The 57,386-nt window shown below is 66.0% G+C and carries 49 protein-coding genes and 1 pseudogene (2 of these 50 cut by a window edge); 29 read left to right on the forward strand and 21 right to left on the reverse strand.

Annotation, left to right across the window (positions count from 1 at the left end; genetic code table 11):
- The 4 genes from glmM to ACH5N8_RS11860 form a co-directional block, all read right to left on the reverse strand.
- A protein-coding gene (gene glmM, locus ACH5N8_RS11845) for a phosphoglucosamine mutase (RefSeq protein ID WP_483281450.1) crosses the window boundary here: on the reverse strand, positions 1–991 show its 5' portion. The gene continues 350 nt to the left of window position 1, outside the view; the window shows 991 of its 1,341 coding nt (coding positions 1–991); it begins with the start codon at positions 989–991; the stop codon falls past the left edge of the window.
- Positions 992–1,102: 111 nt separating this feature from the next.
- Positions 1,103–3,019 carry an ATP-dependent zinc metalloprotease FtsH gene (gene ftsH, locus ACH5N8_RS11850; RefSeq protein ID WP_483283187.1) on the reverse strand — a complete coding sequence of 639 codons (1,917 nt, stop codon included), beginning with the start codon at positions 3,017–3,019 and terminating at the stop codon, positions 1,103–1,105.
- A gap of 212 nt (positions 3,020–3,231) precedes the next feature.
- A complete protein-coding gene (recN, locus tag ACH5N8_RS11855) occupies positions 3,232–4,926 on the reverse strand; it encodes a DNA repair protein RecN (protein WP_483281451.1) in 1,695 nt (564 codons plus the stop codon).
- Positions 4,927–5,158: 232 nt separating this feature from the next.
- The gene (locus tag ACH5N8_RS11860) at positions 5,159–6,049 is read right to left on the reverse strand and encodes an NAD(+) kinase (RefSeq protein ID WP_483281452.1); all 891 of its coding nucleotides are present in this window, start codon (positions 6,047–6,049) and stop codon (positions 5,159–5,161) included.
- Positions 6,050–6,294: 245 nt separating this feature from the next.
- On the opposite strand from ACH5N8_RS11860, the gene hrcA reads away from it, so the two are divergent.
- From hrcA to mtaB, 7 genes are all read left to right on the forward strand, one after another.
- Positions 6,295–7,356: a heat-inducible transcriptional repressor HrcA gene (gene hrcA, locus ACH5N8_RS11865; protein ID WP_483281453.1), complete on the forward strand. Its 1,062-nt coding sequence runs from the start codon at positions 6,295–6,297 to the stop codon at positions 7,354–7,356.
- Between the two features lie 78 nt (positions 7,357–7,434).
- Positions 7,435–8,007 (forward strand): nucleotide exchange factor GrpE, encoded by a 573-nt coding sequence (grpE, locus tag ACH5N8_RS11870; protein WP_483281454.1) that lies wholly within the window; start codon positions 7,435–7,437, stop codon positions 8,005–8,007.
- Between the two features lie 77 nt (positions 8,008–8,084).
- Positions 8,085–10,016, forward strand: a complete 1,932-nt coding sequence (gene dnaK, locus ACH5N8_RS11875) for a molecular chaperone DnaK (protein WP_483281455.1) — start codon at positions 8,085–8,087, stop codon at positions 10,014–10,016.
- Between the two features lie 99 nt (positions 10,017–10,115).
- Positions 10,116–11,246, forward strand: coding sequence for a molecular chaperone DnaJ (gene dnaJ / locus ACH5N8_RS11880; RefSeq protein WP_483281456.1), 1,131 nt, complete (start codon positions 10,116–10,118; stop codon positions 11,244–11,246).
- Between the two features lie 80 nt (positions 11,247–11,326).
- A complete protein-coding gene (gene dapB / locus ACH5N8_RS11885) occupies positions 11,327–12,148 on the forward strand; it encodes a 4-hydroxy-tetrahydrodipicolinate reductase (protein WP_483281457.1) in 822 nt (273 codons plus the stop codon).
- 62 nt (positions 12,149–12,210) lie between these two features.
- Entirely contained in the window at positions 12,211–13,347 is a 1,137-nt protein-coding gene (locus ACH5N8_RS11890) for a ligand-gated ion channel (RefSeq protein WP_483281458.1), read from the forward strand.
- 39 nt (positions 13,348–13,386) lie between these two features.
- The gene (mtaB, locus tag ACH5N8_RS11895) at positions 13,387–14,679 is read left to right on the forward strand and encodes a tRNA (N(6)-L-threonylcarbamoyladenosine(37)-C(2))-methylthiotransferase MtaB (RefSeq protein ID WP_483281459.1); all 1,293 of its coding nucleotides are present in this window, start codon (positions 13,387–13,389) and stop codon (positions 14,677–14,679) included.
- A gap of 58 nt (positions 14,680–14,737) precedes the next feature.
- On the opposite strand, the gene norR is transcribed toward mtaB, so the two are convergent.
- On the reverse strand, positions 14,738–16,300 hold the full coding sequence (gene norR / locus ACH5N8_RS11900; protein ID WP_460026840.1) for a nitric oxide reductase transcriptional regulator NorR: 1,563 nt from the start codon (positions 16,298–16,300) through the stop codon (positions 14,738–14,740).
- Between the two features lie 410 nt (positions 16,301–16,710).
- On the opposite strand from norR, the gene ACH5N8_RS11905 reads away from it, so the two are divergent.
- The 11 genes from ACH5N8_RS11905 (at position 16,711) to ACH5N8_RS11955 (ending at position 26,978) form a co-directional block, all read left to right on the forward strand.
- Entirely contained in the window at positions 16,711–17,103 is a 393-nt protein-coding gene (locus tag ACH5N8_RS11905) for a group I truncated hemoglobin (protein ID WP_460026839.1), read from the forward strand.
- Between the two features lie 27 nt (positions 17,104–17,130).
- Positions 17,131–18,111, forward strand: a complete 981-nt coding sequence (locus ACH5N8_RS11910) for a 2Fe-2S iron-sulfur cluster-binding protein (protein WP_483281460.1) — start codon at positions 17,131–17,133, stop codon at positions 18,109–18,111.
- A 15-nt stretch (positions 18,112–18,126) separates the two neighbouring features.
- On the forward strand, positions 18,127–19,701 hold the full coding sequence (locus tag ACH5N8_RS11915) for a DHA2 family efflux MFS transporter permease subunit (RefSeq protein ID WP_483281461.1): 1,575 nt from the start codon (positions 18,127–18,129) through the stop codon (positions 19,699–19,701).
- Positions 19,698–21,125, forward strand: coding sequence for an efflux transporter outer membrane subunit (locus tag ACH5N8_RS11920; RefSeq protein WP_483281462.1), 1,428 nt, complete (start codon positions 19,698–19,700; stop codon positions 21,123–21,125). Before ACH5N8_RS11915 ends, ACH5N8_RS11920 begins: the two co-directional genes overlap by 4 nt.
- A complete protein-coding gene (locus tag ACH5N8_RS11925) occupies positions 21,122–22,300 on the forward strand; it encodes a membrane fusion protein of tripartite multidrug resistance system (RefSeq protein ID WP_483281463.1) in 1,179 nt (392 codons plus the stop codon). Before ACH5N8_RS11920 ends, ACH5N8_RS11925 begins: the two co-directional genes overlap by 4 nt.
- Before the next feature lie 105 nt (positions 22,301–22,405).
- Positions 22,406–22,846, forward strand: a complete 441-nt coding sequence (locus ACH5N8_RS11930; protein ID WP_483281464.1) for a CopD family protein — start codon at positions 22,406–22,408, stop codon at positions 22,844–22,846.
- A gap of 75 nt (positions 22,847–22,921) precedes the next feature.
- Entirely contained in the window at positions 22,922–24,073 is a 1,152-nt protein-coding gene (locus ACH5N8_RS11935) for an NnrS family protein (protein WP_483283188.1), read from the forward strand.
- Between the two features lie 55 nt (positions 24,074–24,128).
- A complete protein-coding gene (locus ACH5N8_RS11940) occupies positions 24,129–24,566 on the forward strand; it encodes a pyridoxamine 5'-phosphate oxidase family protein (RefSeq protein WP_483281465.1) in 438 nt (145 codons plus the stop codon).
- Positions 24,563–24,904, forward strand: a complete 342-nt coding sequence (locus tag ACH5N8_RS11945) for a hypothetical protein (RefSeq protein WP_483281466.1) — start codon at positions 24,563–24,565, stop codon at positions 24,902–24,904. The genes ACH5N8_RS11940 and ACH5N8_RS11945 overlap by 4 nt, the downstream gene beginning before the upstream one ends.
- Positions 24,901–25,503 (forward strand): c-type cytochrome, encoded by a 603-nt coding sequence (locus ACH5N8_RS11950; protein WP_483281467.1) that lies wholly within the window; start codon positions 24,901–24,903, stop codon positions 25,501–25,503. The genes ACH5N8_RS11945 and ACH5N8_RS11950 overlap by 4 nt, the downstream gene beginning before the upstream one ends.
- The gene (locus ACH5N8_RS11955; protein ID WP_483281468.1) at positions 25,500–26,978 is read left to right on the forward strand and encodes a cbb3-type cytochrome c oxidase subunit I; all 1,479 of its coding nucleotides are present in this window, start codon (positions 25,500–25,502) and stop codon (positions 26,976–26,978) included. Before ACH5N8_RS11950 ends, ACH5N8_RS11955 begins: the two co-directional genes overlap by 4 nt.
- 94 nt (positions 26,979–27,072) lie before the next feature.
- Here ACH5N8_RS11955 and ACH5N8_RS11960 read toward each other — a convergent pair whose 3' ends face one another.
- The 4 genes from ACH5N8_RS11960 to ACH5N8_RS11975 are packed head-to-tail and all read right to left on the reverse strand — an operon-like array spanning position 27,073 to position 28,759.
- On the reverse strand, positions 27,073–27,369 hold the full coding sequence (locus tag ACH5N8_RS11960; RefSeq protein WP_483283189.1) for a Fic family protein: 297 nt from the start codon (positions 27,367–27,369) through the stop codon (positions 27,073–27,075).
- A 49-nt stretch (positions 27,370–27,418) separates the two neighbouring features.
- Positions 27,419–27,715, reverse strand: coding sequence for a hypothetical protein (locus ACH5N8_RS11965; RefSeq protein ID WP_483281469.1), 297 nt, complete (start codon positions 27,713–27,715; stop codon positions 27,419–27,421).
- 59 nt (positions 27,716–27,774) lie between these two features.
- Positions 27,775–28,401, reverse strand: coding sequence for a TMEM175 family protein (locus ACH5N8_RS11970; RefSeq protein ID WP_483281470.1), 627 nt, complete (start codon positions 28,399–28,401; stop codon positions 27,775–27,777).
- A 22-nt stretch (positions 28,402–28,423) separates the two neighbouring features.
- Positions 28,424–28,759: a hypothetical protein gene (locus tag ACH5N8_RS11975; protein ID WP_483281471.1), complete on the reverse strand. Its 336-nt coding sequence runs from the start codon at positions 28,757–28,759 to the stop codon at positions 28,424–28,426.
- Positions 28,760–28,976: 217 nt separating this feature from the next.
- On the opposite strand from ACH5N8_RS11975, the gene ACH5N8_RS11980 reads away from it, so the two are divergent.
- Positions 28,977–32,180, forward strand: coding sequence for a PAS domain S-box protein (locus ACH5N8_RS11980; protein ID WP_483281472.1), 3,204 nt, complete (start codon positions 28,977–28,979; stop codon positions 32,178–32,180).
- A gap of 51 nt (positions 32,181–32,231) precedes the next feature.
- Here the strand turns inward: ACH5N8_RS11980 and ACH5N8_RS11985 are convergent, their stop codons facing one another.
- The 6 genes from ACH5N8_RS11985 to ACH5N8_RS12010 all read right to left on the reverse strand — a co-directional run bounded on the left by ACH5N8_RS11985 (position 32,232) and on the right by ACH5N8_RS12010 (position 40,679).
- On the reverse strand, positions 32,232–34,367 hold the full coding sequence (locus ACH5N8_RS11985; RefSeq protein WP_483281473.1) for a putative bifunctional diguanylate cyclase/phosphodiesterase: 2,136 nt from the start codon (positions 34,365–34,367) through the stop codon (positions 32,232–32,234).
- Positions 34,364–34,993, reverse strand: a complete 630-nt coding sequence (locus ACH5N8_RS11990; protein WP_483281474.1) for an MEDS domain-containing protein — start codon at positions 34,991–34,993, stop codon at positions 34,364–34,366. Before ACH5N8_RS11990 ends, ACH5N8_RS11985 begins: the two co-directional genes overlap by 4 nt.
- Before the next feature lie 150 nt (positions 34,994–35,143).
- Positions 35,144–35,626, reverse strand: a complete 483-nt coding sequence (locus ACH5N8_RS11995; RefSeq protein WP_483281475.1) for a YchJ family protein — start codon at positions 35,624–35,626, stop codon at positions 35,144–35,146.
- 142 nt (positions 35,627–35,768) lie between these two features.
- Positions 35,769–36,758: a CobW family GTP-binding protein gene (locus tag ACH5N8_RS12000; RefSeq protein ID WP_483281476.1), complete on the reverse strand. Its 990-nt coding sequence runs from the start codon at positions 36,756–36,758 to the stop codon at positions 35,769–35,771.
- 478 nt (positions 36,759–37,236) lie between these two features.
- A complete protein-coding gene (zigA, locus tag ACH5N8_RS12005; RefSeq protein WP_483281477.1) occupies positions 37,237–38,469 on the reverse strand; it encodes a zinc metallochaperone GTPase ZigA in 1,233 nt (410 codons plus the stop codon).
- An 8-nt stretch (positions 38,470–38,477) separates the two neighbouring features.
- A complete protein-coding gene (locus tag ACH5N8_RS12010; protein ID WP_483281478.1) occupies positions 38,478–40,679 on the reverse strand; it encodes a TonB-dependent receptor in 2,202 nt (733 codons plus the stop codon).
- A gap of 166 nt (positions 40,680–40,845) precedes the next feature.
- Here ACH5N8_RS12010 and ACH5N8_RS12015 point away from each other — a divergent pair, with 166 nt between their 5' ends.
- The 3 genes and pseudogenes from ACH5N8_RS12015 to ACH5N8_RS12025 all read left to right on the forward strand — a co-directional run bounded on the left by ACH5N8_RS12015 (position 40,846) and on the right by ACH5N8_RS12025 (position 42,560).
- Entirely contained in the window at positions 40,846–41,454 is a 609-nt protein-coding gene (locus ACH5N8_RS12015) for an HpnM family protein (protein WP_483281479.1), read from the forward strand.
- Between the two features lie 359 nt (positions 41,455–41,813).
- Positions 41,814–42,143: a type II toxin-antitoxin system PrlF family antitoxin gene (locus ACH5N8_RS12020; RefSeq protein ID WP_483281480.1), complete on the forward strand. Its 330-nt coding sequence runs from the start codon at positions 41,814–41,816 to the stop codon at positions 42,141–42,143.
- Positions 42,136–42,560: pseudogene (locus tag ACH5N8_RS12025) on the forward strand (type II toxin-antitoxin system YhaV family toxin). The gene ACH5N8_RS12020 and the pseudogene ACH5N8_RS12025 overlap by 8 nt, the downstream one beginning before the upstream one ends.
- Positions 42,561–42,780: 220 nt before the next feature.
- Here the strand turns inward: ACH5N8_RS12025 and argE are convergent.
- From argE to ACH5N8_RS12040, 3 genes are all read right to left on the reverse strand, one after another.
- Entirely contained in the window at positions 42,781–43,950 is a 1,170-nt protein-coding gene (gene argE / locus ACH5N8_RS12030; RefSeq protein ID WP_483281481.1) for an acetylornithine deacetylase, read from the reverse strand.
- Between the two features lie 11 nt (positions 43,951–43,961).
- Positions 43,962–45,665 (reverse strand): dihydroxy-acid dehydratase, encoded by a 1,704-nt coding sequence (gene ilvD / locus ACH5N8_RS12035; protein WP_483281482.1) that lies wholly within the window; start codon positions 45,663–45,665, stop codon positions 43,962–43,964.
- Between the two features lie 61 nt (positions 45,666–45,726).
- A complete protein-coding gene (locus ACH5N8_RS12040; protein WP_483281483.1) occupies positions 45,727–46,347 on the reverse strand; it encodes a TIGR04211 family SH3 domain-containing protein in 621 nt (206 codons plus the stop codon).
- Positions 46,348–46,602: 255 nt separating this feature from the next.
- Here ACH5N8_RS12040 and ACH5N8_RS12045 point away from each other — a divergent pair, with 255 nt between their 5' ends.
- The 7 genes from ACH5N8_RS12045 to ACH5N8_RS12075 all read left to right on the forward strand — a co-directional run bounded on the left by ACH5N8_RS12045 (position 46,603) and on the right by ACH5N8_RS12075 (position 54,668).
- Positions 46,603–47,613, forward strand: coding sequence for an NAD-dependent epimerase (locus ACH5N8_RS12045; protein WP_460026974.1), 1,011 nt, complete (start codon positions 46,603–46,605; stop codon positions 47,611–47,613).
- Entirely contained in the window at positions 47,606–48,193 is a 588-nt protein-coding gene (gene mobB / locus ACH5N8_RS12050) for a molybdopterin-guanine dinucleotide biosynthesis protein B (RefSeq protein ID WP_483281484.1), read from the forward strand. The genes ACH5N8_RS12045 and mobB overlap by 8 nt, the downstream gene beginning before the upstream one ends.
- Complete coding sequence (gene moeA, locus ACH5N8_RS12055) at positions 48,174–49,442, forward strand: molybdopterin molybdotransferase MoeA (protein WP_483281485.1); 1,269 nt, start codon at positions 48,174–48,176, stop codon at positions 49,440–49,442. The genes mobB and moeA overlap by 20 nt, the downstream gene beginning before the upstream one ends.
- A gap of 10 nt (positions 49,443–49,452) precedes the next feature.
- The gene (gene rlmM / locus ACH5N8_RS12060) at positions 49,453–50,532 is read left to right on the forward strand and encodes a 23S rRNA (cytidine(2498)-2'-O)-methyltransferase RlmM (RefSeq protein WP_483281486.1); all 1,080 of its coding nucleotides are present in this window, start codon (positions 49,453–49,455) and stop codon (positions 50,530–50,532) included.
- A 90-nt stretch (positions 50,533–50,622) separates the two neighbouring features.
- Positions 50,623–51,357 (forward strand): phosphate signaling complex protein PhoU, encoded by a 735-nt coding sequence (gene phoU / locus ACH5N8_RS12065; RefSeq protein ID WP_460026978.1) that lies wholly within the window; start codon positions 50,623–50,625, stop codon positions 51,355–51,357.
- An 86-nt stretch (positions 51,358–51,443) separates the two neighbouring features.
- The gene (bamA, locus tag ACH5N8_RS12070; protein ID WP_483281487.1) at positions 51,444–53,855 is read left to right on the forward strand and encodes an outer membrane protein assembly factor BamA; all 2,412 of its coding nucleotides are present in this window, start codon (positions 51,444–51,446) and stop codon (positions 53,853–53,855) included.
- A gap of 288 nt (positions 53,856–54,143) precedes the next feature.
- Complete coding sequence (locus ACH5N8_RS12075; RefSeq protein ID WP_460026980.1) at positions 54,144–54,668, forward strand: PepSY domain-containing protein; 525 nt, start codon at positions 54,144–54,146, stop codon at positions 54,666–54,668.
- Between the two features lie 119 nt (positions 54,669–54,787).
- Here the strand turns inward: ACH5N8_RS12075 and nadD are convergent, their stop codons facing one another.
- The 3 genes in view from nadD to holA are tightly spaced (at most 38 nt apart) and all read right to left on the reverse strand, a layout consistent with a single transcriptional unit that may run on beyond the window.
- On the reverse strand, positions 54,788–55,435 hold the full coding sequence (gene nadD / locus ACH5N8_RS12080; protein WP_483281488.1) for a nicotinate-nucleotide adenylyltransferase: 648 nt from the start codon (positions 55,433–55,435) through the stop codon (positions 54,788–54,790).
- A gap of 38 nt (positions 55,436–55,473) precedes the next feature.
- A complete protein-coding gene (locus ACH5N8_RS12085) occupies positions 55,474–56,712 on the reverse strand; it encodes a glutamate-5-semialdehyde dehydrogenase (RefSeq protein ID WP_483283190.1) in 1,239 nt (412 codons plus the stop codon).
- A 29-nt stretch (positions 56,713–56,741) separates the two neighbouring features.
- A protein-coding gene (gene holA / locus ACH5N8_RS12090; protein WP_483281489.1) for a DNA polymerase III subunit delta crosses the window boundary here: on the reverse strand, positions 56,742–57,386 show its 3' portion. 399 nt of this gene lie beyond the right edge of the window; 645 of the gene's 1,044 nt are visible here — the last part of the coding sequence; its start codon lies beyond the right edge, outside the window; its stop codon occupies positions 56,742–56,744.

A 57,386-nucleotide genomic window follows, 5' to 3' on the forward strand; every position in this document is an offset into this window, starting at 1 on the left:
TGATGTGCCCGGAACTCTCGCCCCCCAGCGTACTGTCATGGCACAGCATCATCTCCATGACGTAGCGGTCGCCAACGGACGCACGCTTGAGTTCCACACCGAAGCGCGCCAGGGCGTGCTCCAGCCCGAGATTGGTCATCAATGTTCCCACCACCGGCCCCCGCAGGGTGCCCTCCGCGTGGCGGCAGGTGGCGATGATGTAGAGCAGCTCGTCACCATCGACGATATGCCCCTCATGATCCACCATGATCAGGCGATCGCCATCGCCATCCAGGGCCAGACCGAAATCGGCCGCCTCCTCCAGTACCCGCCGGGCCAAGGCGGCAGGCTTGGTCGCCCCGACATGCTCGTTGATGTTGAAACCATTGGGAGTGTCGCCCATGGTGATCACCATGGCGCCCAGTTCGGCGAAGACATGCGGTGCGATGTGATAGGTCGAACCATGGGCGCAGTCCACCACCAGCTTGACCCCATGGAACTCGGTACCGGCGGGAATGGTGCTCTTGCAGAATTCGATGTAACGCCCGGCGGCATCCTTCAGGCGAATGGCCCTGCCGATCTTGGCGGAATCCACCGTGGTCATGGGCTGGTCGATTTCGGCCTCGATCAGCCTCTCGATAGCGTCCGAGAGCTTCAACCCGTCGGGTCCGAAGAACTTGATGCCATTGTCGAAATAGGGATTGTGCGAAGCGCTGATGACGATGCCTGCCTCGGCCCGGAAGGTGCGCGTCAGGTAGGAAATCGCCGGTGTCGGCATGGGTCCGGTCAGCTGGATATTCACGCCTGCGGCCGAAAGCCCGGCTTCCAGGGCCGATTCGAACATGTAGCCGGAAATGCGCGTGTCCTTGCCGATGACCACCGTCGCATCCGCCCGGTCGCGCGCCAGCACGCGCCCGGCCGCCCAGCCCAGCTTGAGAACAAAGTCGGCAGTGATCGGGTAGGTCCCGACCTTGCCACGTATGCCATCCGTACCAAAATATGCCCGACTCATACTGCTTACGATTCCCGCGAAACGGTTAACAACGGACCGGTGCGGTTTTCGGACCGCGCAAAAATGAAGCCCCTGCGGGGCAGGGGCCGAAGGATACCTGGCCTGCCGGGATCAGTGCTGCTCGGCGGCCTTGCCGACCTCGCCCGCCGCCGGCTGGCCGCCTTCTGTCACCGGCGCCGACGGGGTCGCGCCCCCCGCCGGCGGCGTCTCGTCCCAGTTCTGCGGCGGCCTCGGCTCGCGTCCCGCCATGATGTCGTCGATCTGCAGGTGATCGATGGTCTCGTACTTCATCAGGGCTTCGGCCATGAGATGCAGCTTGTCCAGATGCTCCTTCAGGATGCGTTCCGAACGCTCGTAGTTACGGTCGATGAAGGAGCGGATTTCCTCATCGATCAGATGGGCCGTCTCTTCCGAAACCATCTTGTGCTTGGTGACAGAACGCCCCAGGAACACCTCGCCCTCCTCCTCGCTGTAGGCCAGCGGCCCCAGTCGCTCCGACAAGCCCCAGCGCGTCACCATGTTGCGGGCCAGATTGGTGGCCCGCTCGATGTCGTTCTGGGCCCCGGTCGTCACCTTGCGGCGGCCGAAGATCAGTTCCTCGGCCACCCGGCCGCCGAACAGGCTGGAAATCTGGCTTTCCAGCTTCTCCAGGCTGGCGCTGTACTGGTCGCGCTCGGGCAGAAACATGGTGATCCCGAGCGCCCGGCCACGCGGCATGATGCTGACCTTGTAGACCGGATCGTGATCCGGCACCAGGCGACCGACGATGGCATGGCCGGCCTCGTGGTAGGCGGTCAGGCGCTTCTCTTCCTCGCTCATGACCATGGACCTGCGCTCGGCGCCCATCAGGATCTTGTCCTTGGCCTTTTCGAAGTCCTCCATTTCCACCTGACGCTTGTTCTTGCGGGCGGCGAACAGGGCTGCCTCGTTCACCAGATTGGCCAGGTCGGCGCCGGAGAAGCCCGGGGTCCCCCGTGCCAGGTAGGATACCTGCACATCGGGCGCCATCGGCACGCGCTTCATGTGAACCTTGAGGATCTGCTCGCGCCCGCGCACATCCGGCAGCCCCACCACGACCTGGCGATCGAAGCGTCCGGGACGCAGCAGGGCCGGATCGAGCACGTCGGGCCGGTTGGTCGCCGCGATGACGATGATGCCCTCGGTACCCTCGAAACCGTCCATCTCGACCAGCAGCTGGTTGAGGGTCTGCTCGCGCTCGTCGTGACCGCCGCCCAGCCCCGCGCCACGATGGCGGCCGACAGCGTCGATCTCGTCGATGAAGATGATGCAGGGCGCGTTCTTCTTTGCCTGCTCGAACATGTCGCGCACGCGCGATGCACCCACGCCGACGAACATTTCCACGAAATCGGAGCCCGAGATGGAGAAGAACGGCACCCGCGCCTCGCCGGCAATGGCCTTGGCCAGCAGGGTCTTGCCGGTACCGGGCGGCCCGACCATCAACGCGCCCCGGGGAATCTTGCCGCCGAGCTTCTGGAACTTGCTGGGATCCTTGAGGAAGTCGACCATCTCCTGCACGTCTTCCTTGGCCTCGTCGCAGCCGGCGACATCGGCAAAGGTGACCTTGATCTGGTCCTCCTCGATCAGCCGCGCCTTGCTCTTGCCGAAGGACATCGCACCGCGGCCGCCACCGCCGCCCTGCATCTGGCGCATGAAGAAGACCCAGACGCCGATCAGCAGCAGCATCGGGAACCAGGAGATGAAAATCTGCATCAGGAAGGATTCCGATTCCGGCGGATCGACCTTGATGTCGACGTGGTTTTCCAGCAGGTCGTCGACCAGATGCGGATCGTTGGTGGGCGCGAAGGTGGTGAACCGTTCACCGGTCGTGGTCACGCCGTGAATGACCGTGTCCTCCAGCGTCACCTGCTTGATCTGGCCATCCTTGACCGAGGCGATGAACTGGGAATAGGACATGCCGGCATCGGCGGATCTTCGCCCGCCGAAATTGTTGAACATGGACATCAGGACGACGGCCACGACAACCCACAGCACCACATTCTTGAACATGTCATTCACGATCGGATTTCCTCGCCGGGGATACGAAATCCCCTTCGTCACGAGAGGCAGCGATAGCCCCAAAATGGACCAATACTAACAGGATAGCGCCGAGGTCACACGGCGACTGTCCGTCATCAAGGCATGAAATGGAGACGAACCGGCGCGATTCAATGGCAACGCCGGACCTGCCGTGGCAACCGCCACCAAGGCCCGCCGGTCGGCTACGCCGCCGGCTCCGGCCGGTCCGCAGCGGCCAGCTCCAGCATCTCACGGGCATGCGCCAGAGTTTGCGGGGTAATCCGCACACCGCCCAGCATACGGGCAATCTCGTCGCGACGCGCCTCGCCCTCGATCAGCCGGACGGACGAGTGGGTGCCACCGGCATCACTGTGTTTCTCCACCAGCAGGTGCCGATGCCCCTGGGACGCCACCTGTGCCAGATGGGTTACGCAGAACACCTGCCGGTCCAAGCCCAGCAGGCGCAGCTTCTGCCCGACCACTTCGGCCACCCCGCCGCCGATACCGCTGTCGACCTCGTCGAACACCAGGGTCGGCACGCGCTTGCCATCGGTCGCGGCCACCTGGATCGCCAGGCCGATGCGGGACAGCTCGCCGCCGGAAGCGACCCGGGCCAGCGGGCGCAGCGGCATGCCGGGATTGGCGCTGACCAGGAACTCGACGCTGTCGGCGCCGCCGGCGCTGGGTTCGGCCCGATCATCCGAACGCAGCTGGACACGGAATTCGCCCTGGGGCATGCCCAGTTCGCGAATGATCGCCGAAATGCGCCCTTGCAGGCGTTCGGCACCAGCCGTCCGTTGCCGCGACAGCGCGCAACTGGCGTCGCGATAGGCCCGCTCGATGCCGGCCAGTTCCTCGGCCAGACGCTCCGTACCGGCGGAACCGCCGGTCAGCCGGTCGAGCTCCGCCCGCAGCTGAAGCAAATGGGCCGGCAACTCATCGGGGCGCAGATGATGCTTGCGCGCCAGCCGGTGCACATCGGCAAGGCGCTGTTCCAGGGTCGCCAGCCGGGCCGGGTCGGCATCCAGCCGGTCGAGGTTCCGCCGCAGTTGCAGGGAGGCCTCCTTGACGCTCAACTGGGCTTCCTGCAGGAGACCACGAATCTCGCTAAGCTCCGGCGCCAGCCGGGCGAGATCGGCCAGGGAATGCAGGGCATGGGCAAGACGCGCATAGACGGACAGGGTCTCGTCCTCGTAGAGCGCCTCCAGCTCGGCCTGACCCACGTCCAGAATCCGCTCCACGCCGGCCTGCCGGGTCTGCTCCTCGACCAGTTCGGCATAGCGCAGGGCGGCGATGTCCAGCTGCTCCAGCTCGTCCACCTGGAACTGCAACAGCTCCAGCCGCGCCTGTCGCTCTGCGGCGTCGCTGGTCAGCCGCCTGAGCTCATCCCTGAGCTGCCGCCAGCGCCGGTAGAGATTCTCGACATCGGCGGCAAGCTGGCCGGTACCGCTGAAAGCGTCGAGCAGGCGCCGCTGTTCCTGGGGCTTGGCCAGCTGCACGTGAGCGTGCTGGCCATGAATTTCGATGAGGTTCTGCCCGAATGACTGCAAGGTCTGCAGGTTGACGGGACTGCCATTGATGAACGCGCGGGAGCGGCCATCCACGGCGATGGTGCGCCGAACCAGGCATTCCGTGCCAGCCGCCAGTTCCTGGTCCTCCAGCCAGCGCAACGATCCGGGGCTGTCGGCCAGGTCGAAACCGAGGTTGATCTCGGCCCTGGCGGCCCCGGGCCGGACAAACGCCGAGTCAGCACGATCACCGAGCGCCAGCCCCAGGGCGGTCAGCAGGATCGACTTGCCCGCGCCGGTCTCGCCGGTCAGCACGGTCAGCCCTGGCGCAAAGGCGAGGCCGAGCGACTCGACGACGGCAAGATCGCGAATATCGAGATGCGTCAACATGGCCAGACCCGGCAACCAGAATCAACCATACAAGCCACAAGCTATTGATCTATTGAGTAAGCGGTTTCCGAAAGCCTCGGGGCGGTCGTCAGCGGCTCGCGCAAGGGTTGTCCACAGACTTCCCCACGGCAACGGTGGATAACCGGGCCGCGCCGGACAGACGGCTCTCGGACCGGATCAAGCCTCGCGGATCACCGCTGGCACGGAGCAAGATCCCGCAAATCCCCTCTCGCTAGATGCGATAACCCGAGCTCCAGTTCAGCTTGACGCGGAGGATCTCGAAAAAGTCGTACCCCAGTGGATGCAGCAACCGGAAGGGCTTGGCTTCCCTGCGGATTTCAACCGTATCGTCGATGTCCAGACCAGGGCTGGAAATGTTGTCGCACACGACCTGGGCCCCGAAAAGCTTGCCGGGCCGGAACGAGATGCCGACCGTGCTGCGGCTGTCGATGACGATCGGCCGATTGGTCAGGGCGTGCGGATTGATCGGTGCGAGGACGATGGCGGGCAGCGTCGGCGACAGGATCGGTCCGCCGGCGGACAGGGCATAGGCGGTGGAGCCGGTGGGGGTGGAGACGATCAACCCGTCCGAACGCTGGGAATTGAGGAACACCCCGTCGATATGCGTGACGATCTCGATCATGCTGGTGGCATGCGAGCGGTGTATCACCACGTCGTTGATCGCCGTCTGCTGGAAAATCACCTGGCCGTGCCGCATAACCCTGGCGCCCAGCATGAAGCGCTCCTCCTCGAGGAAACGGCCCTGCAGCACCGCATCGAGATGCGTGGCGACATCGGCCGGGGAAATGTCGACCAGGAAACCCAGCCGGCCCAGATTCACACCGATCAGGGGAATATCATACTCGGCCAGGGCGCGGGCGGCGGCCAGCAGGGTACCGTCGCCGCCCACCACCACGGCAAAGTCGCAGCGCTGGCCCAGTTCCCTGAGCGAGCCGCGATCCGGCACGACGCCATGGATGAAAGGCGCGGAATCGGCATCCACGATCACCCGGATTCCACGGCGAATCAGCAGCGCGTGCAATTCCGTCAGGGTCTCCGCGATACGCCCGGCGTCCGGCTTGCCGATCAGTGCCGCGACGCGAAAACCGGCCAGTGCGGTCATGCGCAACGGACCCTGCAAAACTTGGCGGTCAAGGGCATGGACATCATCGATTCTGGCAACAGGACCAACCAGGCTGCCGCTGGCTGGCGCGACCACAGGCTGCTGCGCATGGCCCGCGGTACCCGACTGAACTGGCCTGGGCGCCACGGCCGCATGTTAGACGCTTCTTGACACTGCATCTGGGGATTGCTAGTTTCTGGCACTCTCCACGTCAGAGTGCTAATCGGGAGCCTGCGAGGAACTCCGTGCCCATTATCCATCAATTGAACGAGCGTGCCTCCTACCTGTTCAAGGTTCTGGTGGAACGCTATATCAATGAGGGGCAGCCGGTCGGTTCCAGGTCGCTGGCCAAGGATGCCGGGCTCAACCTGAGCCCCGCCACCATCCGCAACGTGATGGCCGACCTCGAGGACATGGGTCTCATCACCGCCCCGCACACCTCCGCCGGACGCATGCCGACGGCATCCGGCTACCGGTTCTTCATCGACACCCTGATGACGGTCAAACCCCTGCAGGACGCCATTGTCCACCAGCTGAGGGAAGATCTCCTGCTCCAGGACTCCCCGGGCGACGTGCTGGAAACCGCCTCCCGCCTACTGTCGGAGGTGACCCACATGGCGGGAATCGTGATGCTGCCCCGGCAGGAATCGAACGCCTTCAGCCACATCGAATTCCTGCCGCTGTCGGAACGCCGGCTGCTGGTCATCCTCATCACCGAGCAGCAGCAAATCCACAACAAGATCATCCAGGTGCCGCGGGACTTCAGCCCGGCGGAACTTCAGGCGGCCGCCAACTTCCTCAACAGCCGTTTCAACGGCAAGCACATCAACAGTGTCCGCACCAGCCTGGCACGGGAAATCCAGGCAACCCGCGATCGCCTGAGCCAGGAAATCCTCGATGCCGCCACCCTCACCGACCTGGCCCTGGATGATCGCGGCAAGCGCCGCAGCCCGGTGTTCGTGTCCGGCGAAATCAACCTGATGGACTTCTCCGAACTGGCCGACATGGAGCAGTTCCGCAGCCTGTTCGAGGCCCTGCACCAGAAGGAAGCCATGATGCAGCTACTGGACCGCTGCATCGAATCGCCCGGCGTGCAGATCTTCATCGGCGAGGAATCCGGCCACCGCGCTCTCGGCCATTGCAGCCTGGTGACCGCACCCTATGCCATCAACGACCAGGCCGTCGGGGTGCTCGGCGTCATCGGGCCGACCCGCATGAAGTACGAGCGCGTGATCCCGCTGGTCGACCTGACCGCCAAACTGGTCGGCGCTGCCTTGAATCACAGAGCCCTGCCCCAATTTAGCTGAAGGCAGCCCGGCCAGACGGCTGGCCAGACTGATCACCCAATCCCACCAACCCAATTTCACACGATGGAGCCCGTTCACATGAGCCCGGACGACGTTTTGCCCGAAGACCAGCAGGAAACGCCCAACACGACCGCAACCGGGACCGAAGCGCCCACCGAACAGGATGCGCCTCGGGACTTGACCGAGCAGCTCAACCAGCTGGCCCGGCAGGCCGAGGAAAACTGGGACAAGTTCGTCAGAACCCAGGCCGAGCTGGAGAACCTCAAGCGTCGCGCCGACAAGGATGTGCAGGATGCCCGCAAGTTCGGGCTGGAAAAGTTCGCCCGCGAGCTCTTGTCCGTTGCCGACAGCCTGGAACTGGGCCTCAGCGTCGAGACCAGCGACACCCCCGAAGTCGCCAAGTTGCGCGAGGGCATGGAATTGACCCTCAGGCAGCTGCTTGCCACGTTCGAGAAATTCCAGCTATCGCCGGTGAATCCCGAGGGCGAGAAATTCAATCCCGAACTGCACCAGGCCATGGCCATGCAACCCACCGACGAAGCCGAGCCCAATACCGTCATCAAGGTTTACCAGAAGGGCTACCTGCTGCATGGCCGCCTGCTGCGCCCTGCCATGGTCGTCGTCTCGCAGGCCATCCAGGGCGGCGCTTGAAAACGGCGCGCCACGCCCCACATCAGCCTTCAGCATCGGCGATCCATTCTGAATTCACGCATTACCCGGAGAAATAAATGTCAAAAATCATCGGTATCGACCTGGGCACCACCAATTCCTGCGTCGCCATCCTCGAAGGCGGCAAGCCGCGTGTCATCGAGAATTCCGAGGGCGCACGCACCACGCCTTCCATCGTAGCCTTCACCCCCGACAACGAGGTGCTGGTCGGCCAGTCGGCCAAGCGCCAGGCCATCACCAATCCGAAGAACACCCTGTTCGCGGTCAAGCGCCTGATTGGCCGCCGCTTCAAGGACGATGTCGTGCAGCGTGACATCCATCTGGTCCCCTACAGCCTCGTCGAGGCGGACAACGGTGATGCCTGGATCGAGGTCAACGGCAAGAAGATGGCGCCGCCGGAAGTGTCCGCCCGGGTGCTGATGAAGCTGAAAAAGGATGCCGAGGCCTTCCTGGGCGAGGAGATCAAGGAAGCCGTCATCACCGTGCCGGCCTACTTCAACGACTCGCAGCGCCAGGCCACCAAGGACGCCGGCCGCATCGCCGGCCTGGAAGTCAAGCGCATCATCAACGAGCCGACCGCGGCGGCCATGGCCTTCGGTCTCGACCGCAAGAAGGGCGACATGAAGGTCGCGGTCTATGACCTCGGCGGTGGCACCTTCGATGTCTCCATCATCGAAATCGCCGAAGTCGACGGCGAGCACCAGTTCGAGGTGCTGTCGACCAATGGCGACACCCATCTGGGTGGCGAGGACTTCGACCTGCGCATCATCGACTGGATCTGCGACGAATTCAAAAAGGACAACGGCATCGACCTGCACAACGATGCGCTGGCCCTGCAGCGCCTCAAGGAGGCTGCCGAGAAGGCCAAGATCGAACTGTCCTCCAGCCAGCAGACCGACATCAACCTGCCGTATGTGACCGCGGACGCCAGCGGCCCGAAGCACCTCAACCTGAAGCTGACCCGCGCCAAGCTGGAGTCGCTGGTCGAGGATCTGGTGCTGAAGACCCGCGGCCCCTGCGAGACCGCCCTGAAGGACTCCGGCCTCAAGGCCAGCCAGATCGACGAGGTCATCCTGGTCGGCGGCCAGACCCGCATGCCCAAGGTTCAGGAAATGGTGACCCAGATCTTCGGCAAAGAACCGCGCAAGGACGTCAACCCGGATGAAGCCGTGGCGCTGGGCGCCGCGATTCAGGGCGGCGTACTCGGCGGTCAGGTCAAGGACGTGCTGCTGCTCGACGTCACCCCGCTGTCGCTGGGCATCGAGACCCTGGGCGGCGTGATGACCAAGCTGATCGAGAAGAACACCACCATCCCGACCAAGACCAGTCAGGTATTCTCGACCGCCGATGACAACCAGACGGCGGTCACCATCCACGTCCTCCAGGGCGAGCGCGAAATGGCGCGGGACAACAAGTCGCTGGGCCGCTTCGACTTGGCCGACATCCCGCCGGCGCCGCGCGGCATGCCGCAGATCGAGGTCACCTTCGACATCGACGCCAACGGCATCCTGCATGTATCCGCCAAGGACAAGGCCACCGGCAAGGAACAGTCGATCCGCATCACCGCCTCCAGCGGCCTGTCCGAGGAGGAAATCCGGCGCATGGTGCAGGACGCCGAGCTGCATGCCGAGGAGGACAAGAAACTGCACGAGCTGGTCCAGGCGCGCAACCACGCCGACTCGCTGATCCATGCCGCGCAGAAGACCCTGGACGAGCTGGGCGACAAGGCCGAAGCGGGTGAGAAGAGCGCCCTCGAGACCGCCATCAACGAACTCAAGGAGGCCATGAAGGGCGACGACAAGGAGGCCATCGACCGCAAGACCCAGCACCTCACCGAGGTATCCGGCAAGCTGGCCGAGCGGCTCTACTCGCAGAATGCCGGCGGCGCGGCAGGTGCGACGGCCGGCGCCCAGGAACAGTCTGCGGGCAAGGCCGGCGATGAGGACGTTGTCGACGCCGAGTTCGAGGAAGTCAAGGACGACAAGAAGTAATCGTTCCGCGCGGCGAACCCGGGGCGGCAGACCGAAGTCCGCCGCCCCTCCGACTCACCTTCACCCAAGCCGCGTCCGCGTGACGCGGCATTTTGCGTTATGGCGAAAGAAGACTACTACCAACTGCTCGGCGTATCCCGCAATGCGAGCGATGACGAGATCAAGAAAAGCTTCCGCCGCCTGGCGATGAAGTACCACCCGGATCGCAACCGCGACAATCCGCAGGCCGAGGAGCAGTTCAAGAAGATCAAGGAAGCGCATGACGTGCTCTCCGATCCGAAAAAGCGCTCGGCCTATGACCAGTTCGGCCATGCCGGCGTGGATCCCAGCATGGGCGGCGGCGCCGGTTTCGGGGGCGCGAATTTCAGCGACATCTTCGGCGATGTGTTCGGCGACATCTTCGGTGGCGGCGGCTCGCGCAGCCGCGGCGGTGCCCAGCGGGGTTCCGACCTGCGCTACAACCTGGAAATCTCCCTGGAAGATGCCGTGGCCGGCACTGAGGTCAAGATCCAGATTCCGACCCTGGTCAGCTGCAAGAGCTGCAACGGCAACGGTGCCAGCAAGGGCTCCGCGGTCGTCACCTGCCCAACCTGCCATGGCCATGGCGCGGTGCGCATGCAGCAGGGCTTCTTCTCGGTCCAGCAGACCTGTCCCACCTGTCGCGGCTCGGGCAAGCAGATCAAGGATCCCTGCCGCAGCTGTCATGGCCAGGGCCGCACGCAGGATACCAAGACCCTGTCGGTCAAGATCCCGCCCGGCGTCGATACCGGCGACCGCATCCGCCTGTCCAGCGAGGGCGAGGCCGGCGAGGCGGGCGGACAAGCCGGCGACCTGTACGTGCAGGTGCACGTCAAGGACCACCCCATCTTCACCCGTGACGGCGCCAACCTCTATTGCGAGGTGCCCATCAGCTTCGCCAACGCCTGCCTCGGCGGCGAGGTCGAGGTGCCGACCCTGTCCGGCAAGGTAGCGCTCAAGATCCCGCCGGAAACCCAGACCGGCCGCTTGTTCCGCCTCAGCGGCAAGGGTGTGAAACCGGTTCGCGGCGGCCCGGTCGGCGATCTCATGTGCCGGGTACGTATCGAGACCCCGGTCCACCTCAACAAGGAACAGATCGAACTGATCCGCCAGCTCGACGAATCCCTGAGTGGCGGCGGCAGCAAGCACAGCCCGCAAACTCACGGCTGGCTGGATGGGGTCAAGCAGTTTTTCGATAAAATCGGGCTCTGAACGCCGCATCGTCAGACCTTTCGGCGGGCGCCACGGGCGCCCGCTTTTTTGTCCATACCACCGACACCGGGGAGATCCACATGATTCGAGTCGCCATTCACGGCGCCGCTGGCCGCATGGGCCATGCCCTCATCAATGCCTGTCAGCAGGCCGATGGACTGACCCTGGCGGCAGCCCTGGAACGGCCCGGCAGCACCGCCATCGGCAGCGATGCCGGCGCTCTGGCGGGACTCCCGGCCTGCGGCGTCCGCGTGGCCGACAGCCTTGCCGACCGGCACGACGCCTTCGACACGCTGATCGACTTCACCCGCCCCGAGCCCTCGCTAGCGGCCCTTGAACACTGCCGGACCTGGGGCAAGCGCATGGTCATCGGCACCACCGGCTTCAGCGAGGAACAGCGCACGGTGATCGAACGGGCGGCGCAGGACATCCCCATCGTGCTCGCACCCAACATGAGCGTAGGGGTCAATCTCTGCCTCAAACTGCTGGAAATCGCCGCGCAGGTGATGGGCGACACCACCGACATCGAGATCATCGAGGCCCATCATCGCCACAAGGTGGATGCGCCCTCCGGCACCGCGCTGCGCATGGGCGAGGTGGTGGCCGCTGCGCTGGGCCGCGACCTGAAATCGTGCGCCGTCTGGAGCCGCGAGGGCCACACCGGCGAGCGCGCGCCGGGGAGCATCGGCTTCTCCGTGATCCGGGCCGGCGATATCGTCGGCGAACACACCGTCATGTTCGCCGACGAGGGCGAGCGGGTGGAAATCACCCACAACGCCTCCAGCCGCCTGACCTTCGCCAGGGGCGCCATGCGGGCGGCGGCCTGGCTGGCGGACCGGCCGGCGGGGCTCTACGACATGCAGGACGTGCTGGACCTGAAGGCAGCCGGCCAGAGGCGATAGACCCGTGCGGGCAGAAATGTCAGCCGCCGGGGAGCGCTGCCCGGCCATCCCGGCCTGAACCCATGAGACGCCTGCCGTTGCCGAATCCGGACCGGGCCATACTGTTCGCGCTGGGCCTGTTCCTGGGCGTCTCGGCACTGGTGGTCAGCCTGATGCGCGCTGGCCTGCTGGAACCCGGCGAGGCCGGCCATCGCGATCGCCTGCTGCCGGCCCCCTCTGCGCCGCCCGCCGATGCGGAGACGCTGGAAGTCGGCGTCTATATCGAAAACAACTACCTGTTCTCGGTGGACGACAAAACCTTCAATGCCGTCGGGCGCATCTGGCTGAACTGGCCGGAAAGGGTTCAGACCGTGCTGGCGAACGAGAACCTGCCGCCGGAAAAGTGGCTGAACTGGGTCAACCTGATCGATAGCTGGGATTCCAGGCTGGAACCGGTCTACCCCGCTCCGATTCGCCTGGCGGATGGCCGTTACCATCAGAGCCTGCAATTCTCCGGGCAGTTCTATGTCGCCGAACTCGACTTCCGCCGCTTTCCGTTCCAGCGCATCCGCCTGCCGGTGGTGCTGGAACTATCCGAAAACCTGACACGCGCCGGGCACCTGCCGCTGGCCCTGGTGCCCGACCGGGAAGACTCGGGAGTCGGTCTTTACAGCGATCTCATAGGCTACAGGACCATCGGCTTCGACGTGCAACGCCATCAGCACGAATACGGCTCCCGCTTCGGACTGAACCCGGACCATAGCCTGCTGCCCGCGCCAGTCCCGCAGGTGATGTTCGCCACCGTCTACCAGCAATCAGTCAACGCCGCCCTGCTCAAGCTGTTCCTGCCGCTGGTGGTGGTCATGGCGCTGGTGCTGCTGTCGCCGATGCTCTCTCCCGCCCTGTGGGAGGTCCGGCTGGGAATCCCGCCGACGGCCTTGCTGACCCTGGTCTTCCTGCAGCAGGGCTACCGGGAGAAACTGCCCGATCTGCCCTACGCGACGTACCTGGACATGGTCTACAACGCCTGCTACGTCGTCAATCTGCTGCTGTTCGGGCTGTTCCTGTGGGCATCCAACCGGCTGCACCAGACGGACGCCGTCTGGCAGAGCGCCACGGTCCGGCACATCGATCGCATCGACCGACGCGTCCAGGTCGGTCTGTGCGTGGGCTTCACCCTGCTGCTGGCGATCCAGTGGTTTGCCATGCTGTGGGAGTGACGGCCATGCCTCCCCGCCTGCATCAGGAACGCTGACCCCATGCGCGTACATCTCAAGACACTCGGCTGCCGCCTCAACGAGGCGGAGCTGGAAACCTGGGCACAGCAGTTCCAGGCGGATGGCCACCGGCTGGTGGACACCCCGGGGGAAGCCGATCTGGTAGTGCTCAACTCCTGCGCCGTCACCCAGGATGCGGTGCGCAAGTCCCGCCACCTGCTGCGCCGGACGGCCCGCGAGAATCCCGCCGCCAAACTGATCATGAGCGGCTGCTACGCCTCCCTGAAGCCACAGGAAGCCGAGTCGCTGGGCATCGACCTGGTGGTAACCAATGCCGACAAGCACCGGCTGGTCGAGATCGCCCGCGAACGCCTGGCACTGCCGCTCATGCCGGCGCTGTCGACCAAACCGGGCGCCACCGCCCTGTTCCGGCTCGGACGCCACCGGGCCTTTATCAAGGTCCAGGACGGATGCCGCTACCGCTGCACCTACTGCATCGTCACCGTGGCGCGCGGCGAGGAGCGCAGCCGCCCCATCGCCGAGGTCGTCGAGGAGATCAACCGCCTGCATGCCGAAGGCATAGGCGAGGCGGTGCTGACGGGCGTGCATCTCGGCGGCTACGGCAGCGACACTGGCGCCAGCCTGGGCGAGCTGGTCGAGGCCGTGCTCCGGGACACCGACATTCCCCGGCTGCGGCTGGGCTCGCTCGAACCCTGGGACATTCCCGAGCGCTTCATCCGCCTCTTCGAGCACCCGCGCCTGATGCCGCACCTGCACCTGCCGCTGCAAAGCGGCTCGGACACGGTGCTCAAGCGCATGGCCCGCCGCTGCCGGACCGACGAATTCGCCCGGCTGGCAGACCGGCTGCGCGGCAGCGTGCCGGCCATCAATCTCACCACCGATCTGATCGTCGGCTTCCCCGGCGAGACCGAGGCCGAGTGGCGCGAAACTCTGTCCTTCGTCGAGCGTGTCGGCTTCGGCCACCTGCACATCTTCAGCTTCTCGCCACGCATGGGAACCGCGGCCGCGAGCCTGGCAGGCACCGTTCCCGGCGATGTCAAGAGATCCCGCAGCCGTGCCCTGCACGATCTGGCCGAGATCCAGAAACGGCGCTTCGCCGAAAGCCATGTCGGGCAGACCCTGCCGATCCTGTGGGAGGGTGTCCGCACGCTGGACGACGGCCAGCGCTGGATCTTCGGCTATACGCCGAACTTCCTGAAAGTCGGCATGCCGCTGCACCACGAGCAGGATTCGCGCCTGAGCTACACCCTGGCCGATGCGAGACTGCTGGGCTGGGTGGCGGACGGCGGCTACCTGCTGGGCGAGCTCGCCTGATCTCCCGCCGCTCCCCCGTCAAACCGGGACGCCTGTCCCTGCGCTGGCATCCGACCGGTCACTTGACGCCCAGGCGCTTGGCGAGGCGGTGCAGGTTGCCGCGATCCAGCTTCAGCAGGCGCGCGGCTTCGGCCCAGTTGCCGCGCGCGCGAGCCAGTGCCGTCTCGATCAGCTCCCGCTGAAAGGCCGCCACGGCCTCCGCCATCGAGGCGTCCAACCCTGCCCCTCCCACGTCCGGCACCGCCGGCTCGGTGCCCAGCCCTTCCAGATGCTGGGGTTCGATGACGACGCTGTCGCCCTGCTTGTCGGCCGCCCGCAGGGCGGCCCGCAGCATCACATGTTCCAGTTCGCGCACATTGCCGGGCCAGCCATAGTGGCAGAGCACCTGGATGGTGGCGCGGGACAGCGACAAGCGGGCCAGTCCCAGGCGCGTGCGCGACTGTTCGAGGAAGTGGCCGGCCAGGATGGGAATGTCCTCCGGGCGTTCGCGCAGGGGCGGCACCCGCACCGGATAGACACTGAGCCGGTGGTAGAGATCGGCCCGGAAACGGCCGTCGCGGACCTCCGCCGGCAGCTCACGGTTGGTGGCGGCAATCATGCGCACGTCGACATGGTGGGAACGATCCGAACCGATGCGCTGGATTTCGCCGAACTGCACGGCCCGCAACAGTTTCGCCTGGATCGACAACGGCAGCTCGCCCACCTCGTCCAGGAACAGGGTGCCGCCGTCGGCAAGCTCGAACTTGCCGGCCCGGTCGCTGCCGGCGCCGGTGAAGGCGCCCTTCACATGACCGAACAGCTCGCTCTCGGCCAGGGATTCCGGCAGGGCGGCGCAGTTGACATAGACCAGCGGCTGGGCGGCCCGCTTGGAACGGGAGTGCAGGATGCGCGCCAGCACCTCCTTGCCGGCGCCGGTTTCCCCGGTCAGCAACACGGTCAGGTCGGAGCGCGCGACCACGCCGATCTCGCGATTCAGTGCCTGCATGACCGGGCTCCTGCCCAACAGCGGCCGGCTGCGCTCCAGCGCCTCGTTGACCAGCTCGGTCGTCACCTGGCCACGGTGACGCGCCAGGGTCTCCAGGGTGGTGATATAGGTCTCGTAGCGCAGCGCCACCGTGGCGATGGCGGCGAAGACCTGGAATACGTGGTCGTCGATCCGTTCGAACGCCCCAGCCCGCAGAGCATCGGCGGACAGCACGCCGAACAGGGTGTTCTCGTTGTACAGGCTGCAACCCAGGCAGGCATGGACCGCCAGCGTGCCGCTGGCATCCTTGGCGATCAGGCCATCGTAAGGGTCCGGCCGCGGATCGTCGGCGGCAAACCGCACCGGGTCGCGCGACGCGACGATGGCGGCGAAGCGGGGGTGTTCCCCGGGACGGAAGGTGAGTCCCAGCACCTCCGGGGACAACCCGCGTGCCGCCACCGGCACCAGCACCCCGTCCTTGTAGCGCAGCAAGGCACAGGCCTCGTTACCGGTCACGCTGGCAAAGATCTCCAGAAACCGCTCCAGCCGGTCCTTCATCGACAGGTTCGCGGTCAGGTTGAGGACGGCGGCGCGAATGGCCTCGTCGATATCGGCCTGGCGGGTGACAGGCGGGTCGGCCAGGGACATCGATGTCATTCCGACACCACCGATGTTGATCCGACACGTACCGCTTGCACTGGCCAACAAATCAGGAAAAGCTTTTTCATTTCAGCAGTTTGAGATAAATCGACAGGTGTGCCCCGGGCAGGCCGGAACGGGCATTGTCATTATGACACGCACGGGCCCCTGCCAGGGTTGCAAGCCAGCCGCTTGCCGCCCCGCCCGACGACCATGTCCGATGCCCACCACATCAAATTTTCTGCTTGTTTTTCAATCAGTTGTAGCCACATGCGGCGGCCCTGGCGACGCACCAGGGTGGTTGTCCGACAGACTGGCCCACGACTTGCTATTCCCCAGGCGCGGGCCGCCGCCCCAGCGAAACGGCGCCGCACGCCGCCGGCATTCCCGCCGGTGACGAAAAACAATATTCAAGCAAGGAGACCTTCATGACCGACGCCACCCAGAACACCAAGAACGCCACCCTGTACGACAAGCTCGGCGGCGAACCCGCGGTCAACGCCGCCGTGGACATCTTCTACCGCAAGGTGATCAGCGACGCCCGCATCAACAATTTCTTCTTTGGCGTCGACATGGCCCAGCAGGCTGCCAAGCAGAAGGCTTTCCTGACCATGGCCTTCGGCGGTCCGCACAACTACACCGGCCAGGACATGCGCCGCGGCCACGCCCGTCTGGTCCAGATGGGCCTCAACGACCATCATTTCGATGTGGTGATGGAGCACCTGGGCGGCACCCTGCGGGAGCTGAATGTCCCGGAAAACCTGGTCGAGGAAGTGCTCACCATCGCCGAGAGCACCCGGAGCGACGTGCTGGGCCGCTAAGAACACGCGAGCGCGCAGGAGCCTCTCATGGTTGCCATACGCTTCGAAACGGAGCGCTATACACTGGAGCCGGAGCAATCCGTGCTGGACTGCCTGCTGCAGCATGGCGCGCCGATCCCTTTCTCCTGCCGCAACGGGGTCTGCCAGACCTGCATGATGAAGGCGCTCGACGGCCAGCCGCCGGAAGCCGCCCAGCAGGGACTGAAGGATACCCTGCGGATGCAGCAGTACTTCCTGGCCTGCATCTGCCGGCCGGAGGAGGAATTGTGCGTCGCCCTGCCCTCGCAGCAGGAGTCGGCCATACCGGCCACCGTCGAGAGCCTGCACCCCCTCACCAAGGACATCCTGCTGGTGGCCCTGCGGCCGCATGAGCCGCTGGACTACCGGCCGGGTCAGTTCATTCACCTGCTGCGCGACGAGCATCTGGCGCGCAGTTACTCGCTGGCCAGCGTGCCGGCGGCGGACGATCACCTGCACCTGCATGTCCGCCATCTGCCGGGCGGCCATGTCAGTGGCTGGGTGCACGAGCACTTGCGGGTCGGCCATACCGTCGACATACGCGGGCCGGCCGGCGAGTGCTTTTACGTACCGGGCCAGCCCGAGCAGCCGATCCTGCTGATCGGTACCGGCTCCGGCCTCGCGCCGCTGTACGGCATCCTGCGCGACGCCCTGGAGCAGGGACATACCGGCCCCATCCGGCTGTTCCACGGCAGCCGCGATCCGGATGGCCTCTATCTGGCCGATCCACTGCGCGAACTCACCCGCGAGTACACCAATTTCGACTATGTCCCCTGCCTGTCGGGAGCGGTGGTGCCGCCCCACCATGCGGCCGGGCGCGTGCACGAGGTCGCGCTGCGCGAAGTGCCCGAGCTGAAGAACTGGCGGGTCTATCTCTGCGGACATCCGGCCATGGTTCAGCAGGCGCAGATGCAGGCCTTCCTGGCCGGTGCCGCCATCCAGGACATCTACGCCGACGCCTTCACGGTCAACGTCACGACCTCCCTCTGAAGGTGGAGGCGGGGCATGAGTACGGCCAGGGCTGTCCCGACGGCAAAATGGCAGGGCTGGCTGACCCACACGGCGCTCAGCCTGGGCCATGTCGCGGTCCTGTTCAATGCCGGCGCCTATATCGCCATGCTGCCGCGAGTGGCCGGCTCGCTGGGCGTGGCGCCGAGCTTCGGCACCTGGACACAGACGGATTTCATGATCGCCCTGGCCATCGGCTTCCCCCTGGCCGGGGCACTGAGCCGCCGGTACGGCGATGCCCGGGTGGCCAGCGGGGCCTACGCAGCATTCGCCCTTGCCTCGCTGGGTTGCGCGCTGGCGGAGGAACTGGCCGCATTCCTGGCCTGCCGTATCGTGCTGGGCCTCAGTGGCGGCATCGCGCTGCCGGTCAGCCAGAAGCTGGCGCTGGGCACCGTCAGCGAGCGGCACAAGCCGCTCGGCCTGGCGCTGTGGGGCCTGTTCGCGCTGACGCCGTTCACCGTCGGCACCACCCTGGGCGGCTGGCTGGCGGACGAACACGGCTGGCGCTGGCTGTTCTGGAGCAACATCCCCATCGCCCTGCTGGCGCTCCAGGCCAGCATCGGCTCGCTCCCGCCATCGGCACCCACCGCCGCGACGCGTCTGGACTGGACGGGTTTCCTGCTGGTCAGCGGTGTGCTGATGGGTACCCAGAACCTGCTCAATCTCGGCAACGATTTCGACTGGCTGAACGCGGACGAGGTCATGGTGCTGACCCTGATCACCGGATTCTGCCTGCCCTGGGCAATCCTCCACCTGCTCCGCCAGCCGGATGCCTTCGTCGACCTGCGCGTGCTGCGCTCGCGCAATGTCGCCATCGCCCTGCTGGCCCTGTCGCTGGGCTTCCTCGGCTTCCAGGGCCTGTTGTCGCTGCTGATCGTGCAGTTGCAGCTGCTGCTCGGCTACTCGTCGCAGCTGGCGGGCATGGTGTTCCTGCCGATGCTCCTGCTGTCCAAGCCGGCCAGCATCGTCGCCCACCAACTGTCCTCGCGCATGGACGCGCGCTGGCTGGCCAGTGCCAGCCTGTTCGGCTTCGCCCTGACCTATTTCTGGATCAGCCGCTACGATCAGCCGGCCAGCTTCGACCAGATCCTCTGGCCCAAGCTGGCGGAAGGTCTCTGCCTGGGCAGCCTGTTCGCCCCGCTGACGGTCATCCTGCTGCACGGTGTCGCGGCGGCACAGCAGCCGCGGGTCATGGAACTCGTCAACCTGCTGCGACTGGCCTCGGGCGCCTTCGGCATCACCCTGGCGGGGGTGGTGCTGTACCGGCGCACGCCGTTCCATCAGAGCCGCTTCGTCGAACGACTCACGCTGCTCGATCCGCAGACCCCGGCGGCGCTGGAGCGCCTGATCCAGCAGGGCTTCAGCCCGGCGGCGGCAGAGGCGCGGCTGGCCAGGACGGTGACCCAGCATGCAGCGATCTTCGCCATCGACGAAGCCTTCTGGCTGGCCGGCTGGCTGTTCGTGGGACTGGGCATGCTGGTCTGGCTGGCGCAGCCGACCCGGCCGGTGATCCGCTCGCAGCGGGCCGAAAACCGCGAAGTGGCGTTCGAGAACCTGATGGAGGAACCGTGAGCGGGTTTCGCCGCGCCATGCTCCTGACCGGCCTCCTGGCGCTGGGCGGCTGCGCCTGGCTGCCGGACGAGGACACGCCGCGCGCCCGGCTGATGGCGCTGAACCAGCTGGTGCCGACCCCGGACAACGGCCAACCCTCGCGCTGGCCACGCAGCAGCTGGTGGCGCGACTTCCGTGACCCGGCGCTGAACCGGCTGGTGGAAACCTCCATCGCCGGCAGCCCCGACCTCAAGGTGGCGGCGCATCGGCTGCGCGAGGCCCAGGCGCTGGGCGACATGCGGGCGGCCGCGCTGCTGCCGCAGGTGGCGGCCGGCATGAGCGTGGACGCCATGCACTATTCCATGAACAGCGTGCAGCTGAAGCTGGCCGGCGACACCTTCGCCCTGGCCATGATCAACCCGGTGATCCTGCAATACCACGTTGATCTCTGGGGCCGCGATCGCGCCGCGCTGGAAGAGGCGCTGGGCCTGGTGCAGGCGGAGGAAGCCGAGAACTTGCAGGCGCGCCTGCTGCTCAGCACGGCGCTGAGCCGGGCCTATTTCCGCCTGCGGCTGGCCAGCGAGCAACGCGACCTGGCGATCGCCATGACCGCGACCCTGCGCGAACGTCTGCGGCTGCTGCACGTCCGGCTGGAGCACGGCCTCGCCACCCGGCAATCCCTGGAGACCGAGGAAGCGAGATTGCAGGAGGCCGAGCAACGGCTGCAAGCCAATACCCTGCACATCCGGCTGCTGCGCGACCAGCTGGCCGCGATGGCCGGCCAAGGTCCCGCCTTCGGCGACAGCATCCGCTGGCAAGACAGTCCCGTGGCGGATACGCCACCGGTGCCCACACTCCTGCCACTGCACCTTGTGGCCCGGCGTCCCGACATCATCGCCGCCCGCTGCCGGGCCGAGGCCGCCGCCAAGGCCATCGAGGTGGCGGAAAAGGCCTTCTATCCGGATGTCAATATCCGCGGCTTTGCCGGCCTGCACAGCGTCAACCTGATCGACGCGCTGTTCCACAGCTCCAGCCTGGCCTTCGCCGTCGGCCCGACGCTGGAGCTGCCGATCTTCGAGGGCGGGCGCCTGGAGGCGAACCTCGCCGCCCGTGAGGCCGGCTACGACAGCGCCGTCGAGACCTACAACGCCGGCCTGGTCAGTGCCGTCCGCCAGACGGCCGACGCGCTGGCCCGCCTGGACGAGGCCACCCAGCGGACCCAGTCACAGCGGCAGGCAGTGGCCGCCCTGGAGACCAACCGGCAACTGGCCGATGTGCTGGTGCAACAGGGCTTGCAGGACCGCACGCTGCAACTCGAGCAGCGCTATGTCCGCGACCTGCAGGTCTTCCGCCTGAAAACCTGTCAGGGCGACAAATACGCGGCGCTGATCGACCTCATCGAGGCCCTGGGCGGCGGCCTCAGCCCCGCGGCGGCGAAGACATGAGCCACGCCCACCGCCCCCAGGCCCCGCGCCACCGCCGGTTGCGGCGTCTGCTCGGCGGCGTGCTGCTGCTGGCGCTGGCGGGATTCGCCGCCGCCTGGCTGGACTACCGCCGGCACTGGGTCAGCACGGACGACGCCTACGTGACCGGCCATCTGCTGACCCTGTCGGCGCGCACCGCCGGCACGGTAGTGGAAGTCCACGTCGAGAACAGCCAGTCCGTGAAGGCAGGCGACCCCCTGGTCCGGCTGGACGGCACACGCGCGCGCTTCGCCTGGGAAGAGGCCCAGGCCCAGCTGGGCGACACGGTGCGGCGGATCGCGGCGCTCTACAGCGATGTCGACAAATACCGCCACGCGATCGAGGCCCGGCAGGCAACGCTGCGGCGGCTGCAGCATGACCTGGAACGCTATCGCGGCGCCGCCGCCGAGGACGCCATCCCCCGGCAGCAGCTGCAGAACACCGAGGATCAGATCCGCGAGACCGAGGCCAGCATCCAGCAGGCCCAGGCCGAGCTGGCGGGCGTCCACGCCCTGACCGACGGCACCGAGATCGCCAGCCATCCCGCCGTTCTGAAGTCGGCCGCCAACCTGCGCAAGGCGTTTCTGGAGTACAGCCGCCGGCTCATCGTCGCGCCTGCCGACGGCTATGTCGCCAAGCGCAAGGTCCAGGTGGGCGACGAGGTGCACGAGGGCTCGCCCCTGCTGGCCATCGTCCCGCTGGAAGAGGTCTGGGTCGAGGCCAACCTCCGGGAGCGCGACCTCGGCCGCGTGCGTTCGGGCCAGCCCGCCGAGGTCAGCGTCGACATGCCGGGGCACAGCCATGTCTACCAGGGCCGGGTGGAGGGCATCCATCCGGGCACCGGCAGTCTGTTCGCGCTGCTGCCGCCGGAAAACACCTCGGGCAATTTCATCCATATCACCGAGCGGGTTCCGGTCCGCATCGCGCTGGCGCCGGAGGAACTGCGCCGGTACCCGTTGCGGCAGGGGCTGTCGACCATCACCCGCATCCGGGTCGGCGATGGCGAAAGGCCGCTGCTCGCGTCCGACGTGACCGCCCGGCATCCGGCCAACCGCACGGCGGTCTACGACCGCGAGGGACTGGAGGCCGAACGGCAGATCGACGAAATCATCCGCCGCAACGCCCGGCCGCGACCGACCTCCACGGCCAGCCGATGAATGGCCCGCGCCGGTCGCGACACCCCGCCCGGGCCGGCTGGCATCCTGCCACGCATTGGTTACACTAGCCGGCGCCCCGGATCGGGGCATGCCGAGGAGAGACTCATGTACAGCCTCATTCTGCTCGCGCACCTGCTGGCCGCCTGCATCTGGACCGGCGGCCACCTGATTCTGGCCCTGCGCATCCTGCCGGAGGCCCTGCGGCAGGGGGACGTGACGGCCATCCAGGCTTTCGAACGGCGCTACGAGCCGCTGGGGCTGCCCGCGCTGGCCATCCAGGTGGCGTCGGGTCTGTGGCTGGCCAATGCCCGCCAGCCGGACTGGGGACGCTGGCTGGATCCCGCCGACCCGGCCTCCGCGCCGATCGCCGCCAAACTGCTCCTGCTGGGGCTGACCGTGATCCTGGCCCTGCATGCCCGCCTGCGGCTGATTCCCGATCTGAGCGCCGCGCGGCTGCCTGCCCTGGCGCGGCACATCGCCGGGGTCACCGTGCTGGCGGTCCTGTTCGTGGTGGCCGGTGTCAGCCTGCGCACGGGCGGTTTCTGAGTCGCCAGCGCCAACCGACGACCCGACATGCCACCGATCCCGATTCCGCCACGTCCCAGGGTACCGCCCGTGTCCATGCAGATCCTGTTCAGCTATGCCTTCCGTCCGTTCTTCCTGCTGGTTGGCGGCTATGCCGCACTCATCGGTCTCGCCTGGTGGCTGCATCTGGAGGGCCTGCTGATCTGGAGCGGCGAGCTGCCGGCCAAGGCCCGCCATGGCCACGAGATGCTGTTCGGTTTCGCCGGCGGCGCGATCGCCGGCTTCCTGCTGACCGCGGTCGCCACCTGGACCCGGCGGCCGGCGGTGTCCGGAACGGTGCTGGTCCTGCTCGGTGCCGTCTGGCTGCTGGCGCGCCTGTCCGCCTTCCTGCCGGGTCCGGCCGGCTGGTCGCTGTGGGCGCTGGCCAGTCTGTCGTTCTGGGCCTGCCTGCTGGCGCTGATGGCGCGGGAGGTGTTCGCCTCCAGGAACACGCGCAATTACAAGGTCCTGCTGCTGCTGCTGGGCTTCCTGGCCGCCGAAACCGTCTTCTTCGCGCGTGGCCGCGAGGACTTCGGCCTGGCCGAAGCCGGCCTGCGGGCCGGGTTGTTCCTGATCCTCGGCATGATCTCGCTGGTGGGCGGCCGGATCATTCCCGCCTTCACGCAGAACTGGCTCAACCTCCGGCAGCCGGGACGGGCGCCGCAACTGCCGGCCTTCGACCGCCACGACCAGCTGTCGATAGCGGCCATGGCGGCCTTCGCCCTGGGGCATGTGCTGTGGCCGTCCGCCGCGCTCACCGGCGTGCTGGGCGTGGTGGCCGGCATGGTCCAGCTGCTGCGCGGGCTGCGCTGGCGCGGCTGGCTGACCCTGCGCGAGCCGCTGCTGTGGATACTCCACCTGGGCTTCGCCTGGGTAGCGGTGGGCTTCCTTCTGCTCGGCCTGGCGGCACTGGGGTGGCCCCGGCTGCACGATGCCGGCCTGCATGCCCTGACCTATGGCGCCATCGGCACACTGATCCTGGGCGTCGCCGCCCGCGTCGCGCTCGGCCATACCGGCCGCCCCTTGCAGGCGTCCGGTGCGGTAACCCTGGCCTTCTGGCTGCTGACGCTGGGCACGTTGCTGCGCATGCTGGCCGCCGCCGGCGGCTTCCTCATGACCGCGTCGGTCGCCTGCTGGACCGCCGCCTTCGGCCTGTTCCTGTGGCGTTACACGCCCGTGCTGCTGGCGCCGCGCGTGGATGCCCCATGACCGCCGCCCCCTGCCCCACTCCGCGCGCTGCGCCCAACCCGAGAGGACCTGTCCCATGCTGACTCCCGACATCCAGCTCGCCCTGCAGCGGGCCGAGCTGTTCCCGCTGGCGACCGCCTCGCGGTCGGGCACACCCAACGTCGTACCGGTGAAATATGTCCGCGCCGCCGGCCCCGACCGGCTGTGGATCACCGACAACTATCTCGGCAAGACGCTGGCCAACCTGCGCGAGAACCCCGAGGCCGCCCTCTATGTGTGGTCGGCCGAGCCCAAGCTTTGCGTGCAGATCAAGGGCACGGTGACGATCCACACCGAGGGCGACGACTACGAGAGCATGAAAGCGCAGGTTCGCGCCGGCAAGCCGGAACTGCCGGCGAAATCGCTGGTGGTGCTGCGCATCCGCGAGATATTCCAGTGCCTGCCCGGCGCGGAACCTGGCAAGCGCCTGTGGCCGACACCCGACGCGGCGCGGGCGGAGAGACCCGCGCCATGATCCAGCCGGTCGATCTCAAGGATTTCCTGCTCACGTTCTTCGTCTCGGCCGGCATCATCCTCAGCGGCGCCTGCTATGCGCTGTGCTATGCCTGGGGCCGCCTCCGCCGCCGCCCGGCATTCCTGCGCGGGGCTCTGCTGGCCTATGCCGCCCTAGCGATCTGCGTACTGACGCTGATGCACACCGCCCACCTCGACGGCGGCTGGTCCACGCTCGCCCTGCTGATGCTGGCCGGTTACTTCGCCGCGCCGCGCGCCATCTTCCGCCTGTGCGCCGACACCCATGCGGTCGGCCACCCGGAGCCCGCTTCCATTGCCTTCAAGGAGAAAACCCCGTGAATCCCTCGCCACTCTGGGCTTCGGAGCCCTTCTGGAAAAAAGTCGCCATCTGGGTGACTGGCGGCTCGTTCGTACTGCTGATCCTCCTGACCTTCGACTCCATGTCGAAAGTCTCGGCCGGCAGCCAGCGCGTGCCGGCCTACAGCGTCATCAATCACGAGGTCGATTACCGTTTCGACAAGGCGAAGAACCGCTACCAACCGGTCATCGGCGGCGAGGCCCCGCTGTTCGGCAAGAAGCTGACCGAGGCGGAGGCCGAACAACTGGTCGCGCTGGGCAAGAAGACCACCCAGGCCAAGAACTGCATGGGCTGCCACACGCTGCTGGGCAACGGCGCCTATTACGCGCCCGACCTGACCAAGGCCTGGCTGGACCCGGGCTGGATCGACGCAGCCAACCGCGAGACACAGATGCTGGCCTTCCTCAAGGACCCGCCCAACCATGCCCGTACCTTCGGCAGCGGCCGGCGCATGCCCAACCTGGGCATCACCGACGAGGAGGCCAAGGGCGTGGTCGCCTTCCTGAAATGGATGTCCACCATCGACACCAACGGTTTCCCCCATAACTTCAAGACTCTGACCGCACAGGAATCGCCATGAGCCAGATCGCCGCCACATTGCCTGGCAAAATCACCGACACTTTCGCCAAACTGGACAGCCCGCACCTCAATGGCGGACAGCAGCTCGCCGTCAAGTACTTTTCCGTGGCGCTGATCCTCTTCATCGCCCAACTGCTGTTCGGCCTCCTGGCCGGACTCCAGTTCATCCTGCCCGGCTTCCTGTTCGAGTGGCTGGACTTCAGCGTCAACCGCATGGTGCACATCAACGCCATGGTGGTATGGATGCTGTACGGCTTCATCGGCGCGGTCTACTGGTTCCTGGAAGAGGAGAGCGGCACCGAGATCGCCGGCCTCACGCTGGGGACTATCGCCTTCTATGTGCTCACCGGCGCAGTCACCATTGTCGTGCTGGTCTACCTGCTGGTGCAGACCGGTCCCGGCAACGACACCACGCGCTGGCTGATCAACGAAGGCCGCGAATATATCGAGGCGCCGCGCTGGGCCGACATCGGCATCGTCGCCGTGATGCTGGTGTTCTTCTACAACGTCGCCGGCACCTTCTCGAAAGGTCGCTGGTCGGGCATTTCCGGCGTGCTGACGCTGGACCTGGTGGCGCTGGCCGGCCTGTACCTGGCCGGGATGTTCTACTCGACCAACATCAGCGTCGACCAATACTGGTGGTGGTGGGTCATCCACCTGTGGGTGGAAGCGACCTGGGAAGTGCTGGTCGGCTGCATCATGGCCTGGAGCCTGATGCACCTGATCGGCGCGCGTCGCCAGATCGTGCAGACCTGGCTGTATATCGAAGTCGCGCTGATGTTCGGCTCCGGCATTCTCGGCCTCGGGCATCATTACTTCTGGATCGGCACCCCGGAATACTGGCTGACCATCGGCGGCTTCTTCTCGGCGCTGGAGCCGATCCCGCTGGTGGCGATGGTCGTGCATTCGGTCTATGACGCCGGCGTGCACAAGTTCCGCAGCACCAACCATCCGGCCCTGGCCTGGATCATCGCCCACACCTTCGGCAACTTCCTCGGCGCCGGCGTCTGGGGCTTCATGCACACCCTGCCGCAGATCAACCTCTACACCCACGGCACCCAGTGGTCCGCCTCGCACGGCCACCTGGCCTTCTTCGGCGCCTACGCCACCATCATCATCGCCTTCTTCTACCTGGCGGTGCAGAAATGGCGCGGCGATGTCTGGATGGGCGGCGGCCTGCCCGGCAACGGCTGGAAGTGGAAATGGGCCATGGGCCTGTTGAACTTCGGCGTCATCGGCATGACCGTGGCCCTGCTGATCGCGGGCTACGAGCAGTCCTTCATCGAGCGCGCGGTGGAAGGCTCCACCTGGGGCGGCTACTTCGCCGCCCAGAACCACCCCTGGTTCCAGCAGGCCATGCACTGGCGCATGCTGTTCGGCCTCATGACCTTCGCCGGCGCCGGCCTCTTGGCCTGGGACATCCTCACCATCGGCAAGGGCGAAACGCGCAAGGCGTTGGCGATCGAGGAGCATTGAGCCCTAACCCATAAAATCCCGTCTGGCGGCTTGCGCCGCTGAGTGGGTGCGCCCTCACAAAGCCCGTCGGTTAGATAGGAGCCGGCGGGCTTTCTTATTCAGCGCCAAACCGCCTACCCCTATGCGTCAACCGGTACCGCTGTCGGGGGCTGTTGGGGGCGGCGGGCCGAGTCATTTCAATCAGGCCATCCGCGAGAGCCGGGGCGAGATAGCGTTCGCGGAAGGATTTGCGGTCGCGCAAGTTCAGGGCGGCCATCAGTTCGTCCCGCGACAGCTCGCCGACCAGGGCCCGGAGGAGTTGCTCGACTTGGGGGTGACTTGAGGGGCAGCTTGGGGGGCGCCGGCTTCCAAGGCTTCGTGAATCATGTGCAGCATGAATTCGATGAAGGATGCTCGTCGGTGGTCGCCGGCCATCACGCCCACGCCGCCAAGCGCCGGACCTAGTGCTTCCTCAGCATTTCCTCGGCGTGGCGGTAGACCTGCTGGCGCTGCTGAGGCGGCAGTTTCTTGATCTTGTCGCGGTTCTTGTACAGGTATTGAAGCCTTGCCTGCTCGGGCGTGAGCGGCGTTGGCGGCGGATGAACCGGGCGCGGCGGGTAATAGCCGTAGGGGTTGTAACCGTAGTAGCCGCCCGGATAGCCATAGCGGGGCGGGTATCCGTAGCCGCCGGAATAACCGTAACCCCCGGGGTACCCGTAGCCGCCGCCGGGGTAATACCCGTTGGTGCAGGCCGACATCAGTGTCATCGCAGCCAGGACCAGCCTGCCAAATCCCGGCCATGGTCGGCGGACCCGGCTCACAGAGGCAGGCTGCGCTTGTCGAGGCCGGACATGACGACCGACAGCACCGCCACGCCGACGTAAATCGCGTAGGTCAGATGCGGGTTCACCGGCGAGGCGAGGATGCCCAGCACGTAGACCAGCGGGGCCAGCAGTCGGCGACGCCGGACCTTGCGCAGGAAATCGGGCGCCTTGTCGCCGGCCGAGAGGCCGGCCTGCCGGGTCGCGTAGCCCCAGCAGGCGTTGAGCGACAGGATGATCAGCAACATGTTGAGCCCATAGACGATTTCCGCCACGGCATAGCGGTGGTGCTCACCCAGCAGCGCGGCCGAAAAGGGCAACAGGCTGATCCAGAACAGGAACAGGATGTTCAGCCAGATGAACCGCAGGTCGGTATGGGCGACGTAGTGGGTCATCACATGCTGGGCCACCCAATAGCGTGCGGCGACGGCAAAGCTGATCGCGTAGCTGATCACCTTGGGCCAGAGCGCCAGCAAGGCGCCATGCAGTTCCCTGGCCGAGACGGCGTTCAGCACGTCGTCCTCGATCAGGTCCAGCACCAGGAGCGTCATGACAATGGCGAACACGCCATCGCTCAGCGACTGGAGTCGGCCCTTGTCGAATTTCAGGGTGGTCGCCGTCATCGCGGACTGCCGGGGTGCCCGCCTACCTGCTGCGCGGGTTCTGCGCGACAACCGGTCCGCCGATATAGCCGTCCCCATAGCCGAAATAGGGTCCATATCCGTAGGGCATGCCATACGGATGGGCGAAACCCCAGCCATCGTACAAAACGGGCACCCGGGGTTGCGGTGGATCCTGCGGTTCGCCGGGTCCGTTGGCGTTGCGCAGCAGATCGGCATCAGTGTCGGTTTCCGCCCTGGCGCCGGCATCGATGTCCTGGGCGTCCGCGCTGTCGCCGTTGTCGCTCCACCAATCCGCCCACGCCATCGGGACGGCATGGCCTGCTGCCGCGAGCCACAGAATCAAGATCAGTTGTTTCATGCACAAACCCTCATCTGGCCCCGGCGACCCCGCGCCGCCGGGCAGCCCATCCTGACCAGGGCAACGGGTCTGCCACAAGACCAGCCACGCCCCTCCGCTCAGGATCGCCATTCTACTGGCAAAAAGTCCGGCGCCAGGTTGCCTGGCGGCACATCCAGCCCGTAAGCAACATCATCTTCCTCCAGATAGAATAGAAGCCTTATAAACACTTCTATCCATGAGCATCAAGACGGCCCCTTCCCCGAGGCACAACGCCCCGCCCGTCGCCACCGACATGGCCGAGCCCGGACGACGCGGGATCCGCTCGCTGCTGCTGCCCCTGTCCGTGCTCGCAATCTCCCTGGCTGCAACCTATGGCGCCTGGCGCACCGAACAGAAGGCATCCCGCCAGGAACTCCTGCTCAATTTCGATTTGCGGGTGCGGGAAACCGTCGACCGGGTGCAGCACACGCTGTGGGCCTACGAACAGGTGCTGTACGGCACGCGGGGGCTGTTCACCAGCAGCCAGCACGTCAGCCAGGAGGAATTCGGCGCCTATTTCCGGGAGCTGACCATCAACCAGCGCTATCCGGGCATCCAGGGCATAGGCTTTGCGCCGCTCGTGCCACACGGGCAAAGAAGCCGCCACATCGCCGAGATGCGCCGGCAGGGTTGCCCGGACTATACGGTCCGGCCGGATGGCGAGCGCGAATGGTATGCCCCCATCGTCTACCTGGAATCCTTCAAGGCGCCGATCAGCTGCGCCATGGGCTTCGACATGCGCGCCGAAGCCGAGCAGCGCGCCGCCATGGAACGCGCCCGCGACAGCGATGCCGCGAGCATCACCACCCGGATTCGCCTGGTCGAGAATGGCTCCCCCGAGGATCCGGCCGGCTTCGTGCTCTATCTGCCGCTCTACCAACCCGGCCAACCGCACGATAGCCTGGAAACTCGCCGGGCCCATATCACGGGCTGGGTCTATGCCCGCATCCTCGCCCGGGATCTGATGGCCAACCTGGTCGGCCATCTGAGGACCGATCTCGACATCGCCGTTCACGATGGCGGCATCGCAAGCGCCGACAACCTGATCTACGCCAGCGGCAACCCCTCCCCTGTCCCGGCGCCAGCCATCCTGGAGAACCGCCTGACCATGACCGTCGCCGGCCGCCCCTGGACCCTGGTCCTGCGCAGCCAGCCGACGCTCGAAAGTCGACTGGCAAGGGACTATGCCAATTACATGGTCGTGACCGGCACGCTCCTCAGCCTGCTGCTGTCGCTGCTGACCTGGACGCTGCACAGCGGACGTCTGCGGGCGCTGGCACTGGCCCGGCAGATGACGCGGGAGCTGTCGGAAAGCGAGCGGCGTTTCCGGACGATGGCCGACGCGGCACCGACGCTGATCTGGCTGTCCGGCGAGGACAAGGGCTGCGACTGGTTCAACCAGACCTGGCTGAGCTTCACCGGACGCAGCCTGGCGGAGGAGTCGGGCAACGGCTGGGCGGAGGGTGTGCATCCCGAGGATTACCCGCGCTGTCTCGACATCTACACCTCGCATTTCGACCGCCGCGAACCCTTCGCAATGGAATATCGCCTGCGACGCCACGACGGGGAATACCGCTGGCTGCTCGACAACGGCGTCCCGCGGCTGGATGAAAACGGCCGATTCTGCGGCTACATCGGCTCCTGCATCGATATCACACCGCAAAAGCAGGCCGAGGCGGCGACCTTCTCGGACAAGCAGTTCATCCAGGCGACCCTGGATGGCCTGACCGCCCAGATTTGCGTGCTCGACGAGCGTGGCGGGATTGTCCTGGCCAACCAGGCCTGGAAGGATTTCCGTCTGCTACACCAGGGCGGCGCCGCACCGATCGATGAGGGTCCCGGCTATCGGGCTGCCTGCGCGGTACTCGCCGATAGCGCGCTGGACACCCCGGATGCGGACGCCATCGGGAACGCCTTGAGGGATATCCTGGCCGGCCGCCAGGATCGCTTCGAAATGGAGTATCGCTGCCGGCTGCCCGGCCAGGCACGCTGGTTCGTGGTCCGCCTGTCGAAAATGCAGCATGGTGGCCAGGTGCGCGTGATCGCTTCGCACCAGGACATCACTCGCCGCAAGGCCATGGAGGAAGCCCTGCGCCAGAGCGAGGAACGCTGGAAATTCGCCCTGGAAGGCGCCGGTGAGGGCGTCTGGGACTGGGATATCGTCGAGGACATCATCTCGTACTCTCCGTCCACGGTGGAAATCCTGGGTTGCGAAAGCATCGAGATCGGTGACAGCTACGAGGACTGGATCAGGCTCGTGCATCCGGACGATGCGGCCACCCTGCGGGACAGGCTACGTGCCTGCCTGGATGGCGAAACCGAGCGCTACGAATGCGAATACAGGATTCTGTACGCAACCGGCGACTACCGATGGATACAGTCGCGCGGCAAGGTCATCCAGCGCGACGAGGCCGGTCATCCGCTGCGCATGGTCGGCACCCGATCCGACATCACCGAGCGCAAGCAGGCCGACGAACGCGCCTATCTGCTGCTGGCGGCGCTGGAAGTCGTCGACCAGGGGGTGGTGCTGACCGACACGGATGCCCATATCCAGTGGGCCAATCCCGCGTTCGAAACCCTGACGGGCTATGCCCCGGCAGAGGCCCAGGGCCGTAAGCCATCCGACCTGATCAAGTCGGGATTGCAGGACCAGCCGTTCTATCAAACCCTGTGGGCCACCATCCTGGCGGGCGAGAACTGGCGCGGGGAAGTGATCAACCGGCGCAAGGATGGCAGCCTGTACCACGAGGATCTCAGCATCGCGCCGGTGAGAAACGTCACCGGCACCATCACCCATTTCATCGGCATCAAGCGCGACGTCACCGAGCGCAAGCGCATGGAGGCGGAATTGCGGCAGCTGGCCACCACGGATTTCCTGACCGGGATCCCCAACCGGCGCCATTTCATCGGCCGGGCGGAGAACGAGATGGCACGCCTGCAACGTTTCGGGCAGCTGCGCGTGTCCCTGCTGATGCTGGATCTGGATTACTTCAAGCGCATCAACGACAGCTTCGGCCATGCCATCGGCGACGCCGTGCTCAAGCACGTTACCCAGCTGATCCGTCAGGGTCTGCGCAAGACCGACACGCTCGGCCGCCTGGGCGGGGAGGAATTCGCCGTGCTGCTGGTCGGCGCCGACCTCCGCGCCGCCGGAGCCTACGCCAACCGCCTGCGCCGGCGCATCGCCGAAACGCCGCTGCAATGGGACGGACAGACAATTGCCGTCACCGCCAGCATCGGCGTGACCGAAATGATGCCTCACGACGCCAGCACCGACGCGGCACTGGCGCGTGCCGACGAGGCGCTCTACCGGGCCAAGACAGGTGGCCGCAATCGGGTGGAAGTCAACGAGGCACCCGGGCCGTCGCCGACAGCGCCAGCCGAGTCCCTGTCGGCCTAGCCGGGCGGAACCTGAACGCTGGCAGGGGAAGCCGGCCGGTCAATCGCCCGCTCACCGCGGGGGAACCCTCCAGGCCTTCAACAGCTCGGCAAACCGTGCTGCGGGCACCGGCCTCGAATACAGGAAACCCTGCGCCATGTCGCAGCGCAGCTGCCGCAGCATGGCGGCCGCCGCCTCGGTCTCGACGCCCTCGGCGATCAGCCGCAGACCGAGACCGTGGGCCATGTCGGCAATGGCGCGAACAATGGCGAGATCTTCCGTATCCTCGGGCAAGCGCTGGATGAAGGAACGGTCGATCTTGAGATGGTCGACGTGGAACCGGCGCAGATAGGCGAGACTGGAATAACCGGTGCCGAAATCGTCGATGGACAGGGCCACGCCCAGGGCTTTGAGGGCATGAATGGTCTCGGTCACCTGCTCATCGTCGTTGATCAGCACCGACTCGGTAAATTCCAGCTCGAGCCGCTCGGGCGGAAGTCCGGCCTGTCGCAGGGCCCGCTGCACCGTCTGCTCCAGATTGCCGCGATGAAACTGGACTGCCGAAAGGTTGACGGCCACCATCAGGCCGGGCGAGAGCTCGCGGTTCCAGTCGGCGGCATCGCGGCAGGCCTGCTGCAACACCCATTCGCCCAGCGGCACGATCAGGCCGCTGGCCTCCGCCACCGGGATAAACAGCTGCGGCGAAACCGGCGCCTCTCCCGGGGGCAGCCAGCGCAACAGGGCCTCGGCGCCGACGATATGGCCGCCGGACAGGTCGATCTGCGGCTGGTAGTGAAGCTGGAACTCGCCCCGCTCCAGCGCCCCCCGCAGCTTGTTACGAATTGTCAGCTGCTCGATGGCGCCGGCATCCATGCTGTCGGCGAAAAACCGGTAGGTGTTGCGCCCGGCTTTCTTGGCCCTGAGCATGGCCGAGTCGACATGCTTGACCAGGGCAATGAAATCCCGGCCATCGTCGGGCAACAGGGCGATACCGAGGGAGGCCGACAGGTCGACCTCGTTCCCGTCAATAGGGTAGATGCCGTTGACACGCTCCAGCAGCGACTCCGCGATGGCGGCCAGACCTTTGCGGTCCACGGCCGACTGGATCAGGAGCATGAATTCGTCACCATCATGCCGGGCGACGATATCCGGTGGCTTCAGGCTGCTCCTGAGACGCTGGGCCACGGCCTGCAGCACCTGATCGCCGCCGAGATGGCCGAGGAAATCGTTGACCGACTTGAACTCGTCGAGGTTAAGCAGCATCAGGGCCAGCCCCCCCGACTCCCGCTCGGCGATGGCCTTCGCCTTGTCGAAGCACTCGCGGAACAGCACCCGGTTGGGCAGTTCGGTCAGCTGGTCATGGTAGGCCAGGAACTGGATGCGGGCCTCGTCCCGCTTGCGATGCGTGATGTCGGAACTGATGCCGATGTAGTGGGTAATGTCGCCGGCCTCGTTATAGACGGCGGTGATGCTCAGCCACTCGGGATAGATCTCGCCGTTGCGACGCCGGTTCAGCATCTCGCCCTGCCACTGCCCGGTCGCCGCGACCGAGCGCCACAGTTCCTGGTAGAAATCCTGGTTCTGCCGCCCCGAACGCCGCACCCGCGGGGTGCGGCCTATCACCTCGTCCGGCGCGTAACCGGTGATCTCGGTGAAACTGCGATTGACGGACAGGATCCGCTGCCGGGCGTCGGTGATGATGATGGCTTCGGCGCTGTTCTCGAACACCTTGGCCGACAGCAGCAGCTGCTGCTGGTTTTCCAGCAGGTGCCGGGTACGTTCCTCGACCCGCCGCTCCAGGTCGTCGACCAACTGGCTCAGCTGCCGGTTGGCCTCCGCCAGCTTCCCGGCGTTGTCGCGATTCTCGAGGATGGTGGCCAGCATGTGGCCGATGTTGATGAGAAAGGAACGGTAGTGGGCATAGGCGGCCGGATTGTCGATGCGCAGCTGCAACACGCCGAAGCAGGCCCGTGGCGTCTGCATGGGGATCGACTCGATCAGCGCCCCCTCCGGGGCGGCAGGGGCGGCTGCCCCCTCGCCGCCGGCCATCACCAGCCGCATGCCGGCAACACCGGGCACCTCCCGCAGCGACTGTTCGAGAAATTCCGCCATCCCCTCCCGGCTGGGCAGGATATCCAGGCATTGCAGGGCAACCAGCAAGCGGCCCAGCACCTCGCTGCGCGGGTGCTTGCCGCTGTCGCGGTTCATGCGTGGAGATGCCGTCCGGCGAGAAAGACCTCGGGCTCGATGTAGTAGGGATTGCGGACTACCTGGCCGTGCACGATCATCATCGGATGCACGCTGAGGATGCCGTAGAGAGTGGCACCGTCGAACAGGCGGGCGTCGTACTGGCAGATGATGGTACTCGGCACCTCGCGCACCAGGAGATTGATCCGCGCCTCGTATTCGACCAGATCCTCGGAACCGGGATAGCCCTTGAGGGCCCACGACATTTCCCCGGTCAGACGGGAACCCGCATAGCCATCGCGTTGGCTGCGGTGATAGCAGCCGGCCAGGGTATCGATCATCCGCTGGACCTTGAAACAGCCGTCCGGGCAATAGACCTTGCCGGCATCCTCGAACACGTATTGCTGCCCCTCGAGTTCGTCCGGCAGCTCAGCGCCGAGCTCGCGCATCACCTGCTTGAGTTCCTCCGGTGGCAGCGTATCGACGAAATAGCTGACCTGCTCGTGGTCGGCGAGACCGGTCCGGGTGAACTGTGCCAGCACCCGGCGCCGCTCGTCATCGTCATTGAAGATGAAGCACATGTGGGTGTTGGCCGGATACGGCGTCGCGTCGAAACCCAGGTTCACCATCCGTGCGGAGTCGTGCATTGCCTTACCTCAGCTTGTGTTCCTTGCAGGTACCTGAGCCAGCCCGGCATGCCTCATCATCCATGCGCATAAGCGGCTATTCGATAGTTAATCGCCAGAGACGGCACGCCGTCAAGAGGCGATGGCCCCGCCCCCGCCAGACCCGCTGTCTCACGCACCGCAGCACTTCTTGTATTTCTGGCCGCTGTTGCAAGGACAGGGGGCATTTTTCAATGGCCTGCCCTGATGGGCGATCTTGCCGTGAAAGGGGAACGTCGCATCCAGGTAGAACCAGCGGCCATCGTGGCGGGTGAAGCGGCTGACCTCGTGAAACAGATAGGTATCCTCGCCCAGTTCGTAACGGGCCTTGAATTCCACCACGCCGCGCTCGTCCTGTTCGCCGCCACCGAGGGTAGCCACGATCTCGAGACTCGACCAGACACGCTGATCCCGGTCGAAATTCAGCTGCCTGGGCCGCTTGACCGGATCCCAGGTCTGCCGGACATAGTCCGCGTCGCGCCGCTGGAAGGCGCAGAAACGCGAGCGCATCAGTGTCTCCGCGGTCGGCGGGATGGCCTCGCCGGCCAGATAGGGACCGCAGCATTGGTCGAAGGGCCGGCCGGAGTAACAGGGGCAGGAATTCGGTGACGCCATGGGGCAATCGATCGTCGGCGCAGAAAAAGGGCGCATGGTATCACCCTCTGCCGGCAACACCGGACCTGACCCGGGCGCGCGCCCCACCCGATCTGCACGCCGAGCACCGCGCCGATAGCCGGTCGAGCCCGGGTCGCCAGGTTCAGTACCGGCGGGTCCCCGCGGGCTCCAGATAGCCGCCGAGGGCGATCGCCAGTTCTTCCGTCAGCGGGCTGACCGGGCCGCAGGCAATCAGCACCAGCCGACCGTGGCCATCGGTGGCCACTCGGGGTGGCAGCGTCACTGGCGGGTACAGCCGGCCGGCCACGCCATGCACCGCCACCGGTTCGAGCCGGTCGGGCAGATGGGCCACCCCCTTTACCCGTACCAGATCGGGATGGCGGGCCAGCAGGCTTTCCAGGGCCTCCTGCAAGCGCGGCCAGGGAACGGCCCGGAGGTACAGAGATACGCTGCGAAAGCCATGGTCGGGCGGTTCGATGCCACTCGGCACCCGGCGGTAGGCGATCGCCCGCGGCAGGACGGCGGGGTCAAGGTCACCCTGTACCGCATGCAACCTTGCGGCCGCCGGAGCCAGCTCGGCCAGCCGGGCATCCACGCGGGTGATCGTCGCGGCATCGGCCAAATCGGTCTGGGTCAGCACTACGGTATCGGCCCAGACCACCTGGGCCTGGGCTTCCGGAAAGCGGGCGAACTGTTGCTCCGCCGAGGGCGCCGCCACCGTGGCAACGACGCCATCGAGCCGGCAGCGGGCGGCCAGCCAGCGCTCCCGCAGCAGGGTGTCCAAGACCGGCTCGGGGCTGGCGATACCGCTGGTTTCGATGATGACGCGGGCAAATTCCGGCGCACCGGGCTTACCCCAGATCAGGCGTATGTTCTTCAGCACTGGCGCCAACGCCCCTCGCACCTGACAACACAGGCAACCGCCGGAAAGCGTCATCAGGGGCAGCCCTTCCTGCTCGATCAGTTGCTGGTCCACCGGCGCCGCGCCAAACTCGTTGATCAGCACAGCCGCGCGCGGCCCCTGCCGCAGCAGCCGGTTGAGCAAGGTGGTCTTGCCGCTGCCGAGAAAACCCGTGAGCACCAGGACGGGTAGGCGCTCGGGATTCTTCAGGTTACCCGAGGATGAAATCACGTCATGGCTCATGTCCAGCCCCGCTGGGTGGGTCGAGGCATCGCTTCCGGGCGATTGCCTCGCATGGTGTTACAGAAGCAATTGGATTGACCGGCATGACGAGCGAGCGGGTCGGGTTTGCTCGACCATTCGTAACAGGGCGCCACCATCGCCGCCGAGGCACGGTTCCTTGAGGCGCTGAATATGCCCCGATGTTTCCTCCCCCCTTGTGCCAGAAGCAGCACAAGGATCGTGAGCCGTCGTCAGACACGCCCGCTGGCCAGGGTTTCGGTCAAGACGGCCCGCGCCATCCCGGTGCCGCATTGATGAATGACGGCAGACGGCAGACTGCCGACACCTCCGAAGATTAGTGCTCTCACTAAATGTCGAGTGCTCAACAGAAGACGGGATACAGAGGTGCACGCTGGCGCCGGTGTGACAGCCACACCGGCGGCCAGGGCGTATCGGCCGGCTTCGGCGGAAGCGGCGGGGCCCATCCTCAGCTGTGGGCGATCGGCCAGGCTGGGAAGGCATCCGGATAGCGCCGCCAGGCGTCGGGGCCCGCGGCAAGTTCCAGGTCGGTCAGGAGGCAACCATCCAGTTCGGCACGGAGCCGGGCCTCGTCCACGTTCTGACCGATGAACACCAGTTCCTGCCGCCGGTCGCCATAGGGTTCGGCCCAGTCTTGCAGGACCTCGGCGCGGATCGCGGCATCCTCCGGCCAGTGCTCGCGGGGCACCGCCGCCAGCCAGCGGCCGGCCGCTGCGTGGTGCATGATGCCGCCGGCCTGCGACCAGGTACCGGCGTGGTCATGCCGCGAGGCCAGCCAGAAGAAGCCCTTGGAACGCAGCAGGGCGCCGTTGTCCCACTCACCCTCGTACAGGAAGCGGTGGAACCGCTCGGGATGGAAAGGACGCCGCGCCCGGTAGGCAAAACTGGCGATGCCGTATTCCTCGGTCTCCGGAGTATGCTCGCCGCGAAACACCTTGAGCCAGCCGGGAGCGTGTTCAGCCTGGGCGAAATCGAAGCGACTGGTGTTCAGTACCCGCTCCAGCGGCACCTGGCCCATCACCATGGGCAGGATGTCGGTGTCGGGGTTCAGCTGGTGGAGGATGGCGACAAGATTGCACAGTTCCTCGCCGCTAACCAGGTCCGCCTTGCTGATCAGGATGACGTTGGCGAATTCCACCTGATCGACCAGCAGGCCGGCGATGTTGCGCTCGTCGTTCTCATTCACGCTCTGCCCGGCATCCCGCAGGTCTTGCGCCCCCGGGTAATCCCTCAGGAAGTTGACCGCATCCACCACCGTGACCAGGGTGTCCAGCCGCGCCAGGTCGAGGAGACTCACGCCGTCTTCATCGCGGAAGGTGAAGGTCTCGGCGATCGGCAGGGGCTCGGCGATGCCGGTGGATTCGATCACCAGGTAATCGAACCGGCCTTCCCGCGCCAGCCGGCCGACCTCGACCAAGAGATCCTCCCGCAGGGTGCAGCAGATGCAGCCGTCGCTCATCTCCACCAGCGTCTCCTCGGCCCGGTTGAGCTGGACTTCGTTGCGGACCAAGGCCGCATCGATGTTGACCTCGCTCATGTCGTTGACGATTACCGCAACCCTGAGGCCGGAACGGTTGGCGAGGATATGATTGAGCAGGGTGGTCTTGCCGGCGCCGAGAAAGCCGGACAGGACGGTGACCGGCAGGCGTGATTCGGCAGGCAGGGGCTGGAGTGGGGGCATGGCGCTGCTCAATAGCTGATCTGGAAGCCGAGCTGCACGCCGCGACCCGGTTCGGGGGCGAAGTTCTTGAGATAGGAAGTCGAGTTGCGGATGTCCTGATCCAGAAGGTTGTTGCCCTTCAGGTAGAACAGCAGCTGGCTGTCGGCAAAGGACTTGGCCTCATAGGTCACGCCAACGTTCATCAGTACCCAGCCCGGGGTATCGGTCTCGTTGTCGCCCGGGTATTCCTGTGGCTCGCCGCGGGTCACGCGGAAGTAGGTCGACCACTTGTCGCGGGCATAATCCAGCTGGGCACCGAAACGCAGCGGCGGCATGCGCGGGACATTGCCGTTGCCGGCGTTGACCAGCTGGCCACGCGTGTAGTCGCCGAACAGGGTCAGGTCGAGCAGGCCGTAGCCGTTCTCCATCAGCGGGAACATGACGTTGGCCTCGAACCCCTTGAATACGGCGTTGGCCTGCTCGATCTGCAGGATCGGCAGTTCGCCGCCATGATCATGCCCGGCATCGCCCTCCCCCGAACCATGGACGCCCGCCTCGTGCCCGTAGACCTCGCCGGTGTACTGGGCGTAGATGTAATCGTTGACCCAGTTGTTGAACAGGTTGAGTTCCGCATTCATCCAGTCCTGCTTGAAGGTGTAGCCCAGCTCCAGGTTGAAGGAGGTCTCCATGCCGAGATCGGGATTGCCGATCTCGAAGGCGCGGGTGGCGTGGTGCACGCCGTTGACATAGAGCTCCTGCGCCTGCGGTCCACGCTGGGACTCGGTGAAGGCCAGGCTCAGGTTGTTGGCGGAATCGACCTTCCACAGCCCCGACACGGACCCGCTGACCGGCAGGAAGCTGCGCGCCACATAGCCGCTGGACGCTTCGGGCGTGACGCTCTGCGGTTCGATGCGGAAACCGAAATCGTAGGTCAGCGGGTCGGTTTCCAGGGTTTCCACGGCGAACACGCCATAGTTGGCGATCTCGGTCCTGGGAAGCGTCGCCTCCTCGCCGATCGCCTGGGTCACGCCATTGACGGACTGAAAGCCCCACTGGCCCTTGAAGGGACCCAATGGCTTGTGATTAAGCTCGACGCGGCCCTCGTAGGAATCACTGGTCCAGGTGGTGCCGACCTCGCCGCCTTCGTATTCGATGTGCTTGTAATCGGTGTAGCCGAACTTGACCTTGAGCTTGTCGGCAAATTCGAACGGCTTGTCGATGCCGCCACGAAAATCGTACTTGGTCTGCCAGAGATTGATGCGGATGTTGGGCTCATCCGGCACGCCCACGGGCGGGATGCCGTAATTGTTCTCCAGATAGTTGATGGCGACGCCGGCATAACCGGGATCGCCGACCCAGGAAGCGCCGACGGTGCCGCCCTTGGCGCGGGCGTTGGTGTTGGCCACGTAACCCTCGCTGTTCTGCAGGTAAGGCTCCTCCGCCAAGGCGGGATCGTAGGCGCGGGCCGCGTTCTCGTCGATCGCCTGGCCACCGATGATCTCGTTGCCGCTGTTGCGGTAGAAGCCGTCCAGGTGATAGGCGAATTCGGTTTCGCCGCCTTCGAGCTTCAACGAACTGGAGGTTTCGTCCAGTGCCGAGTTGTAGATCTGGTTGAAGGCCCCCCCCAGGGGCTTCTCGGCTTTCTTGTCCGGCACCCGGTTGTCGATGACATTGACGACGCCGCCGATGGCCCCGCTGCCATAGAGCAAGGTTGAGGGGCCGCGCAGGATCTCGATGCGCTCCGCCTGCGAGGGCTCGATACTGTTGGCATGGTCGGGGCTGATGTTGGAGACGTCGTTGTTGCCAATGCCGTTTTCCATGATCCGCACGCGCGGCCCCGTCAGGCCGCGGATCACCGGCTGGCCGACGCCCGGACCGAAGGACTGGTTGCTGATGCCGGGCTGCTGGCTCAGGGTCGCACCAATGGTCGGCCCCATCTGCTGACGGAGTTCGGCATCCTGGACCACCGTCACCGGCCGCGCCAGGCTGCCGATGGTGCGCTCCAGCGGCTCGCTTTCGACGACCACCTCCTCAAGCTGGTGGACCTCGCCGGTTCCACTCGCGGGCTTGTCGGCTTTCCTGGTCTTGTCGGCAGCGTCGCCGTCGGTAGCGTCGCCGGAGGTGGACTCGGTCGATTCCGGCAGCGCATCGGTGCTCACCGGTGCGGCCACGTCCGCGCCGGCCAGGGTGGAAAAACTCAACAGACAGAGGCAAGGGATGAGTTTGCGCATGCGTGGACAGGAGGATGGGAGGCATCGCTTAGTGATGTTACAGTATCACACAAAGAACCCGCTCCCTTCCAGCCCCCCGCGCGTGGGCCGGGGCCGCGCCGCCTGCGAACGGGGAAAACCCGCCTTTATGCTAGGATAGCCGCATGAAAGACCTGAGGTTCATGGCATGTTGCTGAGATTTTTCCTGGCATTCTGGCTGCTCGCACTGATGCCGCTGGCGGCGCGATCGGACGACGCGACAGAGGCCAAGAAGACCGTCGACCGGCTGAACGGCGCCCTCGTCGAGGCCATGAAGGGCGGCACCAAGATGGGGTACAACGGCCGCTACAAGAAGCTGGAACCGGTCATCCGGGAAACCTTCGAGTTCGAGGCGGTTTCCCAGATTGCCCTGGGAGCGCACTGGAAAAAGCTCCAGGACGACCAGAAGCTGGCTTTCATGAACAAGCTGCGGGATCTGAGCATCGCCACCTACGCGGCGCAGTTCAAGGAATACGGCGGTGAATCGTTCCAGTTCGACTCCAGCCAGGACATCAAGAACGGCCGGCTGCTGCTGCGCTACAACCTGGTTGCGCCAAACGAAAAACCGATCAAGTTCGAATACTTCGTCGGCCAGTTCAACGGCCAGTGGCACATCATCAACATCGTGGTGGACGGCATCAGCGATCTCGCGCTGAAGAAGGCGCAGTACACCAGCGTCATCGACCGCGAAGGTTTCGACGCCCTGCTCAACAAGCTGGGGCAGAAAATTTCCGATTACGCCAAAAACAATGCCTGACACAGCCGTGCCCAGCCCATGAAAAAAGCGCCGTCAGGGCGCTTTTTTCATGGGCGTCGATGGCTACCGGTCACGCCTTGGGCTGCACGGTGAAATTCACGGACACGGCGGCTGCGCAGGGTGCAATTCTCGGGCAATGACGCTCTCCAGGCGGAATTCACACGGCTAAAGCAACATCCATCCGGCAGCTCTCTTAGCGTTGCCTGTGAGGAGCCTAAATTGGCCACATATAAAAACCATCTTGAACCTGCGGCGCCAAGGAAGCGCTGAACACATCCGCAGGCAATGCAATTGCATTGACCAAAGCAAGGCGATTGCATTGCCCCGCAAGGCGTTCACTCTGTTGACTGGAAAACACCATGCCCGCCACCCTCGAAGTCGAATCCACATTGACCGACCGCTACCAGACGACGGTGCCGGAAACCGTGCATCGCGCCCTTCGGCTCGGCAAACGCAACAAAATCCACTACACCATCCGCCCCAACGGCGAGGTGGTACTGACTCGCGTCGAACCTTCCGAGGGCGACGACCCGGTGCTTGGACGGTTCCTGGGCTTCCTCGCCCGCGATATCGCCAGCCACCCCGAACGCTTGCAGGCCATGGATGCTGACTTTGTCCAACGGCTCCAGTCGCTGATCGGCGGCGTCGAAGCCGATCTCGATGCCACCCTCTCGGCAGATGATGAATGAGCCCGGGCAAGCCCCCACCCCTCTGGTCATTCGCGGCTGGACGGTCTTCGCTCACCCGTTGTTCCTCGCGCAGATCGGGGCGCTGGCACGGCAGGTCGAGATATCAAGGCAAAAGGATCCGGTCGGGTACGTGAGGAAAAACGCCAGCAAGCAGCTGGCGGCCATCACGAAACTGGCCTTCGATATCATCCCGCAAGATCCGACCCGACCGGAGTACCGCCAAGGCGGCACCCTTGGTAACGATCACAAACACTGGTTCCGGGCGAAGTTTCTCCGACAGTACCGGCTTTTTTTCGCTACCACGGGCCAGGCAAGGTGATCGTGTTCGCTTGGGTCAACGACGAGGACACCAAGTGCGCCTATGAGAACAACAACGACGCCTACCGAGTGTTCCGCCGGATGACTGGAACCAGTTGATGGCCGAGGCCCGGCCTGAGGGACAACGGCTGCGATGGTTCGCTGCGGCCATCAATCCACAAGACTTGCTCCACCTCACATAAGGCGATGCCTCGGCCCTTGCTCAGGCAGAGCGCCAACGGCAGGCCATCAGGCGAGCGGCGGGCGCCGCTTTGACACCGGGCGGGCATTCGGTCCGACACCCAAGCGCCTCATGCGCCGTGCGCTTCCCGCCAGGCGTTCAGTCTCGCAGACAAAACCGCTCGATCAGCCGGGTGCACAGGTCGATTGCCGGCGGGATGTGCGCCAGGGGCAGATACTCGTCCGGTTGATGTGCCTGCTCGATGTAACCCGGACCCATGACGATGGTGTCCAGCCCCAACTCACCGAGGAAGGGCGCCTCGGTGCCGAAAGCGACCGCGCCGGCGGGGTGACTGCTGAGGGCCTCGCAGGTACGGGTCAATTCGGCATCGGCCGGATTCTCGAAGGGCGGGACACCGGCGAACAGCGGCCGGACCTCCAGGCGCAGCCCCGGAAAGGCAGCCAAGGTGGCGGCGAGGCGGGTTTCGAGGGTCTCGCGCAGCGCCGGCAGTGACATGCCCGGCAGGGGCCGGATGTCGATCAGCAGCTCGCAGGCACCGCAGATGCGGTTGGGATTGTCGCCCCCGTGAATGGCGCCCAGGTTGAGGGTGGGATGATCGACCGCGAAGGCGGGGTTGCGATGCCGCTCGCGCAATTCCCGCTGCCAGGCCAGCAGCTCGCCCATGACGGCATGCATGCCGACTAGGGCGTTGGCCCCCAGCGACGGGTCGCTGGAATGGCCGGCGCGACCCAGCACCCGGATCGACTCCATCATCACGCCCTTGTGCAGGCGGATGGGCTTCAGGCCGGTCGGCTCGCCGATGACGGCCTGGCGGCCCAGGCGCCGGTTCCGGGTCAGCAACTGGCGGGCGCCGGACATCGAGCTCTCCTCGTCTGCCGTACCCAGCAGCACCAGCGGACGTTGCAGGTCCCGTGCCTCGAATGCGGACGCAGCCCACAGCGCCAGGGCCAGGAACGACTTCATGTCCGCGCTGCCGAGGCCGTAAATCCGCCCATCGCGCTCGGTGGCCGTGAACGGGTCGCTGGCCCACAGCTCCGGGTTGCAGGGCACGGTGTCGGTGTGGCCGGACAACACCAATCCGCCGGGGATATCGGCGGATGACGAAGCGCCCAGCGTTGCGATCAGATTGGCCTTGCCCGGGCTGACCGGATCGATCTCCACCCGAAAGCCCAGACCTTCGGCCCATTCCGCCAACCGGTGGATGACGCCCAGATTGCCCTGGTCGTGGCGCGGGTCGGCGCTGCTGACCGAGGGTTCACCGATCAGCGCGGCGATCATCCCGGGGATGGGCGGCAGGCACCGGGCCATGGCCGGATGCCTCAGAAATCGCCGAGGTGCTTGTCGGTCACCGCGCCCTCAGAGGCCGAGGCCGCCAGCCTGGCGAACTTGGCCAGCACGCCGCGGGTGTAGCGCGGCGCCGGGCGCTGCCAGGCGGCGAGGCGCCGGGCGATTTCCGCCTCGTCGACATGCAGGGTGATGGCGGCCTGCTCGGCGTCGATGGTGATGCCGTCGCCATCCTGGACGATCGCCAGCGGTCCGCCGGTGTAGGCTTCCGGCGTAATGTGGCCGACCACGAAGCCGTGCGTGCCACCGGAGAAACGCCCGTCGGTGATGAGGGCGACATCCTTGGCCAGGCCCTTGCCCATGACGGCGGACGTCGGCGACAGCATCTCGCGCATGCCGGGGCCACCCTTGGGGCCTTCGTAGCGGATGACGATGACATCGCCCTTCACCACCGTACCGTCGAGAATGGCCTTCAGCGCCAGCTCCTCGCAGTCGAACACCCGCGCCTGACCGGTGAAGCTCAGGCCTTCCTTGCCGGTGATCTTGGCCACGGCGCCCTGCGGCGCCAGGTTGCCGTAGAGGATGACCAGATGGCTGTCCTTCTTGATCGGCCTGTCCAGCGGCCGGATCATGTCCTGCCCCTCGGGGTAGGCGGGTGCATCGGCCAGGTTCTCGGCCAGGGTCTTGCCGGTCACGGTCAGGCAGTCGCCGTGCAGCAGGCCCGCGTCCAGCAGGGTCTTCATCAAGGGCTGGATGCCGCCGATCTCGACCAGCTCGGCCATGGCGTACTGGCCGCTGGGCTTGAGGTCGGCCAGCATCGGCACGCGCTGGCCGATGCGGGTGAAATCATCCAGCGACAGATCCACACCGCAGGCATCGGCCATGGCCAGCAGATGCAGCACTGCGTTGGTGGAGCCGCCGAGGGCAATGACCACCGTGATGGCGTTCTCGAACGCCTTGCGGGTCATGATATCCAGGGGGCGGATACCCAATTCCAGAAGCTTCACCACCTGCGCGCCGGCACGCTCGCAGTCGCACTGCTTGTCAGTGGAGATGGCCGCCTGCGCCGAACTGCCCGGCAGGCTCATGCCCAAGGCCTCGATGGCCGAAGCCATGGTGTTGGCGGTGTACATGCCGCCGCAGGAGCCCGGGCCCGGAATGGCCTTGGCCTCGATGGCCTTGAGTTCGGCGTCGTCGATGCGATCGTTGGCGCGGGCGCCCACGGCCTCGAACACCGAGACGATGTCCAGCTTCTTCTCGCCGTGGCAGCCGGTCAGGATGGTGCCACCGTAGACGAAGATCGCCGGGCGGTTGAGGCGGGCGATGCCGATCATGCAGCCGGGCATGTTCTTGTCGCAGCCGCCGATGGCGACCAGGCCGTCGAAGCCCTGGCAACCGACCACCGTCTCGATGGAATCGGCGATCACCTCGCGCGACACCAGCGAGTATTTCATGCCCTCGGTGCCCATCGAAATGCCGTCGGAAATCGTGATGGTGCCGAATACCACGGCCTTGCCACCGTTCCCGTCCACCCCGCGCGCGGCGTCGTCGGCCAGCTTGTTGATGTGCATGTTGCAGGGCGTCACCATGCTCCAGGTGGAGGCGATGCCGATCTGGGGCTTCTGGAAATCGGCGTCGGTGAAGCCCACGGCGTGCAGCATGGCGCGGCTGGGCGCGCGCTCCATGCCGTCGACGACCTGGGAGGAGAAGTGGCGGGTCTTGTCTTCGTGATTGCTCATAGGGCCAGGGCCATCCGGGTGGTTGCAGGTAAGGTGAACGGGAAAGGGTTGCGCGGGTGGGTCAGAAGGAACTCCAGTGGCTGCGCCGGCGGAAGCTCAGGCGCGGCAGCAGCAGGCCGATCAGGATGCCGGCAAGCAGCACGGCGGCACCGACCAGGAACCAGGCCTGTTTCTGGTCCTCGTTGAGGGCATGCTTGTCGCGCTGCGCGGTTTCCAGCTCGCGGCGCAGGGAAATCACGCTCTGTTGCAGCTGGTCGCGCTCGGCCTGGATGCGCAGGATATCCGCCGAAGCCTGGCGCACGGCAATCAGCTCGGTCTGCAGGCGGCCGATTTCCGCCTGTAGCTGCTGGGGCGTCTGCGTCGTCTCCGCCGCCTCGGGCAGCGCCGCGGCCGACGGCGGTGCGACGGCCGGCGCCTCGCGGGTCAGCGCCCGGGAAGGCAGCCAGCCGATTTCGCCGCCCGGCAGTTGCACGCGGGAATAGCCCAGCCTGGCGTTCTGCCTGAGGATCTTGAGAGGCGAGCCGGGCTCAAGCGTGGCGAGCGTCTTGTCCTTCCGGGACAAGCCGCTCCTGAGTTCCACCGACGCACCCGGGGCGATGTAGGCGGTCGCCGTCTCGGCTGCCTGAAGTGGGAACAGCCCCAGGCTCAGCAACAGGAACATGATCGTGCGGAAAATCGCCATGGGGTATCGAAGCTACCGAAATGCGTGATTCATTCCCTGCTCCCCGGCACCGGGTGTTTTCCGTGGCGGCATCGAGGCCATGCGGTCCCTGGCGGTCGAGCGGGCGAGTCCGGCTATGTTAACGCAAGCCCGCCGGGCGCCCAACGCGTGCAGACCGCCAGTTGCGGACATGCTCGATGCATACCGTCCCCGAATGCTAAATTAGTGCACCGATCATCCCTCCCTTTCCGCCATCCTTCCCTGCTGCCTTCCCACATGAAAATTCTGGTGACCGGCACCGCCGGCTTCATTGGTTCCGCGCTCGCGCACGTCCTGCTGGCCCGCGGCGACGAGGTCGTCGGCGTCGACAACGTCAACGATTACTACGAAGTCAGCCTGAAGGAGGCGCGGCTGGCGCGCCTGACCCCACAGCCGGGCTTCACCGAGGCGCGCATCGCCCTGGAGGACCGCGACGCCCTGTTCGCCCTGTTCGCCCACCACCGGCCGCAGCGGGTGGTGAACCTGGCGGCCCAGGCAGGCGTGCGTTACTCGCTGACCCATCCGCATGCCTACATCGACGCCAACCTGGTCGGCTTCTGCAACATTCTCGAAGCCTGCCGTCAGCAGGCGGTGGAGCACCTGGTCTACGCTTCGTCCAGTTCGGTCTATGGCGCCAACACGGCGATGCCGTTCTCGGTGCACCACAACGTGGACCACCCGGTCAGCCTCTATGCCGCCACCAAGAAAGCCAACGAGCTCATGGCGCATACCTACAGCCACCTGTTCGGACTGCCGACCACCGGCCTGCGCTTCTTCACCGTCTACGGTCCCTGGGGACGGCCGGACATGGCGCTGTTCCTGTTCACCCGGGCCATCCTCGAAGGCCGGCCCATCGATGTCTTCAATCACGGCCGCATGCAACGCGATTTCACCTATATCGACGACATCGTCGAAGGCGTCGTGCGCACGCTGGACCATGTCGCCACGCCGAATGCCGGCTGGGACGGCCAGCATCCCGACCCCGGCACCAGCCGGGCGCCCTACCGGCTCTACAACATCGGCAACCATGAACCGGTGGCGTTGATGCGCTTCATCGAGGTCCTGGAACACTGTCTGGGCAAGCAGGCCGAAAAAAACTTCCTGCCGATGCAGGCCGGCGACGTGCCGGCCACCTACGCCGATGTCGACGATCTGATGCGCGACGTCGGCTATGCGCCGAAAACGCCGATCGAGACCGGCATCGCGCGCTTCGTGGACTGGTATCGCGACTACTATGGCCATGCCTGAGCCTGGCCTGACCCGGCCGGTCTGCTACGACGCCCTGCCGCGGGCCAGCGTGCCGCTGCTGGGCTTCGCCGCCCACAGCGGCACCGGCAAGACCACGCTGCTGAAGCAACTGATCCCGCTGCTGAAGCTGGCCGGGCTGCGGGTCGGCCTGATCAAGCACGCACATCACACCTTCGAGATCGATCATCCCGGCAAGGACAGCCACGAACTGCGCCTGGCCGGCGCCAGCCCGGTCATGCTGAGCGGCGCGCACCGGCGCGCCATCATCACCGAGCACGCCCGACCGCTGGATCCCCGGCTCAACGAGGAGCTGCGCCACCTGGACCCGTCGGCGGTCGACATCCTGCTGGTGGAGGGCTTCAAGCACGAGGCCTTTCCCAAGATCGAACTGCGCCGCACCGCCCTCGACCAGCCCCCGCTGTATCGGGAGGACGCCCATGTCATTGCCCTGGCGACCGACGTCCCGCCCACCCCCCTGCCCGACTTGCCCTGTCTCGACCTCAACCAGCCCGCCAGCCTGGCCGATTTCATCGTCCGGATATTCCTGCCCGCCGCCCGCCATGCCCTCGATCTGCGATAGACCGGCCGGCCTTCTCAGCCTGGCGGAAGCCGTCCAGCGCCTGCAGGCCGCCGTGACACCGGTGGCGGAAGTGGAAACCGTGCCGGTTTCCGGCGCGCTGGGCCGCGTCCTCGCCACCGACCTGCCCTCGCCGCTGGACCTGCCGCCGTTCACCCAGTCGGCCATGGACGGCTATGCCGTCCGCGCCGCCGAGGCACGCCCCGATGCGCGTCTCGCGATCGCCGGCACCGCCTGGGCGGGACGTCCCCATGAGACTGCTGTCGGACCGGGGCAGTGCGTGCGAATCTTCACCGGCGCCCCCTTGCCGGAGGGGCTGGATGCGGTGGTGGTACAGGAAGAGGCCCAACGCGCGGAGGAATTCGTCACCCTGCATCCGCGCCAGCCCGCACGGCCCGGCGACAACGTCCGCCAGCGTGGCGAGGAACTGCGCACCGGCGACCCCCTGCTGCCGGCCGGCCGCTGCCTGCAGGCGGCGGACCTGGGCCTGCTGGCGATGGCGGGCTGCCAGCAGGTGGCCGTCCGTCGCCGATTGCGTGTGGCCTATCTTGCCACCGGCGACGAGCTGGTCCTGCCGGGCGAACCCCCGCTGCCCGGCAGCCTCTACGAAAGCAACCGGCCGGTACTGGCGGCGCTGCTGACCGAGCTGGGCATGGCAGCCGTCGATCTGGGCGTGGTGCGGGACGACCGCGAAGCCCTGCGCCAGGCCCTGCGGGAAGGTGCCCGCCGCGCCGATGTCCTGCTGACCACGGGTGGCGCCTCGGTCGGCGAGGCTGACCATGTCGTCGAACTGCTGCGCGAGGAGGGCGAGGTCGATTTCTGGAAGGTCGCCATCAAGCCCGGCAAGCCATTCGTCTGCGGCCGGCTGGGAACCACGCCGGTATTCGGCCTGCCCGGCAATCCGGTCTCGATGATGGTCACGTTCCTGCAGCTGGCGCGACCGGCGCTGCTGCGCATGGCGGGCCGCATCGCCACCGCCGCCCCGCGCTGGCGGGCCGTCTGCCGACAGCCCGTGCGCAAGCCGGCCGGCCGGCTGGAATTCCTGCGCGGCTGGCTGGACTGGCAGGCCGATCCGGTCAGCGTCACGCCCTTCAGGGCTCAGGGCAGCCACCGGCTGACCTCCATGAGCCGGGCCAACTGTTTCATCGTCCTGCCGGCGGCCAGCACCGGCGTCGCCGCCGGCGAGCTGGTGGAGGTCGAGCCGTTCGGCATCGCGCCGGCGTGGACGGCCAGCGCCGACGCATCGTCCTGAGGATTCGCCCATGTCATCCCCGGCATCTTCGCCCGCGGGCGGCCTTCTGCTGTACTGCCGTCGCGGCTTCGAGAAGGAATGCGCCGCCGAAATCCTCGCGCAGACGAGCGCGCTGGGCAGCCCGGGCTATGTCCGGGCCACCCCGGACGGCGGCCTCGTGGAGTGGCTGTCCGTATCGGCCGAGCGGAACCTGGCGGACCGGCTGCGCTTCGACGATCTGATCTTCGCCCGGCAGCTGCTGTGGGTGCTGGGGCGTTGCGAGGAGCTGTCGCCGGCGGACCGGCTGTCACCCCTGCTGGCCCTGATCCGGCAGACCGGCAGACGGTTCTCCGAGCTGCTCCTGGAAACCGCCGACACCAACGAGGCCAAGTCGCTGGCGATCCTGCTGCGCAAGTTCGCCGTGCCGCTGCGACAGGCGCTGCAACGGGAAGGCTGGCTCGGGCATCCCGGCCAGCCGCGCCTGCATGTCTGCTTCCGCAGCGGCACGGCGGCCATCGTCGCCCTGAGCCAGCCCGGCAATGCCTCGCCCTGGCCACTGGGCATACCGCGGCTGAAATTTCCCCGCGGCGCGCCCAGTCGCTCGACCCTGAAACTGGACGAGGCCTTCCGGGTGTTCGTGCGCCATCCCGAGCGGGATCTCGGCCCCGGCCTGACAGCCGTGGATCTCGGGGCCGCGCCGGGTGGCTGGACCTGGCAGCTGGTGCACCGCCACATCCGCACCGTGGCGGTGGACAACGGCGCACTCGACCCCGCCCTGCTCGACTCGGGCATCGTCGAACACCTGCGGGTCGACGGCTTCCGTTACCGGCCACCGAAACCGGTCGACTGGCTGGTCTGCGACATGGTCGAGCAGCCGACCCGCATCGCCGCCCTGGTGGCGGACTGGCTGGCCAACGGGCATTGCCGGCAGGCCATCTTCAACCTCAAGCTGCCGATGAAGAAGCGTTACGAAACCGTTCTCGACAGCCGGGGTCTGATCGAGGCGCGACTGGCCGCGACCGGCCTGCCCTGCCGGTTGCGCTTCAAGCAGCTCTATCATGACCGGGCGGAAATCACCGGCCATGCCGACATCCGCGGCCCCTTGCCGTAAGACCGGTTTCACGGTTTTTTCCGGCACTTGGACTATAATCGCGGACGATTCAAATCACGCACTTACCCCATCTCCGGCCCAGGACCCAGCATGACGACAGTCTCCGACGTCGAGAGCGATCTCGGTCATCACCATATTTCCAAGCAGTACGATCACGAACTGCTCGCCATCCGCAACCGCGTGCTGAGTCTGGGCGGACTGGTCGAAGCCCAGGTGGAACAGGCGGTCAACGCCCTTCTGGAAAGTGATGTCGAGCTGGCCGAGCGGGTCATCAAGGACGACTACAAGGTCAACTCGATGGAAGTTGCCATCGACGAGGAGTGCACGCAGATCCTGGCCCTGCGGCAACCCGCCGCGCGCGACCTGCGGCTGGTGGTGGCGGTCATCAAGACCATCACCGATCTGGAACGCATCGGTGACGAGGCCAAGCGCATCGCCCGCATCGCCGTCGAGCTGGCCGATCATTTCGCCAAGCGCAACCAGCTGACCGACCTGCAGCAGATTGCCCAGCACGCCCGCACCATGCTGCGCGAGGCGCTGGATGCCTTTGCCCGCATCGATGTCGACGAGTCCCTGCGGGTCGTGCAGGAAGACCCGCAGGTCGACCTCGAATACGAGAGCATCATGCGCCAGCAGATCACCTTCATGATGGAGGACGCGCGCTCCATCCCCGTGGCGCTCAACATCATGTGGGCGGCCCGGGCGCTGGAACGCATCGGCGACCGTGCCTGCAACATCTGCGAATACGTCATCTACTACGCCATGGGCAAGAACATCCGCCACATCAGCATCGATGAAGTCGAGCGCGACCTGCGGTCAGGCTGACCCCATGTCCCGCCACACCGCCCCATGATGCCTTCCGCCCCTTGCCGCGCGGCCCCCACTGGGCCGGCACCGACCGCTCCCTGCCTATGACCCGCGCCAGCCTCGCCGCCCTGCTGCTCCTCCTGACGCTGCACGCCCCGGCGTCGCCGGCCGCGGATTCCTTCACCATCCAGGACATCCGCATCGAGGGTCTGCAGCGCGTGTCGCCGGGCACGGTCTTCAACTACCTGCCGGTCAAGGTCGGCGACGAGTTCGACCAGCGGCAGTCGGCCGAGAGCATCAAGGCGCTGTTCAAGACCGGCTTTTTCAAGGACGTGCGGCTGGAACAGGACGGCGATACCCTGGTGGTGATCGTCGAGGAGCGCCCGTCCATCGCCAGCGTCACCATCGAGGGCAACAAGGACATCAGTACCGACGACCTCAAGAAGGCGCTCAAGGGCATCGGCCTGACCGAGGGCAAGGTGTTCGACCGGGCCGTGCTCGACAAGGTGGAGCAGGAACTGCGCCGGCAGTACTACGCGCGCGGCAAGTACGGCGTGAAGGTGGAATCCAGCGTGACCGACCAGGCGCGCAACCGCGTGGCGGTCGACATCAATATCTCCGAGGGCAAGGTCGCCACCATCCAGCAGATCAACATCGTCGGCAACAACGCCTTCACCGACGAGCAGTTGCTGGAGGAGTTCGAGCTCAGCACCGGCAACCTGCTGTCCTTCTATACCAAGGACGACCAGTATTCGAAACAGAAGCTGTCGGCCGATCTCGAACGGCTGCGCTCCTTCTACCTGGACCGTGGCTACATCAATTCGCAGATCGAGTCGACCCAGGTGGCCATGACGCCGGACAAGAAGGAGATGTACCTGACCGTCAATCTCAAGGAGGGTGACGTCTACAAGGTCAGCGATGTGAAGGTGACCGGCAAGCTGATCGTGCGGCCGGAGGAAATCACGCCCCTGGTGAAGATCGGCCCGGGCGACACCTTCTCCCGCCGGCTGGCGACGGAAACCCAGAAGGCCATCTCCGACCGCCTCGGCGACGAGGGCTACATCTTCGCCAACGTCAACATGGTTCCGGAAATCAACGAGACCGGCAAGACGGTGGCCATGACCTTCTTTGTCGATCCCGGCAAGCAGGTGTACATCCGCCGCATCAACTTCCGTGGCAACACGCGCACCCGCGACGAGGTGCTGCGCCGGGAGATGCGGCAGATGGAAGCGGCCTGGGCCTCCAGCACCAAGATCGAACGCTCCAAGGTGCGCCTGGAGCGGCTCGGCTACTTCCAGGAAGTCAACGTCGAAACACCCGCCGTGCCCGGCACCTCGGACCAGATCGACGTCAACTACAACGTGGTCGAGAAATCCTCGGGCAACATCATGGCGGGTGTCGGCTACTCGCAGCAGCAGGGCATCATCTTCAATGCCAACGTGACCCAGGACAACGTCTTCGGCACGGGCAAGCGAGTGGCCTTCAACTTCAACAACAGCCGCATCAACACCATCTACCAGGTCAGCTATTTCAACCCCTACGTGACCCTGGACGGGGTCAGCGGCGGTTTCGATGCCGCCTACCGGAAGACCGACGCCTACGTCATCAACCTCGCCAACTACACCACCGACACCGGTCAGCTCGGCGGCAATCTCGGCATCCCGCTGGGCGAATTCGACAGCATCCGCTTCAACGCCGACTACAACTACACCAACGTCAAGGGCAGCTATCGCTCCTCGCAGGAAATCATCGACTACATCCAGTATTACGCCTGCAAGGACGAGCCGCTGAACAACTGCGCGGCCAGCAAGTACGGTTTCAACTACATCCCGCTGGCGGTGGGATACGTCCACGATACCCTCAACCGGGCCATGTTCCCCACCGACGGCGGTGCGCAGCGTCTGTCCTTCCTCGGCACCCCCCCGGTCTTCGGCACCGACAGCGTCAACTTCTTCAAGGCCGCCTACAAGGCACAGTACTACTTCCCGCTGGCCGAGGACCTGACCCTGATGCTGATGGGCGAGGTCGCCTATGGTGACGGCTACAACGACACCCCCTACCTGCCGTTCTGGGAAAATTATTTTGCCGGCGGCCCGCAGGTCATGCGCGGCTTTTATCCGAGCTCGCTGGGTCCGCGCACCATCCCGAACGCGCTCGGCCAGGGCGGCAACCTGTCGCTGGGCGGTTCCAGCAAGATCGTCAGCTCGATCGAACTGCTGACGCCGGTGCCATTCATATCCGACAGCAAGAACATGCGGCTCGGCGCCTTCTTCGATATCGGCAACGTCTACTGCGACGCCTTCAAGGTCGCCTCGCCGAGCGGCATCACCCAGGGCGCCGGCAGCACCCCCTGTTTCGCCGAGCAGGAGGGCGACTTCCTCCGCTACTCGCCGGGTCTGCTGGCGCGCTGGCTGTCACCCTTCGGGGCGCTGGGCGTCAGTATCGCCCGGCCGCTGAACACCGTCCGCGGCGACCGCACACAGCTGTTCCAGTTCTCGTTCGGGCAGGCGTTCTAGCATCGCGACGCGGTCCTGCGGACCGTGCCCGGGCATCCCCGGAACGCCTGCGCCGGACTGGCCGGGCCGTCTCGCCGGCCCAGTCAAGTGCGCCGGAAGGCCTTCGCCTGGCGGAGGCACTGTCCGAGCCGGCATGCCCTCGACCTGCCCGGCACATCCCCGCAACCCGCGCGCGTAGCCTGACCGACGCGAAGAAATGGCGTGGCGCTGGCCGGATGGGCCCCGGTGGCCAAGGCTTCGCAAGCGGGATACTCTATTTGCTTTCACACTTCGACGAGGATCAAGACCATGAAAAGGATTACCCTGGCATTCGGCTGCGTCGCCCTTCTGGGCGCTCCCGTGGCGATGGCGGAAACCGCTGCCATCCCCAAGACCAAGGCCGGGCTGGAAACTTGTCTTCAGGCCGCCCTGGCGAAAATGAACGGCGATGTCGTCAAGGTGGAATTCAAGCATGAGGGCAAGATTCCGACCTATGAGATCGAAATCGCCGGCAAGGACAAGACCATGGAGTACGAGTGCAACGCCAATACCGGCAAGATCACCGAGGAGGAACAGGAAGTCGATGCCATCGACCATGCCCTATTCAAGGCCAAGGCCAAGATCAGCCTGGAAGAGGCCAAGACCATCGCGCTGAAGGCCCACCCCGGCGAGATTGTCGAGATGGAATTCGAGATCGAGTCGAACGGCAACGCGTCCTATGAGTTCGACATCCGGCAGGCGGATGGCAAGGAAGTCAAGATGGAAATCGACGCCGCGACCGGCGCCGTCGTCGAGGACGACCAGCGCGAGATATACCAGATCGGCAAGGAATAAGGTCTCGTCCCCCGCCGCCGTGGCCAGGGATGGCCACATCCCCCTTTCCCTCTCCATGGGTGCCCGCCCCGCGCGGCTGCGGCATCCCCCCGACGGATCAGTCCGTCGCCGGAATCGGTTCAGCCTTGCCCGGCAACGCCCGCATACAGCCCCTGTGTTCCGATCTGCCGCACCACGGCATCCGGCGTCAGGTAGCGCGGGCTGCGGCCTGACTGGCACAGTTCACGTATCTGGCTGGCGGAAATGGCCAGCGGCGTGACCGCGAGATCGTACATGCAACCCGCTGGCCGCCCACGCAGCTGGCCGGCATCGGGTACCCGGCGAGCCGCATACTCCATCGCGAGCACCGCCTCCGGCTCGGGCAGGAAGCCGGGGCGCCGCATGATCGCAAGGTGGGCCAGATCGAGAATCTCGCGCCAGCGGTGCCAATGGTGAAACCCCAGAAACGCATCCAGCCCGAGGATCAACACCAGCGACGCCTGCCCCACCTCGCCGCGCAGGGTGGCCAAGGTGTCGACCATGTAGGAGGGGCCCGGTCTTTCCAGCTCGCGCTGGTCGATGCGAAAGCAGGCCGGCGCATCGGCCAGAGCGGCTTCCAGCATGGCCAGCCGCTGCTGCGGGGTGGCGCCGGGCATCTGCCGGTGCGGTGGAATCCGGCAGGGTACGAAGCGCAACTCGCTGAGGCCGAGGATCTCGGCGACCTCCAGCGCGGTGCGCAGATGGCCGTAATGGACGGGATCGAAGGTGCCGCCGTAGACGCCGATCACGCGTCCCCTCATCCCGGCCGGCGCCGATGCGGCAAGGCTCAGCCGCGCACCTGTCCGTCGCCGAGCACGATGAATTTCTGGGTCGTCAGTCCCTCCAGCCCGACCGGGCCGCGGACATGCAGCTTGTCGGTGGAGATGCCGATTTCCGCCCCCAGGCCGTATTCGTAGCCATCGGCGAAACGGGTCGAGGCGTTCACCATCACGGAACTGGAGTCCACCTCGCGCAGGAAGCGCCGCGCCCGCCCGTAATCCTCGGTAACGATCGACTCGGTATGCCGCGAGCTGTGGCGGTGAATGTGCTCCATGGCCTCGTCGATGTCGGCCACCACGCGAATCGCCAGAATCGGCGCGAGGTACTCGGTATCCCAGTCTTCCCCGGTGGCGGGGATGGCCTCCGGCACCAGCGCGCAGGTTTTCGCGCAACCGCGCAGCTCGACCCTCTTTTCCAGCAGCTGCCGGGCCAGCTCGGGCAACACGATCGGCGCGATGCGCTGGGCCACCAGCAGGGTCTCCATGGCATTGCAGACGCCATAGCGCTGGGTCTTGGCATTGAGGGCAATCCGCTGCGCCTTCTCCAGATCGCAATGATCGTCGATATAGACATGGCAGATACCGTCGAGGTGCTTGATGACGGGTATGCGCGACTCGGCCATGATGCGCTCGATCAGGCCCTTGCCGCCGCGCGGCACGATCACGTCGATGCAGTCATCCAGCCGCAGCAGTTCGCCTACGGCGGCCCGCTCGGTCGTCCCGACCAGCTGCACGGCATCGGCGGGCAGTTCCGCGACGGCGAGCCCCTCGCGGATGCAGGCGGCGATGGCCCGGTTGGAATGGATCGACTCGGAGCCGCCACGCAGGATGCAGGCATTGCCGGACTTGAGGCACAGGGCGGCGGCGTCGGCGGTCACGTTCGGCCGCGACTCATAGATGATGCCGATGACTCCCAGGGGCACCCGCATGCGACCGACCTGAATGCCCGAGGGCCGATACGTCAGGCCGGTGATTTCCCCTACCGGGTCCGGCAGCGCGGCCACCTGGCGGACGCCATCGGCCATCGCCCGGATGCGCTCCTCGTTGAGCGACAGGCGTTCCAGCATCGCCGCCTCCAGCCCGCGCGCCCTGCCCGCATCCAGATCCTTGCGGTTCTCGTCGATCAGGCGCGGGACAGCGGACAGCAGCGCCTCGGCGATCGCTGTCAGGGCACGGTTCTTGGCGGCGGTTTCGGCGCGGCCGATGGCGCGCGAAGCCGCCCGGGCGTTGTCGCCGAGTCGGCGCATCTGGCTGGCTAGGGATTCGGACATGGTCGTCAGTGACAGGTGGTGGTCGAAAAAGCGGGATGGCCGACCGCGCCGGGGTGGCTGAGCAGTTCGCAGAGCTGCAACAGGGCGTCCCAGTCCTCGCCAAGCTCGGCGCCCTTCATGATGCGGTCGGCACGGGCGGCCAGCACCAGGGCCGTGCGGATCGTCGGCAGTTCCAGCCGCTGCAGAGCCTGGCTCAGGGCCGCCTTGCGGCTGTCCCACAGCCGGTGCTGGCTGAACACAGTCTCGGCCGGGATGCCGCGCAGCAGCTCGGATTTCAGCTGGTTGAGCAGGCGCAATTCGCGTGTCAGCGCCCACAGCACCACCGGCGCGGCAACGCCCTCGCCCTTGAGCCCCGCGAGGATACGCGCAGCCTTGCCGAGCCGTCCGCGCAACACCTGGTCGGCCAGGTCGAAGACATCGTAACGGGCGCTGTCCGCCACCGATTGCAGGATCTGCTCGTCACTGAGCTGACCGCTGCCATGCAGGATGTGCAGCTTCTCGATCTCCTGCGCGGCGGCCAGCAGGTTGCCCTCGACGCGGGCAGCCAGCAACCTGAGGCCGGACTGGTCGGCCAGCAGACCGCGCGCGTTGAGCCGGCGGTCGAGCCAGCGCAGCAGCTTGTCGCCCTCCAGCGGCCAGACCTGGACCAC

The sequence above is a fragment of the Methyloparacoccus sp. NF-16 genome (assembly GCF_056880625.1).

What these genes read in the sequence shown, in the direction of transcription:
- ftsH (WP_483283187.1), bottom strand. Translation starts at nt 3,019, where the DNA reads ATGTTCAAGAATGTGGTGCTGTGGGTTGTCGTGGCCGTCGTCCTGATG.
- recN (WP_483281451.1), bottom strand. Translation starts at nt 4,926, where the DNA reads ATGTTGACGCATCTCGATATTCGCGATCTTGCCGTCGTCGAGTCGCTC.
- ACH5N8_RS11860 (WP_483281452.1), bottom strand. Translation starts at nt 6,049, where the DNA reads ATGACCGCACTGGCCGGTTTTCGCGTCGCGGCACTGATCGGCAAGCCG.
- grpE (WP_483281454.1), top strand. Translation starts at nt 7,435, where the DNA reads ATGAGCCCGGACGACGTTTTGCCCGAAGACCAGCAGGAAACGCCCAAC.
- dnaK (WP_483281455.1), top strand. Translation starts at nt 8,085, where the DNA reads ATGTCAAAAATCATCGGTATCGACCTGGGCACCACCAATTCCTGCGTC.
- dnaJ (WP_483281456.1), top strand. Translation starts at nt 10,116, where the DNA reads ATGGCGAAAGAAGACTACTACCAACTGCTCGGCGTATCCCGCAATGCG.
- dapB (WP_483281457.1), top strand. Translation starts at nt 11,327, where the DNA reads ATGATTCGAGTCGCCATTCACGGCGCCGCTGGCCGCATGGGCCATGCC.
- ACH5N8_RS11890 (WP_483281458.1), top strand. Translation starts at nt 12,211, where the DNA reads ATGAGACGCCTGCCGTTGCCGAATCCGGACCGGGCCATACTGTTCGCG.
- mtaB (WP_483281459.1), top strand. Translation starts at nt 13,387, where the DNA reads ATGCGCGTACATCTCAAGACACTCGGCTGCCGCCTCAACGAGGCGGAG.
- norR (WP_460026840.1), bottom strand. Translation starts at nt 16,300, where the DNA reads ATGACATCGATGTCCCTGGCCGACCCGCCTGTCACCCGCCAGGCCGAT.
- ACH5N8_RS11905 (WP_460026839.1), top strand. Translation starts at nt 16,711, where the DNA reads ATGACCGACGCCACCCAGAACACCAAGAACGCCACCCTGTACGACAAG.
- ACH5N8_RS11910 (WP_483281460.1), top strand. Translation starts at nt 17,131, where the DNA reads ATGGTTGCCATACGCTTCGAAACGGAGCGCTATACACTGGAGCCGGAG.
- ACH5N8_RS11915 (WP_483281461.1), top strand. Translation starts at nt 18,127, where the DNA reads ATGAGTACGGCCAGGGCTGTCCCGACGGCAAAATGGCAGGGCTGGCTG.
- ACH5N8_RS11925 (WP_483281463.1), top strand. Translation starts at nt 21,122, where the DNA reads ATGAGCCACGCCCACCGCCCCCAGGCCCCGCGCCACCGCCGGTTGCGG.
- ACH5N8_RS11930 (WP_483281464.1), top strand. Translation starts at nt 22,406, where the DNA reads ATGTACAGCCTCATTCTGCTCGCGCACCTGCTGGCCGCCTGCATCTGG.
- ACH5N8_RS11935 (WP_483283188.1), top strand. Translation starts at nt 22,922, where the DNA reads ATGCAGATCCTGTTCAGCTATGCCTTCCGTCCGTTCTTCCTGCTGGTT.
- ACH5N8_RS11940 (WP_483281465.1), top strand. Translation starts at nt 24,129, where the DNA reads ATGCTGACTCCCGACATCCAGCTCGCCCTGCAGCGGGCCGAGCTGTTC.
- ACH5N8_RS11945 (WP_483281466.1), top strand. Translation starts at nt 24,563, where the DNA reads ATGATCCAGCCGGTCGATCTCAAGGATTTCCTGCTCACGTTCTTCGTC.
- ACH5N8_RS11955 (WP_483281468.1), top strand. Translation starts at nt 25,500, where the DNA reads ATGAGCCAGATCGCCGCCACATTGCCTGGCAAAATCACCGACACTTTC.
- ACH5N8_RS11965 (WP_483281469.1), bottom strand. Translation starts at nt 27,715, where the DNA reads ATGTCGGCCTGCACCAACGGGTATTACCCCGGCGGCGGCTACGGGTAC.
- ACH5N8_RS11970 (WP_483281470.1), bottom strand. Translation starts at nt 28,401, where the DNA reads ATGACGGCGACCACCCTGAAATTCGACAAGGGCCGACTCCAGTCGCTG.
- ACH5N8_RS11975 (WP_483281471.1), bottom strand. Translation starts at nt 28,759, where the DNA reads ATGAAACAACTGATCTTGATTCTGTGGCTCGCGGCAGCAGGCCATGCC.
- ACH5N8_RS11980 (WP_483281472.1), top strand. Translation starts at nt 28,977, where the DNA reads ATGAGCATCAAGACGGCCCCTTCCCCGAGGCACAACGCCCCGCCCGTC.
- ACH5N8_RS11985 (WP_483281473.1), bottom strand. Translation starts at nt 34,367, where the DNA reads ATGAACCGCGACAGCGGCAAGCACCCGCGCAGCGAGGTGCTGGGCCGC.
- ACH5N8_RS11990 (WP_483281474.1), bottom strand. Translation starts at nt 34,993, where the DNA reads ATGCACGACTCCGCACGGATGGTGAACCTGGGTTTCGACGCGACGCCG.
- ACH5N8_RS11995 (WP_483281475.1), bottom strand. Translation starts at nt 35,626, where the DNA reads ATGGCGTCACCGAATTCCTGCCCCTGTTACTCCGGCCGGCCCTTCGAC.
- zigA (WP_483281477.1), bottom strand. Translation starts at nt 38,469, where the DNA reads ATGCCCCCACTCCAGCCCCTGCCTGCCGAATCACGCCTGCCGGTCACC.
- ACH5N8_RS12010 (WP_483281478.1), bottom strand. Translation starts at nt 40,679, where the DNA reads ATGCGCAAACTCATCCCTTGCCTCTGTCTGTTGAGTTTTTCCACCCTG.
- ACH5N8_RS12015 (WP_483281479.1), top strand. Translation starts at nt 40,846, where the DNA reads ATGTTGCTGAGATTTTTCCTGGCATTCTGGCTGCTCGCACTGATGCCG.
- ACH5N8_RS12020 (WP_483281480.1), top strand. Translation starts at nt 41,814, where the DNA reads ATGCCCGCCACCCTCGAAGTCGAATCCACATTGACCGACCGCTACCAG.
- argE (WP_483281481.1), bottom strand. Translation starts at nt 43,950, where the DNA reads ATGGCCCGGTGCCTGCCGCCCATCCCCGGGATGATCGCCGCGCTGATC.
- ilvD (WP_483281482.1), bottom strand. Translation starts at nt 45,665, where the DNA reads ATGAGCAATCACGAAGACAAGACCCGCCACTTCTCCTCCCAGGTCGTC.
- ACH5N8_RS12040 (WP_483281483.1), bottom strand. Translation starts at nt 46,347, where the DNA reads ATGGCGATTTTCCGCACGATCATGTTCCTGTTGCTGAGCCTGGGGCTG.
- ACH5N8_RS12045 (WP_460026974.1), top strand. Translation starts at nt 46,603, where the DNA reads ATGAAAATTCTGGTGACCGGCACCGCCGGCTTCATTGGTTCCGCGCTC.
- mobB (WP_483281484.1), top strand. Translation starts at nt 47,606, where the DNA reads ATGCCTGAGCCTGGCCTGACCCGGCCGGTCTGCTACGACGCCCTGCCG.
- moeA (WP_483281485.1), top strand. Translation starts at nt 48,174, where the DNA reads ATGCCCTCGATCTGCGATAGACCGGCCGGCCTTCTCAGCCTGGCGGAA.
- rlmM (WP_483281486.1), top strand. Translation starts at nt 49,453, where the DNA reads ATGTCATCCCCGGCATCTTCGCCCGCGGGCGGCCTTCTGCTGTACTGC.
- phoU (WP_460026978.1), top strand. Translation starts at nt 50,623, where the DNA reads ATGACGACAGTCTCCGACGTCGAGAGCGATCTCGGTCATCACCATATT.
- bamA (WP_483281487.1), top strand. Translation starts at nt 51,444, where the DNA reads ATGACCCGCGCCAGCCTCGCCGCCCTGCTGCTCCTCCTGACGCTGCAC.
- ACH5N8_RS12075 (WP_460026980.1), top strand. Translation starts at nt 54,144, where the DNA reads ATGAAAAGGATTACCCTGGCATTCGGCTGCGTCGCCCTTCTGGGCGCT.
- ACH5N8_RS12085 (WP_483283190.1), bottom strand. Translation starts at nt 56,712, where the DNA reads ATGCGCCGACTCGGCGACAACGCCCGGGCGGCTTCGCGCGCCATCGGC.